Origin of the sequence: Pseudoalteromonas sp. S558, from assembly GCF_005886635.1 — a bacterium.
GTDB classification, from domain to species: domain Bacteria; phylum Pseudomonadota; class Gammaproteobacteria; order Enterobacterales; family Alteromonadaceae; genus Pseudoalteromonas; species Pseudoalteromonas aliena.
Genome location: NZ_PNDU01000060.1, coordinates 1 through 41,844, shown reverse-complemented (window position 1 = coordinate 41,844; position 41,844 = coordinate 1). Strand labels below are relative to the sequence as shown.

42 protein-coding genes and 1 pseudogene are annotated in these 41,844 nt (G+C 38.7%); 14 read left to right on the top strand and 29 right to left on the bottom strand.

Annotated features, from left to right (window positions below):
- Positions 1-5: 5 nt before the first annotated feature.
- From tnpA to CWB66_RS04435, 6 genes and pseudogenes are all read right to left on the bottom strand, one after another.
- Positions 6-314 carry an IS66 family insertion sequence element accessory protein TnpA gene (gene tnpA / locus CWB66_RS04460; protein ID WP_212747809.1) on the bottom strand — a complete coding sequence of 103 codons (309 nt, stop codon included), beginning with the start codon at positions 312-314 and terminating at the stop codon, positions 6-8.
- Between the two features lie 115 nt (positions 315-429).
- Positions 430-501: pseudogene (locus CWB66_RS04455) on the bottom strand (IS66 family transposase zinc-finger binding domain-containing protein); the annotation flags it as partial.
- A 174-nt stretch (positions 502-675) separates the two neighbouring features.
- Entirely contained in the window at positions 676-1,149 is a 474-nt protein-coding gene (locus tag CWB66_RS04450) for a hypothetical protein (protein WP_138584475.1), read from the bottom strand.
- An 88-nt stretch (positions 1,150-1,237) separates the two neighbouring features.
- The gene (locus tag CWB66_RS04445) at positions 1,238-4,216 is read right to left on the bottom strand and encodes a TonB-dependent receptor (protein WP_252371711.1); all 2,979 of its coding nucleotides are present in this window, start codon (positions 4,214-4,216) and stop codon (positions 1,238-1,240) included.
- A gap of 129 nt (positions 4,217-4,345) precedes the next feature.
- Positions 4,346-5,626 carry a flavohemoglobin expression-modulating QEGLA motif protein gene (locus tag CWB66_RS04440; RefSeq protein ID WP_138584474.1) on the bottom strand — a complete coding sequence of 427 codons (1,281 nt, stop codon included), beginning with the start codon at positions 5,624-5,626 and terminating at the stop codon, positions 4,346-4,348.
- A gap of 63 nt (positions 5,627-5,689) precedes the next feature.
- Entirely contained in the window at positions 5,690-6,589 is a 900-nt protein-coding gene (locus tag CWB66_RS04435; RefSeq protein WP_171037461.1) for a redoxin family protein, read from the bottom strand.
- Between the two features lie 85 nt (positions 6,590-6,674).
- On the opposite strand from CWB66_RS04435, the gene CWB66_RS04430 reads away from it, so the two are divergent.
- The 9 genes from CWB66_RS04430 (at position 6,675) to CWB66_RS04390 (ending at position 14,664) form a co-directional block, all read left to right on the top strand.
- A complete protein-coding gene (locus tag CWB66_RS04430) occupies positions 6,675-7,490 on the top strand; it encodes a helix-turn-helix domain-containing protein (RefSeq protein WP_138584472.1) in 816 nt (271 codons plus the stop codon).
- A gap of 84 nt (positions 7,491-7,574) precedes the next feature.
- Positions 7,575-7,832 carry a DUF3081 domain-containing protein gene (locus tag CWB66_RS04425; protein ID WP_138584471.1) on the top strand — a complete coding sequence of 86 codons (258 nt, stop codon included), beginning with the start codon at positions 7,575-7,577 and terminating at the stop codon, positions 7,830-7,832.
- On the top strand, positions 7,832-8,137 hold the full coding sequence (locus tag CWB66_RS04420; RefSeq protein ID WP_138584470.1) for a hypothetical protein: 306 nt from the start codon (positions 7,832-7,834) through the stop codon (positions 8,135-8,137). The genes CWB66_RS04425 and CWB66_RS04420 overlap by 1 nt, the downstream gene beginning before the upstream one ends.
- A gap of 409 nt (positions 8,138-8,546) precedes the next feature.
- Positions 8,547-9,122 (top strand): transcriptional regulator BetI, encoded by a 576-nt coding sequence (gene betI / locus CWB66_RS04415; protein ID WP_138584479.1) that lies wholly within the window; start codon positions 8,547-8,549, stop codon positions 9,120-9,122.
- Position 9,123: 1 nt separating this feature from the next.
- On the top strand, positions 9,124-10,587 hold the full coding sequence (betB, locus tag CWB66_RS04410; protein WP_138584469.1) for a betaine-aldehyde dehydrogenase: 1,464 nt from the start codon (positions 9,124-9,126) through the stop codon (positions 10,585-10,587).
- A gap of 11 nt (positions 10,588-10,598) precedes the next feature.
- Entirely contained in the window at positions 10,599-12,266 is a 1,668-nt protein-coding gene (gene betA, locus CWB66_RS04405) for a choline dehydrogenase (RefSeq protein WP_138584468.1), read from the top strand.
- A 157-nt stretch (positions 12,267-12,423) separates the two neighbouring features.
- The gene (locus CWB66_RS04400) at positions 12,424-13,641 is read left to right on the top strand and encodes a BCCT family transporter (protein ID WP_138584467.1); all 1,218 of its coding nucleotides are present in this window, start codon (positions 12,424-12,426) and stop codon (positions 13,639-13,641) included.
- Between the two features lie 9 nt (positions 13,642-13,650).
- On the top strand, positions 13,651-14,352 hold the full coding sequence (locus CWB66_RS04395) for a TorF family putative porin (protein ID WP_138584478.1): 702 nt from the start codon (positions 13,651-13,653) through the stop codon (positions 14,350-14,352).
- A 120-nt stretch (positions 14,353-14,472) separates the two neighbouring features.
- Positions 14,473-14,664, top strand: a complete 192-nt coding sequence (locus CWB66_RS04390) for a hypothetical protein (RefSeq protein WP_252371710.1) — start codon at positions 14,473-14,475, stop codon at positions 14,662-14,664.
- Positions 14,665-14,877: 213 nt separating this feature from the next.
- On the opposite strand, the gene CWB66_RS04385 is transcribed toward CWB66_RS04390, so the two are convergent.
- Together CWB66_RS04385 and fdxA are read right to left on the bottom strand one after the other, a co-directional pair.
- Positions 14,878-17,118 (bottom strand): carbohydrate binding family 9 domain-containing protein, encoded by a 2,241-nt coding sequence (locus tag CWB66_RS04385; protein WP_138584477.1) that lies wholly within the window; start codon positions 17,116-17,118, stop codon positions 14,878-14,880.
- 142 nt (positions 17,119-17,260) lie between these two features.
- Positions 17,261-17,584 (bottom strand): ferredoxin FdxA, encoded by a 324-nt coding sequence (fdxA, locus tag CWB66_RS04380; RefSeq protein WP_138584466.1) that lies wholly within the window; start codon positions 17,582-17,584, stop codon positions 17,261-17,263.
- A gap of 196 nt (positions 17,585-17,780) precedes the next feature.
- Between fdxA and CWB66_RS04375 the strand changes: the two genes are divergently transcribed.
- Together CWB66_RS04375 and CWB66_RS04370 are read left to right on the top strand one after the other, a co-directional pair.
- Complete coding sequence (locus tag CWB66_RS04375; protein WP_138584465.1) at positions 17,781-19,388, top strand: NAD(P)/FAD-dependent oxidoreductase; 1,608 nt, start codon at positions 17,781-17,783, stop codon at positions 19,386-19,388.
- A gap of 92 nt (positions 19,389-19,480) precedes the next feature.
- Positions 19,481-20,980 (top strand): amidase family protein, encoded by a 1,500-nt coding sequence (locus CWB66_RS04370; RefSeq protein WP_138584464.1) that lies wholly within the window; start codon positions 19,481-19,483, stop codon positions 20,978-20,980.
- A 30-nt stretch (positions 20,981-21,010) separates the two neighbouring features.
- Here CWB66_RS04370 and CWB66_RS04365 read toward each other — a convergent pair whose 3' ends face one another.
- From CWB66_RS04365 to dapA, 21 genes are all read right to left on the bottom strand, one after another.
- A complete protein-coding gene (locus tag CWB66_RS04365; protein WP_138584463.1) occupies positions 21,011-22,315 on the bottom strand; it encodes a DEAD/DEAH box helicase in 1,305 nt (434 codons plus the stop codon).
- A 90-nt stretch (positions 22,316-22,405) separates the two neighbouring features.
- The gene (locus tag CWB66_RS04360) at positions 22,406-23,635 is read right to left on the bottom strand and encodes a beta-ketoacyl-ACP synthase (RefSeq protein ID WP_138584462.1); all 1,230 of its coding nucleotides are present in this window, start codon (positions 23,633-23,635) and stop codon (positions 22,406-22,408) included.
- Entirely contained in the window at positions 23,635-24,360 is a 726-nt protein-coding gene (fabG, locus tag CWB66_RS04355) for a 3-oxoacyl-ACP reductase FabG (RefSeq protein WP_138584461.1), read from the bottom strand. Before fabG ends, CWB66_RS04360 begins: the two co-directional genes overlap by 1 nt.
- A complete protein-coding gene (locus CWB66_RS04350) occupies positions 24,357-24,812 on the bottom strand; it encodes a hotdog family protein (protein ID WP_138584460.1) in 456 nt (151 codons plus the stop codon). The genes fabG and CWB66_RS04350 overlap by 4 nt, the downstream gene beginning before the upstream one ends.
- Positions 24,805-25,974 carry a beta-ketoacyl-ACP synthase gene (locus CWB66_RS04345; RefSeq protein WP_138584459.1) on the bottom strand — a complete coding sequence of 390 codons (1,170 nt, stop codon included), beginning with the start codon at positions 25,972-25,974 and terminating at the stop codon, positions 24,805-24,807. The genes CWB66_RS04350 and CWB66_RS04345 overlap by 8 nt, the downstream gene beginning before the upstream one ends.
- On the bottom strand, positions 25,971-26,531 hold the full coding sequence (locus tag CWB66_RS04340) for a DUF3261 domain-containing protein (RefSeq protein WP_138584458.1): 561 nt from the start codon (positions 26,529-26,531) through the stop codon (positions 25,971-25,973). The genes CWB66_RS04345 and CWB66_RS04340 overlap by 4 nt, the downstream gene beginning before the upstream one ends.
- Positions 26,519-27,757 carry an NAD(P)/FAD-dependent oxidoreductase gene (locus CWB66_RS04335; RefSeq protein ID WP_138584457.1) on the bottom strand — a complete coding sequence of 413 codons (1,239 nt, stop codon included), beginning with the start codon at positions 27,755-27,757 and terminating at the stop codon, positions 26,519-26,521. Before CWB66_RS04335 ends, CWB66_RS04340 begins: the two co-directional genes overlap by 13 nt.
- Position 27,758: 1 nt before the next feature.
- The gene (locus CWB66_RS04330; RefSeq protein WP_138584456.1) at positions 27,759-29,999 is read right to left on the bottom strand and encodes an MMPL family transporter; all 2,241 of its coding nucleotides are present in this window, start codon (positions 29,997-29,999) and stop codon (positions 27,759-27,761) included.
- Positions 30,000-30,045: 46 nt separating this feature from the next.
- Positions 30,046-30,555 (bottom strand): outer membrane lipoprotein carrier protein LolA, encoded by a 510-nt coding sequence (locus CWB66_RS04325; RefSeq protein WP_138584455.1) that lies wholly within the window; start codon positions 30,553-30,555, stop codon positions 30,046-30,048.
- Positions 30,556-30,579: 24 nt separating this feature from the next.
- The gene (locus CWB66_RS04320) at positions 30,580-31,008 is read right to left on the bottom strand and encodes an acyl-CoA thioesterase (protein ID WP_077535180.1); all 429 of its coding nucleotides are present in this window, start codon (positions 31,006-31,008) and stop codon (positions 30,580-30,582) included.
- Positions 31,001-32,545, bottom strand: coding sequence for an HAL/PAL/TAL family ammonia-lyase (locus CWB66_RS04315; RefSeq protein ID WP_171037460.1), 1,545 nt, complete (start codon positions 32,543-32,545; stop codon positions 31,001-31,003). Before CWB66_RS04315 ends, CWB66_RS04320 begins: the two co-directional genes overlap by 8 nt.
- Positions 32,538-33,506, bottom strand: coding sequence for a lysophospholipid acyltransferase family protein (locus CWB66_RS04310; protein WP_138584453.1), 969 nt, complete (start codon positions 33,504-33,506; stop codon positions 32,538-32,540). The genes CWB66_RS04315 and CWB66_RS04310 overlap by 8 nt, the downstream gene beginning before the upstream one ends.
- Positions 33,496-34,245: a glycosyltransferase family 2 protein gene (locus CWB66_RS04305; RefSeq protein WP_138584452.1), complete on the bottom strand. Its 750-nt coding sequence runs from the start codon at positions 34,243-34,245 to the stop codon at positions 33,496-33,498. Before CWB66_RS04305 ends, CWB66_RS04310 begins: the two co-directional genes overlap by 11 nt.
- Entirely contained in the window at positions 34,238-34,603 is a 366-nt protein-coding gene (locus tag CWB66_RS04300) for an ApeI family dehydratase (protein ID WP_138584451.1), read from the bottom strand. The genes CWB66_RS04305 and CWB66_RS04300 overlap by 8 nt, the downstream gene beginning before the upstream one ends.
- Entirely contained in the window at positions 34,587-35,951 is a 1,365-nt protein-coding gene (locus CWB66_RS04295) for an AMP-binding protein (protein ID WP_077535175.1), read from the bottom strand. The genes CWB66_RS04300 and CWB66_RS04295 overlap by 17 nt, the downstream gene beginning before the upstream one ends.
- Positions 35,944-36,480 (bottom strand): COG4648 family protein, encoded by a 537-nt coding sequence (locus CWB66_RS04290; protein WP_252371709.1) that lies wholly within the window; start codon positions 36,478-36,480, stop codon positions 35,944-35,946. Before CWB66_RS04290 ends, CWB66_RS04295 begins: the two co-directional genes overlap by 8 nt.
- Before the next feature lie 34 nt (positions 36,481-36,514).
- The gene (locus CWB66_RS04285; protein ID WP_077535173.1) at positions 36,515-36,760 is read right to left on the bottom strand and encodes an acyl carrier protein; all 246 of its coding nucleotides are present in this window, start codon (positions 36,758-36,760) and stop codon (positions 36,515-36,517) included.
- 22 nt (positions 36,761-36,782) lie between these two features.
- Complete coding sequence (locus CWB66_RS04280) at positions 36,783-37,040, bottom strand: phosphopantetheine-binding protein (RefSeq protein WP_138584449.1); 258 nt, start codon at positions 37,038-37,040, stop codon at positions 36,783-36,785.
- Positions 37,037-37,819, bottom strand: a complete 783-nt coding sequence (locus CWB66_RS04275) for a lysophospholipid acyltransferase family protein (RefSeq protein ID WP_138584476.1) — start codon at positions 37,817-37,819, stop codon at positions 37,037-37,039. The genes CWB66_RS04280 and CWB66_RS04275 overlap by 4 nt, the downstream gene beginning before the upstream one ends.
- Positions 37,812-38,525 carry a beta-ketoacyl synthase chain length factor gene (locus CWB66_RS04270; protein ID WP_138584448.1) on the bottom strand — a complete coding sequence of 238 codons (714 nt, stop codon included), beginning with the start codon at positions 38,523-38,525 and terminating at the stop codon, positions 37,812-37,814. Before CWB66_RS04270 ends, CWB66_RS04275 begins: the two co-directional genes overlap by 8 nt.
- A gap of 117 nt (positions 38,526-38,642) precedes the next feature.
- Positions 38,643-39,560 (bottom strand): 4-hydroxy-tetrahydrodipicolinate synthase, encoded by a 918-nt coding sequence (gene dapA, locus CWB66_RS04265; protein WP_138584447.1) that lies wholly within the window; start codon positions 39,558-39,560, stop codon positions 38,643-38,645.
- Between the two features lie 172 nt (positions 39,561-39,732).
- Here dapA and CWB66_RS04260 point away from each other — a divergent pair, with 172 nt between their 5' ends.
- From CWB66_RS04260 to CWB66_RS04250, 3 genes are all read left to right on the top strand, one after another.
- Positions 39,733-40,386 carry a DUF6058 family natural product biosynthesis protein gene (locus CWB66_RS04260; protein ID WP_077538758.1) on the top strand — a complete coding sequence of 218 codons (654 nt, stop codon included), beginning with the start codon at positions 39,733-39,735 and terminating at the stop codon, positions 40,384-40,386.
- A 73-nt stretch (positions 40,387-40,459) separates the two neighbouring features.
- Positions 40,460-41,320 (top strand): delta-class carbonic anhydrase, encoded by an 861-nt coding sequence (locus CWB66_RS04255; RefSeq protein ID WP_138584446.1) that lies wholly within the window; start codon positions 40,460-40,462, stop codon positions 41,318-41,320.
- Positions 41,321-41,456: 136 nt separating this feature from the next.
- On the top strand, positions 41,457-41,844 hold a 388-nt coding region (locus CWB66_RS04250), incomplete at its 3' end, for a hypothetical protein (protein WP_212747808.1).

Here is a 41,844-nt window from a genome sequence, read left to right as displayed (position 1 = left end):
TCTGATCAATGTCTGTTAAATAAGGATTGCCGTGAGTGCTTGTAGCTTATTAGCAATTGTGAGGATCCCTCAGGCTTTAATGTTGCTTTTCCTAGCGTCAATTCAATGAGGGGTTGCTGCGTTATCAATTCAACTGGTTGGGTGACTTGGGTACGAACAAAGCCGCTGGTAGTGATCCCCAGTTTTTTACGAAAGATATAAAAACTAGAAGTTGCTAATTGATGTTTACGGCAATAATCAATGATGGTTAAGCCACTAGCTTGCTGTTCAGTAAGGATAGTTCGCCATTGTTCATCGCTTCGAGTTATTTTCATAAATTACTCCAAATAATTGCTTGAAGTAACTTAATTTGAACTCGGTACATTGTTTAGATGCTCTTTGCCGGACGCTTACCGTACCTTGGCAAATATTCTCAATGACTTTTACCTATGCGGGTACGAATTCGAGCTTTTCTCTAACATCGTCACCCATTTTATGCAAATCATTACCGCAACAATCACAATGTATGACTTCATCTGCAATCATTGTACTACCTAGATGACGGTATTTAAGGATCCACAGGTTTGGTGAAGCGACAGTGCTAAAAAGACCATGAGCCTTTTAGTTCAGTGCTTGCAGGCCCTACATATGTCAGGATAGATGTAATTTTTTACGCTGGGGTAATCAGGGACTTTATTAAATTGAACCTTCCAAACATTGCTCTTTCCTTAATCTATCTTCAATTATAAGCTGTTTTTTAAGTTTTGCTTGTTTTACATTCGATGCTATTTGTCGAGTATTTTCATCTTCAATCCAAATAAATATATTATCTCCATCTATTTTTCTATTTAGAATATACCTTTTATTTGGCTTTAAGTTAATTTCAAATTTGACAAAAGCATTTTTAATACTTGATTGAAAATCTCTTTCTCCTATTACAGCTTTAACCCATAGAATATGTTCACCACTTTCGTATTGCCTAGCCTGATGCCAATTTGTTGGTGACTTACTATTACACATCAAAAAAACATATTCTCTATTTTTACCCTTATCAAAAGCGAAGTTTTCAAAACGAAAGTTATTGTCTTTTATATCTACTTTTATAGGAAAACTTTGACAACCGATTAAAAAAGATAAAGAAGTTAAAATTAATAGGTATATCTCTTTCATACAATTGCTCCTTTAGTATTTTTTATTTATTAAAAAAGCACTATAAAACTATAGTGCTTTTATTAGATCAATTTTGACTAAGTAGTGATTAGAACATCATATTAAATACAACTTCAACACGACGTGGAGTTTGGAAGTAAAGAGAACTGCCAAATTGTGCATTTGGATTAAATGCAGCTTCTTCTTCTGCTAACTCCTCATAAGTAGTGACATTTGAAGCATCAAATAAGTTGAATACATTTAACGCAATATATGCAGAGTCAAACACCTCAAGATCACTCAAGTCATATTTGATGTTAGCATTAATTGTTGTAGTCCAAGGTGTACGACCGAAACTACCACGTGAAAATTTAGTATCCCCTACGTAATAAGTATCGCCGTATGCATAAGAATCTTGATCAGGTGCATAACCCGCACCTAGAGCGTTACGAGGGCGTCCTGACGTAATATTCGCATTCATACCTATAAGTAGGTTATCCGTAACTGCATAAGAGCCGAACAGTTTTAATGCATGGCGACGATCATTTGGCAAATAGCCGTCCGCACCGTCCATTAAGTAAGGGTAATCCCAATCAGTCGTTAAGCCTGCATCATCTTGACCGTTATCAGACTTCACATAACCTTCAGCATTACCATAACTTTGTGCCCATGTGTATGTAGCATTAAACATCCAAAGTCCATCCCAAGACTTTTCAAGTACCACATCTATAGAGTTATAATTACGCTTAGCGTCTGGATAACCTAATTGCTCAGCAGTAAAGTTATAATCTTCTAGCGTACCATCTCCATCATAGTCATATTGGAAAGAAACACCCTCACCTGGATTAAATAATAAGAAATGATCACCAGCACTACCATTTAAACCAATACTCTTAAAGGCTTCAACCATACTGCCATCATCAATTATGCTTTGTACTTCACGGCGAGTAAACTTAACACCAAGAGACCAGTCTTCGTTAAGCATGCCATGGTAACCGAAAATCAGCTCATCTTGATACATTGGTTGTAAACCGTTATCTCGAACACTAACGGGGCTAGGTGTTGTACCATCTCCTATTACATCGGTGTCCCCTAGCTTATTACCAAGTACAGGTACACCATCGGAGCCTTCACTTTGAATTGTATAGTAATCATGAGTGTAAAGTTCAGCACCAGATAAACGAACATTCGTATTTGATGCAACAGGTAAATAATAACGACCTGCATTAGCGAATATTTTATGTTCGCCATCACCAAATAGGTCATACGATAAACCTAAACGAGGTGCAAATTGGTTATCAATTTTAACGAAAGTATTACCACTTGCATTCAAGTTTTCAAAACTATCCCAACGTAAACCAATTGTCGCGGTGAATTGATCTGTAACATTCCACGTATCTTCTATGTAAAATGCCTCATTATTGATATCGAATTCACCACCAACATTGTAGTTACGAACACGTACATAACGGCCAGATTCAGCGACTACATGTTTGTTTGGCAAGATGGCACCCGCATCATAACCGACGTATCTGTAATAAATACCACCAGACAAATCAACTTGGCTTGTTGAAGTATTTTTTTCCGCATCATAACCAAAGCGTAAACGATGATCATCAGTAACTAACCAATCAAAATCTAAACGATATTGCTTGCGCTCATCGCTATTAGTAGATATTTGAAAAGCCGATGGATCCCAACAACCTAAGTTTTGTCCAGCTTGAGCATCGATAATTACTGGGCAATCGGCGCCATCTGAACGAGTAGAGTCATTAAATTCAACTTTACCGGCCATTGCAGATACAGATAGATAATCTGTTAAATTACCGTTATATCGAATAGACCAGCTAGTGCCACCACTTAAGGTATTAGATTGAGTGGTATTTTCTTTATCTAGAGCGCCGTTTTTATCACGATTATATGTAGTTGAATATTCTTTAGACTCATCTTTAAACATCCAAGCCATTAAAGAGTGATCTTCATTAATATTCCAATCAAGACGGCCTAAGTAATATGGGTCATCGTCTGTGCGATTGCGTAATGTTGTACCGCGCGTTAACAAATCATCATAGTCATACTTTCTAAACTCATAAAGACCATAGAAAAACAAAGTATCTTCAATTAGTGCACCACTAGCAAAAATATCTGTGGTTCTAGATTCTCGTGAATCTCCGCTGTTATCGGTTATAATATCACCAACAGTATTAGCACACGTTTTTACAACTTCGTTATTTACAGATGTGTAGCTACAATCATCAGCTAGATAATTTGTATTTGGTCGTTGGCTACCGAGTGAATCAATATTTTGACGATGCTGAAGACCGAAATGAAACTCATTTGTACCTGCTTTGGTCACAGAGCTTATTACGCCGCCTGTTGAACGACCAAACTCGGCAGAATAACCACCTGTTTTGATTTGAAAAGAATCATAAGCTAAAAATGGAATTGTAGAACCACCAACACCATTTCGGAAATTGGTCATATTGAGACCATTTACGTAATAAACATTTTCAGCTTGTGATGCTCCACCAAAACTTCCCAGTGAATTTCCTTTAGCATCAGAGAAGCGCGAATCACCAAGGTTAACACCTGGAGATAATAACGCCACTGATGTAATATCTTGTGCCACAGGTAAACGAGTTAATTCGTCAGCTGAAATATTAAAAGAGGCCTCAGAGCTAGTTACATCAACACGGGCAATTTTGCTTCCAGTAACAGATATAACTTCAATGTCACCCGCAGTCATTTCAACTTCAAGAGCTGCTGATTTACCTATGCCAATTACAACATTCTTAAGCTCTGAAGTTTGGTAGCCTACTTTTTCAATTTTAATATTGTAAGCGCCAACTGGGACAGAGTTAAGGTTGAATTGACCGTTATTATCTACCTGAATAGATTTAACGTAACCATTTGCAGGATTTGTAATTGTTACAGTTGCACCAGCAATCGGGGCTTCATTAACTTGTTGTGTAATTATACCTTTAATAGCACCATCAACGTTACTTGCAGAACTTATTCCACTATAAAATGTTAATGTTGAACATATAGCAGCACACAAAGCCGCTTTTTTAAATAACTTTATTTTCACGATAATTATCCCTGTTTTTTTTATATTAATATTTTCATCCAAAAGGATGTAAAAAATAATACATCTGCACTTTCATTATGTAAACAAAAAAGGCTTCTTTTATATAAAAAACAAAATAAATGTTAATTTTTACAAAAATAACGGTTTATAATCGTTTTCTAACTTTTCAAACGATAAGTCACCAATAAAGCGACCGAAGCTCAGCCAAGTTGCTAAACCACGTAAATCTTTAAAGTGTGGTGGCACAAACTGTGGGCTTTCTATTACACCTAAATCATGTAGTTGAGATATTAATCTAAAATCATCTATCGATATTTTACCTACCAGTAATAAAGGCAGCCTATCGATTCGACCAAGCTGAATTGCCACACGAATTAAGTTATATACCAAAACAAAGCCTTTAATGTAGGCAATATCTTTTGTAAAAGGAAGACCTGTTGCTGTACTGCCTCTAAAAACACGCTGCGCGAGTGTATAGCTGTCGTCTTTTGATAAACCTTGCGCTACGTAATCACGGTAAATATCGACAAACTCAGCACCATCAATTACTTTTGTTACGGCTTGAATACGATTAACTAATTTTGATAAGCGCCTAGGGGTCGATTTTAAAGTAATAATTTCGGTTAAAACAGCGAGTCCTTCTTGAGTAATGGTAGAACTAGGAGTTCCTTTACTTAAACACGTTAAATACGGCTGCGCTAAGCCATTTTGAGTTGTGCCAACATGTATCCACCCTTCGTGTACTTCTAAAATCTCCAGCTCACGTTGGGAGAACTTTACATCTTGATTAAGCTTAATATTATTAGCGCCCGCCGCTGCATCACTAACAATACCATCGCTAAGCATTACCTCTACATTTATCCCCGCCATACTCGCATTAACCTGCTCTGACAAAATGCGTACAGCATCAACTGCATCAATATTTTTAGGATCATCAGGTAATATATCAGCGACGAGCAAGTTTTTTAATGGTTTATCTAACATATTAGCAAGCTCAGAAAGCGATGGCTCACCTGCGTGAAATAAATCTTTAGGATGGCCAAACAACTCCACCGATAAATCATGAAATTCTGGCGTGCCACGATACTCAAGCATACTCAATACTGTTTTATACTCAGTACACATTTTTCCCATGTATTGAGCAATCGGATTCAACTGCCCCAATTGGTTAATAATGTTGCGGTGCAAAGTGGAAAACGCTTGGCGTAGCTCGCTAGGTACAAAACCGAGGTCGCGCTGTTGGTAATATGCGCGATCGATAAGTGGGTTTTTTTGGCATTTTTGCCTAAAAAACTCCTCCTTAGTTTGTTTATCCCAATTAATTGCATCAAGTATCCTGATCGGTGTTTGCAGGACAATTAGTTGATCGGATAACTCACGAGTTTTAAGTAGTAACGCCTTGTCTATCATGCTCTAAGCTCAACAAAAAATGAGCTTAGAGCATAGGTTAGAATACGCGATTCTCAAAGTGAATTATTGAATATTTTCAAGACTAATGTGCGTTGAAAAATCAGTGATCCGTTCGATTATTTTACCATCTTTATAAATAATCAAAGTGGGCACAATTGATATGCTATTTTCAATAAATAGTTCATTACCAAAATCAATACTGATTGGGTGTCGAACATTAAATTTAGTAATATACTCTGTCGCCGCATGCGCATCTGTCCATAGCTGACTAATACGTGATTCAATTGTAAATCCTTGCTTAAACAATCGATTTACTTGGCTTTGTCCATTAATACAGTTTTTAGACATGCTTGGTCGCGAGTCAGCTAAATACCAATCGCACCATGCTGCGGTAAAATACACCCCTTTTATCCCCTTCTCGGGTATGCGCAGCAACGCTGGCTGATGTCTACCTTGGGCAGCTAAAAGTTGGGTTTGTTTGCTAAGGCCATCGTGTGATAATAATTTAAGGGTTTTATTCAATGCGCTATCTGCATCATGTCCTTGATAAATAACTTTACCAGTTCGATCTAGTAGCACATGATAAGGGGTTCCTAAAAATTGATAATATTGCGCCACGCGCCCCGCATTATCTGTCATCATCGGCATACTCAAACCAAATTTTTTCTTAACGCTTTGAATCGCTTTTTGAGTTTCGTTTAAATCGATATTGATCGCGATGAACTGTATTTTATCTCCATATACTTCAAATGCTCGTTCGAAGTGTGGCATTTGCTCCATACAAGGCGCGCACCACGTTGCCCAAAATTTCAAATAGGTGGGCTTTTTACCTACATAGTCATCCAAACTAATTTGCTCGCCTAATTCACTTTGTAAAACGAGTGATGGTTCAGTTGCTTTTATCGTATGGCAAATGCTGAATAAAATTAGCCCAACTAAACAACTAATCACTTTATTTCTCATATATATCTCCTTAAAATAAAAGCAGAATATCATTACGATAAACTGTGGTATTGTAAGATTACGACATGTAATAAGGAGATTAATCGTGATACCTAACGCACAACCGATAGCATTAGATGGCTTTCAAAAAGCAAGTGTCAGTCCAGTATTAAGCTCCTTTATTGACAGCTATTGGTGTATAAAAAGTACCGAGTATGCTCCCAAAACAACCCATTTTTTGCACTCTGACTGTGCTTCGGGAATAATATTTAACTTTCAACAACCACTCACAATTAACGACTCTCGTTTAGATAGTGACGGTTATATCTGCACCACATTTTTTCAGTCACAGAAGCTAAATTTAACAAAAAACATTGATGCGCTAGGTGTAAGGTTTAAACCTGCTGCGACAAAATTATTCACCGACTTTCAGGCTAAAGATATTAGAGATTTAATTACTACAGATGTATGCACATTTTCAACTAATTATATGTATGATCAACTAGCTAACCATGACTCCTTTTGCGCACAAGTCCACTTTTTAAATGGCTTTTTTACAGCTCATCTGCACACAAAAACAATAAATATTGCACAGCAACACATTAGCCAATCATTACTTGGTATAGTGAGTAAAATGTGTGGGAATTTAACGCTAGATGATTTGAGTACTAAAACGGGCTTACATACAAAAAAAATTGAGCGTTTATTTGCCGAGTATATAGGTATGAACTTTCGACAATGCTCTCAAATAATAAAAGCAAAGCTGGCGATGCAGGCTATAAAAACACAACCCAATTTACCACTAGCCGAGCTTGCTTTAACATTAAATTACTTTGATCAGGCACACTTTACTAATCAGTTCAAAAAAATAATCGGTGTAACGCCTGCAAATTATCGACAGATAAAGCACAAAACCGCCTAAATTATAAATAATTTCAATGTAATTACTTGTAAAGTAAACCAATTAAAAGTTTTACACGTAGCATAATAAAACTAAGGAATGCACATGAAAAATGAACTCGATAACAAACAAATTTTGGCCGTGTATGAACGTATCATCCAAAAAGGTGAAATGACTGATGAAGGTAAACATTATCAGGGTGTTACAGCTTATTCAGACGTAGATGGCTATACGATATATTTACAAGGTAGCGGTGTTGAACTGCGCTTTGGTTTTCATAACACCTACCACCTTGACTACGAACATGAAAAGCATAAAGACGACTTTTTAAAAAAATTGTATAACATTGCAAACGAGAGCTAATGCACCCACGAAAAATAAGAAACCGCCCTACCAGTAAGCTCAATACTACTTTTATTAACCAAGTAGTAGAAGAGCTTAGAGCTGATCCAAGCAAAATCTCAATTATTCAAAACAACCTAGAACAGTACCGCTCTCAAACTCATTTAAAGCGTGGGTTCTTGCTGGCTATAGAGCGCTTTGATTGGGTTTTTGAAGCAAGTACAGACATTAACTTTATCTGTCAGCAAATTTTAGCTGATGACTATATTGGCAATAGGCTAAGACGCTACCCGTTACTTTTTAAAGGCGTTATCAGTCGTGTTTAATCCCCTATCCCCGTGTTTAATGCGCAATTTAAATACACATATTATGCTTGACTACTATTTATTAGAACACTAAGTAATTAGCCCTTTTGCTTTTGGTTGTATTAAAATAATACTATTAGCACTCTAACTATTAACCTACTAACGATTTTTTAATCTTTTTACTTACTTATATCAGTAAAGAAATCGTTACTCTGTATATGTGCAATCACAATTAATTTAACCCATTGTTTTTAATTACTTTAAATGAGATTTAAAATCCTTGCGTTTATCTCATTAGTTATAAAAACATTAATAAATTGTCTACACTTTGACATCTATATGTTCAGCACAGCCTTGAATTGTTAGAGCTATTACCTTAAGCTTATCTTTATTGAACGTTCAATTAATAAAAATTATGCCTAAAGTAGGAATGGAACCGGTCAGGCGTCAGCAGTTAATTGACGCTACTATAGAGTCAGTTGCTAATAAAGGACTGCAAGGGACAACTATAAACACCATTAGTAAAAATGCGGGTTTATCGTCAGGCATAATAAGCCATTATTTTGGTGGTAAGCAGGGGCTCATTGAAGCCACTGTAAGGTACTTATTAACAAGCTTAAAGCAAGATTTGATAGGCAAGGTCAGCTGTCAAACAAATGCCATTGAACGTTTAATGTTTATTATTGAAGCCAACTTTGCACTTGTACAGCAGCGTAATGATACAACCAGAACCTGGTTAAGTTTTTGGGCGCAATCGATGCATGACGAAGAGCTACACAGATTACAAAACGTAAACAGTAAACGCTTGCAAAGTAATTTAGCATTTTCTTTTAAGCAATTAATGCCTGCTGAGCAAGCAAAACAAGCTGCAGAACTTAGCGCCGCAATGATTGATGGCCTATGGTTAAGAGCAGTACTGAGTAAGTCAGACAATAATCAGTTTAAACACAGTGAAAAGTTAGCAAAAAGCTACGTACTTTCACTTATCAAGCAATATGGAGCTTAGCGTGACTACACCTGTCTATCAAAATTTTATTAACGGCCATTTCCTTGCAAACCAAAACGGCAAAACATTTGATGTAACAAACCCTGCAACAGGCGAAGTTATTTACGCAGTAGAAATAGCCGATGAATTTATTCAAAACGCAGCCATTGAAAGTGCAAAACAAGGTTTTGCCCAGTGGTCAGCAATGTCGCCAATCGAGCGTAGCCGTATTTTATTAAAAGCAGTGGCTATTTTACGCGAGCGCAACGATGAGCTAGCACTAGTCGAAGTACTCGACACAGGTAAACCAATGCAAGAAGCAAATTGTGTTGATATTGAAACCGGCGCTGATGTAATTGAATACTTTGCAGGCCTTGCGCCAGCACAAGTAGGCCAACAACAAATGGTTGGTGATGACTTTTACTACACACGTAAAGAGCCATTAGGTATTTGTGCGGGTATAGGTGCATGGAACTACCCACTACAAATTGCATGTTGGAAGTCGGGCCCTGCCCTTGCAGCTGGTAATGCATTTATATTCAAACCATCAGAAGAAACACCACTGGGCGCACTTAAACTTGCAGAAGTCTTTGTTGAAGCTGGCGTACCTGCAGGTGTATTTAATGTTGTTCAAGGCGCCGGGGACGTAGGCCAGTGGCTAACGCAGCACAGCGAGATTGACAAAGTATCCTTCACGGGTGAAGTGGGTACAGGCAAAAAGGTAGTGGCAAGTGCTGCCGGTACGTTAAAAGATGTCACGATGGAACTTGGTGGTAAATCTCCACTATTAGTATTTGATGATGCCAACATTGAGCAAGCGGTTAGCGCTGCTATGCTAGGTAACTTTTATACGCAAGGCGAGATTTGTACTAACTGTACACGTATTTACGTTCATAAAAATATCTATCAGCAGTTTATTGATGAGCTTAAAGCGCGTACTGAGAAAAATATTATTGCCGGCGATCCACAAGATTTAAATACAAACTTTGGCGCACTTATTTCTAAAAAGCACCAAGACCTAGTAATGAGCTACGTTGATAAAGGTCTTGAAGAAGGCGCAACACTACTAACCGGTGGTACAACGCTTTCACCTGAATCTGCACCTAATGGATACTTTGTAGCACCAACTGTGTTTATTGATTGTAATGACGATATGACTATCGTTAAAGAAGAAATATTTGGTCCAGTAATGAGCGTGCTTGTTTTTGACGACGAAGACGATGTGATTGCACGCGCTAACGGTACACACCTAGGCTTAGCGGCTGGCGTATTTACTAGCGATATTAAACGTGCGCACCGCGTTATTCATCAACTACAAGCTGGTATTTGTTGGATTAATGCATACGGTAACTCACCTGCTGAAATGCCCGTTGGCGGTTATAAGCAATCGGGTATTGGCCGCGAGAATGGTATTCAAACGCTTGATCAATACACGCAAACCAAATCTATTTATGTTGGTATGGCCGACATAGAAAGTCCATTTTAAGGCGCCTAACTATGAGTAATCATTACGACTATATTATTGTTGGCGCAGGCTCGGCGGGTTGTGTTTTAGCAAATCGCTTGTCTGAAGATTCAAGTAACCGTGTTTTGTTACTTGAAACCGGTGGCAGTGATAAAAGCATTTTTATAAAAATGCCAACCGCGTTATCTATCCCAATGAATAGTGACAAATACGCATGGCAGTTTCATACACAACCAGAGCCTCATTTAGATAACCGTGAGATGCATTGTCCACGAGGCAAAGTATTAGGCGGCTCGTCATCTATTAATGGCATGGTCTATGTACGCGGTCACGCAAAAGATTTTGACGAATGGCAGCAACACGGTGCTGAGGGTTGGGATTACCAATCATGTTTACCGTATTTTCAAAAAGCAGAAAGCTTTTACCTTGGTGAAAATACTTACCGTGGTGGCAAAGGCCCGCTGGGTGTTAATAACGGCAACGAAATGCAAAACCCGCTTTACCGCACGTTTATAAAAGCAGGTGTACAAGCCGGTTATGCTTCTAGCGATGACTACAACGCGTCGCAGCAAGAGGGTTTTGGCCCAATGCACATGACCGTTAAAGACGGCGTGCGCAGCTCTGCGTCTCGTGAGTATTTAGACCCTGTTAAATCGCGTAGTAATTTAACGATTATTACAGGTGCACTGGCACAACGCGTGATTTTAGATGGTAAAAAAGCCACTGGCATTGAATACAAAGTAAATGGCGATGTTAAAACCGCGCATGCTGCAAAAGACGTTATATTAAGTGCAGGCCCAATCGGCTCTCCACATATTTTACAACTCTCTGGTATTGGTGATACTCAAGCGCTTGAAAAAGCAGGCGTTGAAGTACAGCATCATCTACCAGGTGTTGGTCAAAATTTACAAGATCATCTCGAATTTTACTTTCAATACAAATGTAAGCAGCCAATCACGCTAAATGGCAAATTAGGGCTTATTTCAAAAGGGTTAATTGGCGCGCGCTGGTTATTAACGCGTTCGGGTTTAGGTGCAACGAATCATTTCGAATCGTGTGCGTTTATTCGCTCAAAACCAGGCGTTGAATGGCCAGATATCCAGTATCACTTTTTACCAGCGGCTATGCGTTACGATGGACGAAGTGCATTTGCAGGTCATGGCTTTCAGGTACATGTTGGTCATAACAAACCAAAAAGTCGCGGTAGTGTCACTATTGCTTCTGCGAACCCTGAGCAACCACCAACGATTTTATTCAATTACCTTGAACACCAAGACGATATTGAAGGCTTTAGAGCGTGCGTTCGCTTAACACGCGACATAATCGAACAAACAGCCTTTGATGAATACCGCGATGAAGAAATTCAACCCGGTAAACATATTCAAACAGATGAAGAAATAGATGCCTTTGTACGCCAAGCTGTAGAAAGTGCCTACCACCCTTCTTGCTCATGCAAAATGGGTGAAGATGATATGGCCGTGGTTAACTCACATACGCAAGTACATGGTATTGAAGGATTACGCGTTGTTGACTCATCTATATTCCCAACCGTCCCTAACGGAAACTTGAATGCACCAACCATTATGGTTGCCGAAAAAGCGGCAGATATAATTTTAGGGAACAAACCATTACCAAAATCGGATGTAAATGTTGCCATAACAACAAATTGGCAAGAAACACAACGTAGTACACAGTTCTAACTTTAGCCATGTGCTTGATTTAGCCTCGTCGGGCTAAATCAATGCGTGCCTTGCAGTGGCACACGATGTAAATAGGTTACGTTGTGTTTATGCAAGAACAAAACAATAAAATACGGAGTGCTTATGAATTATTTTTATTCATCTTTGGAGGGTAACAATGACTATTTGGCTTAATGCAGGCATCATTTTTACCTTACTTGCCATTATCACTATTTTAATTAAATGGGGTAATGTTCGCGTAGTAGGTGTAACACCAGTAAGAACCTTCACATTTATAGCAATACTATTTACTTCTGGCCTTGATGTTGGCCTTATTATGTTTCCTTTAACTGAGTTTGCAGGTTATGCAGACATAAAAGCAAGCCCAGAATACGCGTTTGCAAACCCGCTTGCTATTGAGTTTGGCTATTGGGGATTTTTGATCTGGGGATTTTACTTTCTTACGTGCTTTTATTTCTGTGTAATAGAACCTAAAGTTAAATTTTTCGAAATTCCTTGGGTTAAATTTATCAATAATGTTGTAATTATTGGTACGTGTGCATTTACCGCTTATTTATTATTGACCAATCTACCATGGTACTTACCTGAGTTAGGTGATGGCACCAGCGTAGTCACTGAGTTTTATTTTATTGTATTTGCAGCAATATGTTTTGCAGTGTATTCAAGTACCGACATTAAATATGTGCGTATTTTAAGTATTGCTACCACGTGGTTATTCTTAGCACTCATTGGTTTTATGTGGGTTGGCGCATTTGTAATTGGCGACAGCGAAATGTCTGCATTTACAAATAACTTAGGCTCAATTGGCACTTACTTTGCTAATATCAATCAATTTGTGTTGCCGCTAAATGATTACCATGAGTTCTATCTATTCTGGTGGTTTGCGTGGAGCATAATGATTGGTCAATTTACATCACGCTTTGTTGGCGGGCTTAAAACCTACCAAGTATTAGGGGCAATGTTAATTTTCCCTTCAATTCCAATCGCAATTTGGTTTAGCGTACTTTATCACTACCACGAAGCAGGTATTCCAACTCAAGGAATCAAAAACTTTGCAATGGTATTTGTAGGTATCGTATTTGTTATTAACTCACTCGATTCGTTAGTGCGTTTATATACTGATAACCTAAACTTTACCGTGAAACGTTTTGGTAAAATGAAATATATACTTGGAAATGTTGTCGCTTTGTCATTACTTACACTATTGTTTAAATTAGAATTTCTACAAATTCAATGGGTCGGTGCACTCGTTATAGGTTTATTCTTTATCTGCGCTGCATTTATTGGGTACAGTAAATTCAAAACAGTAACAGATATAGACAGTTCACCAAAAGCAAACAAAATAGATTACACAAAAATAGACACAGTACACTAGGGATCAATGATGAATAACAAACTAAAACAACTTGTAGTAGCACTACCATTTGCACTTTTATCAACAACTGCAGCAGCTGATTGGTCAACAACAATCACAGCGGCATCTGACTATACCTTTAATGGTGTAACACAAACAGATAACGACCCAGCGATTCAAGGTAGCCTAGATTATGCTTTTGATAGCGGCGTCTACGCTGGTGTATGGGCTTCAAATGTAGATTTTGGTGATGACACTGATTTTGAGCTTGATGCTTATGTAGGTAAATATGTACAACTTGATGAGCAATTTAGCGTTGATTACGGTATCGCTTATTACACCTATCAAGGTAATAACAGCGATGGTAACTACGCTGAAGCTTACACTAAGTTTGGTTATGCCAGTGAGTATGGCCAAACTGAGCTTAACTTTTGGTACAGCTGGGATTACTTTGGTCAAGGTGGAGGCCATGTAATTTCAATGATTGCACACACCTATGAGCTGGCTCCAAATCATGCACTACGTGCAAGCTTTGATATTTCAAACTCGCTTGACGGACAAAAGTGGGCGTGGGACGTAAACGAGAAAAAATCATACAACCATTACCGTCTAGCATATCAAACAAGCTACGAAGGTTTTGGTATTGAAGTAGCGGCTGAAAACACAAGCTTAGATTACGATTATGCAGATGAGCGTATTGTTTTAGCTATTTCACGCACATTTGATTTGTAACCCACAAATATCTAAAAAGCCTCTTTATGAGGCTTTTTTTATGTCATTTAAATAGTAACCACGCTTAAAATATTCTTAACTGGCTGTATTAAAAAGATATTAAAAACTGAAATGTCTACAATGACAGTAGCAAAAACAACGGGAGTTTGGTGGATTAGCATATTAACAGCGATTATTAGAAAGCATAGGAAAGAATTGTTAAATGCAGTTAATGGAGCATTTGACTTTCTGAGGAAAAATGCAGCTAGTGCGCACCCCAAACGCGATCGCAAAGCAGAAGTATTTCAGTATGGGGTAGAGCCAAATTTTTAAGGCTTTACTTAAAGTTTTTCTCAAGTACCTACCTATGAAGTACCTACTTATGACATCCATGTATGCAACAAAGAGTAAATTCCCCTTGGCAGCGCATGTTTGGTATTTATGCTGCGTTATTGCCTGATTAAGTGCTGTAAGTTCGGGCTATAAACCATTGTTTAAAGCCCCGAGATGTTTAGCGTTAATTTATGCACGCAAATGCACACATTATTACAACTGCCAAGCGTAACTCACTTTTGTGAAAAATGTACGCTTATCTCGCTCAACACTATTGAGTTTATCGTCTTGATAACCTTTGTCTGAGTAACCTAAATAGAATAACGTTTGTGCGTTAATTTTATACGAGTAAACAAGTTGGCTCCCGTAATCCTTATTCGTTTTGCTGACTTGATAAAAATAAGCATCTTTATTTTTATCAATATCTTCAAATTGTAAAATTAACTTAAGCATTGAACGCATACTAAATTTATAATAAAGCCTAAAATCAATTAAGTTAGCAGTAAATACACGCTCATTTTGCGGATTATCTAACTGACTATATTTATGTTTTACATCAAGTTGCCAATGATCGTTAATATCCCATACCACTTGAGTTTGCGTATTGAGTACATCACCAAGTTGTTCATTTGCGTAATCAATGCGGCTTGCATACTCAGCATATAACGAAACCCTTAAATCTTTGTTGGGTTTAAACGTGGTGTAAATATAACCAATGTTTTGATTGTAGAAACTATTGTTATAATTTTCATAGCGGTGTACAAAGCCAATTTCAAAAGTAGACTGTTTTTGGCCTTTAAAGCTTAAAAAACCTTCATGCTCTTCTTCAAGTAAATCACCATTTTGTGCCCATGTTTTATCCCAGTCCGCTTCATATGACCAGGACGTCAATAAGTCACTTTCATCTCGATACCACGTCTGTCCGCCACCAAAAACAATTTTTTCGTAATCGACTTTCTCTTGGTAACCTAAATCAGTTCGGTAATCTTCTCCAATATTTTCATACGATGTGAATAATTTATAATCACGTTTATCACGCGTGAGTGCTAATGAGTAAGCTTGATCAGATTGCGTTTCTGCTAAACTATAATTTTTAACTAAAAAATCAGAGTTACGTGTATCAGCTGTAGCAACCTGATACATAAACGTGTCTGACTGATTAAACCAATAGCTACCATCTACCGATAAAACGGTATTATGATAATCATCACTCTCTCTGTGAGTACTTGAAATACCAATTGTGCCGTTTTCGCCCATATCAAACTGATACCTTGCTGCGGCGGCATTCGTTTTATCATTTAAACTGGCAACACTAGAACTTTGGCTACTTGGCAGTAAAATATTACTATTGTCGTCATCTGCCAACATAAGTGCATAGCTATGATTGCCCGTTTTCCCTGTTAACTTTGCACCTAGCGTTGGCTCTGCAATCGTACGCGTGTATAAAAGCTCAAATAAGCTACTTTTAAAATAAGATGCGCCATCTAAAAAGAATGGTCGTTTTTCAGCATAATAAACTGAGAATGTGGTATTAACATCAAGCTCTAACGAGTCTGTTTCTACTTGTGAAAAATCAGGGTTAATGGTTGCGTTTATAACGGCATCTTTTGTTAAGCCCCAACGCAGGTCTAAACCCACTTCGGTGTCAATATCGCCATTATTCCAATCACCTGGAACTTTTGATTTAGTATCGTGGCGTAACGTCGTTAATGTGGGTGTAAGTTGAACATTGCTACTTGACTCAATTTCTTTAAATCCGGTTATTTTATCAAACTGGCAAAGGCTGCATTTTATATCGCGATCAAAGCCCATATTTGATAGTTGATAAAGCACATCTCTTTGGTAATTTCTCATCACTGAGAAGCCCCATGTCAGCTCTTTTTCATTCTCAGGAAAGCGCAGTGCCTTAAAAGGAATACGCATTTCAACAACATAGCCTTCTTCGTTAATTTCTCCAGCGCTATCCCAAATAGCATTCCATGAGGTATCAGAGCTCCACCCGTCTGTATCGGTCATGCGGATATCGCCCTGCGCGCCAAGCGGATTGACATGAAACTCGTAGCCCGTGCGCTCATCATTAAATGTGTCAATAACAAGAATGACTACATCATCTTGCCAAAGCGTATCTCGGTCACGTAAAGATGCACGAATTTGCTCTGGATCAGGATCTTGCGCTATAAAAGCAACATACAAGTTAGTACCGTCATCATAAATATAAGCGTCCGTTTTTACCGGCGGCACCCCTTTTTCATTGGGTTCATCTTGGTAAATGAGAGGAATGTGCGTCGCATTTTTCCATTGAGGTTCGTCCATAACGCCATCGACTGTAATGTTTTTGTCAATACGGGCTAAAGAAAAATGCTGTTTATCTGCAAAAGCGTTGGCACTAGTCAACAAGGCTAGCGTTAATAAGAAAAGAGAAAGTTGTTTTTTTATAATCATAAAATAGTACATAAACATCCATTTAAACTGATCTGACTCAAGATGAGCAACTGTTAAGCTGGATTGTAATTTATGTAGGTACATTTGTTAATACCTTGCAAAAATTATAATGCAAAATATTAACTAATTAATAATAAAGGCGTACTATTTTCTGCTACGTGTCGAGGAGTTTGAGTTTATCTGTCACCCCATTCCACATATCAGCATCATCAGGGGCGGGTTTTACTTGTGTAATTCGCGGCCATACAAGTGCAAGCTCGGCATTTAACTCAGTAAACTCTTTTTGGGATTCAGGTAATTCATCTTCTTGGTATATAGCATCAGCTGAACACTCAGGTACACATAAGCCACAATCAATGCAATCAATTGGGCTAATAGCTAAAAAATTAGGGCCTTCAAAAAATGCATCTGCTGGGCACACTGATACGCAATCGGTGTACTTACATTTTATACAATTTTCGGTAACTACAAACGCCATACTATTTTAATACCTAAGATTTTAAACAACAGCTGTGGATCATACCCATCCACTCCAAAAACACAATAAATAAGTGCCATATCAGGCTATTTTAACGTAAAATGCGCGCCTAATGTTTGCACATCCGTTGTGCCCTGCATCCCCTTATTGTGAGCGGTAAATAAATCCCCCGCTATGACACCTAAAAGAGATATAAATGATACGTTTAACCGAAATAAAGCTGCCACTTGATCATGACGAAAATGCAATAGGCCAAGCCATTGTAAATAAACTAAAAATCCAACCAGAACAATTGCACAGCTTTAATGTGTTTAAACGTGGTTACGATGCACGTAAAAAATCAGCTATTTTACTTATTTATACACTCGATATAGAAGTTGATAACGAAGCCGAGCTACTCGCTGCATTTGAAAAAGATCAACATGTAAAAGTAGCGCCAGACACAAACTATAAATTTGTCGCACAAGCCAGCGAAAATATAACAGAGCGCCCAGTGGTTATTGGTTTTGGTCCGTGTGGTTTATTTGCTGGCTTATTACTTGCTCAAATGGGTTTTAATCCCATTATATTAGAGCGCGGTAAAGAAGTGCGCGAGCGCACAAAAGACACATTCGGCTTTTGGCGTAAACGTACACTCAACACAGAATCAAATGTACAATTTGGTGAAGGTGGCGCTGGTACTTTCTCTGACGGTAAATTATACAGCCAAGTAAAAGATCCAAAACATTATGGCCGTAAAGTCATTACTGAATTTGTAGAAGCAGGCGCACCTGATGAAATTTTATACGTAAGTAAGCCGCACATTGGTACATTTAAACTTGTCACCATGATTGAAAAAATGCGCGCTCGTATTATTGAACTCGGCGGCGAAATTCGCTTTAGCACACGTGTTGACGATATTCATTTAGACGATGGGCAAGTAACAGGTTTAACACTTTCAAATGGCGAGCAACTAAACACTCGCCATGTTGTATTAGCGGTTGGCCACAGCGCACGCGACACGTTTGATATGATCCACAAAAAAGGCATTTATGTTGAAGCAAAGCCATTCTCAGTCGGTTTTAGAATCGAGCATAAACAATCAATGATCGATGAATGTCGTTTTGGTACAAATGCAGGAAACCCAATTTTAGGCTCTGCCGATTATAAACTTGTTCATCATTGCGACAATGGCCGCACAGTTTACAGCTTTTGTATGTGCCCGGGTGGCACTGTAGTCGCTGCAACCTCTGAAAAGGGCCGCGTTGTTACCAACGGTATGAGCCAATATTCACGAAGTGAGCGCAACGCTAACAGCGCTATTGTGGTAGGTATCTCGCCAGAGCAAGATTTTCCGGGTGATCCCCTTGCTGGTATAGATTTACAACGTAAACTTGAAGAGCAAGCGTATGAGCTTGGTGGTAGTAACTACGATGCACCAGCACAGTTAATTGGTGATTTCTTAAAAGGTAAATCATCTGCAGATTTAGGTGAAGTACAACCGTCTTATACACCCGGTATTAAATTAACGGATTTAAGTAAAGTACTTCCACAATACGCTATTGATGCACTTCGCGAAGCAATACCTGCGTTTAATAAACAAATTCGTGGTTTTTCAACTAACGATGGTTTATTAACAGGTGTTGAAACACGTACTTCGTCACCTATTAGTATCAAGCGCGACAAAACATTCCAAAGCATCAATACTAAAGGGCTTTACCCTGCAGGTGAAGGCGCAGGCTACGCTGGCGGTATTTTATCAGCAGGTATTGACGGTATTAAAGCGGCTGAAGCGGTTGCACTTTCTATACTAGAAAACGCTTAAACGTCTTTTTTAAGCAGTTTATCGAAAAGCCTCACATTGTGAGGCTTTTTTGTGCTACATGTATAAAAAATAATAATTCAAGTATCACAATAATGATTAAAACATTCACTTTTTCATTACTAACCGTATTAGCCATTTTTAATGTCGAAGCACAAGAGCTGAAAACTATTGACGAAATTCACAGCGCTTATAAAAATAATTCTATTAATGCACAGCAACTCACCCAAAATTATATAGACCGAATTAATAAACTAAATCCCCAATACAATGCCGTTATTAGCATTGAGCCTACAGCGATTGCTCAAGCTAAAACGTTAGATGAACTTGCCGCCAAAGGCACGTGGGCAGGTCCGTTACACGGCATACCTGTACTTCTTAAAGATAATATAGAAACTAAAGGCACACTTCCCACAACCGCTGGCTCTTTAGCACTTAAAAATAACGTTACTAATAATGATGCTTTTGTTGTTAAACAACTACGTAATGCGGGCGCTATAATTTTAGGTAAAGCTAATTTAAGTGAGTGGGCAAATTTTCGTTCATCCTATTCATCTTCAGGCTGGAGTGCCGTAGGCGGACAAACACATAATGCGCACGATGTAACACGTAACCCATGTGGTTCTAGCGCAGGTTCTGCTGTTGCGGTAGCGCTTAACTTTGCGCCTATAGCATTAGGGACTGAAACAGACGGTTCAATTACGTGCCCTGCCTCAGTAAATGGAGTTTATGCAATAAAACCGAGTATGGGCCAAGTATCACGCTCAGGCGTTGTACCTCTTTCAAGTAGCCAAGATTCAGTAGGGCCGATGGCGCATTCACTTAAAGATGCGCTGCTGGTTTTATCTGTTTTGCAAGGTGAGGATTCACTTGATGCGACAACTACAGGGTTTGAATTAAAAACTGATAATGTAAAACCAAAATCGTCACTTATTATTGGTGCACTACCAAGTGATAAATTTACAATTGAAACGCAGCGCCTTTATGCCAAGCAGCTACAAACATTAAAACAGGCTGGGCACACTGTTATTAATGTAGATATTACTGATAACTTAGATACGCTATTTATTGATGAATACTATATTTTACTTTACGATTTCAAAGCTGAAATTAATCATTATCTGGCTAACACTCCAAAACAGGTAGCTGTTAAAAACCTAAAAGCACTTATTAACTTTAATATTCAAAATAAAGACACAGAAATGCCTCACTTTGAGCAAGATATCCTTGTTCAATCGCAAGCTATTGACTTAACTAATAAACAAAAATATCAGCAGACTAAAGAACGCTATCGTACTTTAGCAACGACAGCCATTGTTAATGTCTATAAAAACAACAAGCTTGATATTGTTATAGCGCCTACAGTATCACCGGCCTGGAAAACAGACTTAGTTAATGGTGATAATTTTAATGGCAGTAGTAGTTCGTTATCTGCCATTGCTGGCACAACGCACATAACCCTACCGGTCGGAAAAGTAAGTGGTTTACCGGTTGGTTTGTCCATAATAGCAAATAAAGAGGACGAGCAAGCCGCTTATGCTTACGCACACATTATTGATGATGTGTTATCACCAGGCACAAAAAAACCTGAGTAAACTCAGGTTTTTTAAACTAAACGGCGTTAACTATAACTTTTTAAGTGACAGTTTTTCGCCTTTTAAGCTTTTACGAATACTTGATATACGTGAGCGGTTAACTGCACGAGCTTCACCGGTTGCTTGTCCTGATAACTTGTTAGAACGTGTACGGCGTAAATGCGCTGGCTTTTTACCAATTTTATCAATGAGTACTTCGCGATTACTTACTTCGTAACCTTCTAAATATACACGCTTAATCTTTTGACCAATTAGCGTTTCAATTTCAAACAGGGTGTTTTCTTCTTCACGGCTCACAAATGAGATAGCTTGCCCTTGACGACCTGCACGACCTGTACGACCAATGCGGTGTACGTAATCTTCTGCAAGCCACGGCAAATCAATGTTAATTACGCGCGGTAAACCGTCAATATCGATACCACGAGCAGCCACTTCTGTAGCCACTAATACGCGCACTTTACCTTCTTTAAATTCACGTAAAGCACGACGACGATTACCTTGAGATTTATCACCGTGACAAACGCCAGCTGGAATACCATCAAGGTTAAGCTCTTTTACAAGCTCGTCAGCTGTTTCTTTCATGTTTACGAATACAAGCACTTGCTGCCAGTTTTTCTTGCCAATCAATTCAGAAAGTAGCTCTTGTTTACGACGTTCTTCAACAGGGTAAACAACATGCTCAACCGTGCTTGCTGTACTGTTAGTTTGATCAACACGTACTATTTCAGCTTGTTTCAATACTTTAGATGCAAATTGTTTAATTGCTGCTGGGAATGTTGCAGAGAACAGTAAAATCTGGCGCTCTTCTGCACAGCTTTTAATGACATTTTGCATATCTTCAATAAAGCCCATATCAAGCATACGGTCAGCTTCATCAAGAACAAGGTGCTTAACACTTGCAAGGCTTAAGTTACCTAAACGAATATGATCAAATAAACGACCTGGCGTTGCAACAACAATATCAACACCTTCTTTTAAAGCATTTGCTTGGCCGGCAGTGCTAACACCACCAAATAAGCTAACGACTTTAAGTGATGTATGCTTTGCAAAATCTCTAAAATTATTTGCAATTTGTTCTGCAAGTTCACGCGTTGGCGCAAGTACTAATGCATGAGGTGCATTCGTTGTGCTGAGTTCAGACTCAACCAATTTTTGGATGATAGGTAAAGCAAACGCGGCAGTTTTGCCGGTACCAGTTTGTGCACTGGCTAAAACGTCTTTACCTTTACGAACAGCAGGAATAGCTGCGCGCTGAATGGGCGTAAGAGTGTGATAGTTAAGTTCGTCCAACGCCTGGATGATTTCAGGAGCGAAACTAAAAGATTTAAAATTCATGCTGTATAACCTACGGCCACATTATCAAGGGTCGCAAATTATACAGCAAAAACGCGTCAACAGTTAGTCATTACTTCTATTTTAACGTGTTTAATCTGCTTTATAGCGTTTAAATATTAAAGAGGTGTTAATACCACCAAACGCAAAGTTATTACTCATCACGTAATCAGTATTAATCTCACGCCCTTGGTGTGTTATGTAATCAAGCAGAGCACATTCGCCATCAACGTTATCTAAATTAATTGTTGGTGCAAACCAGTTATCAGCCATCATATTAATGCTTGCCCATGCTTCTATTGCACCACAAGCACCTAATGTATGTCCCAAATAACTTTTTAACGAGCTAATAGGTTTACTGCCAAGTGCGTTAAACGTCGCATGTGATTCGGCAATATCGCCTTTGTCTGTTGATGTACCATGCGCATTAACGTAACCAACTTTTTCTGGTTTTAAATTAGCATCTTGCAGCGCCATTTCAATCGCTAATTGCATTGTTTTTGATGTTGGTTGCGTAACGTGTTCACCGTCAGAATTACAACCAAAACCAACCACTTCTGCTAATATTGTCGCTCCGCGCGCTTTTGCATGTTCGTACTCTTCAAGGATCAACGTGCCTGCGCCTTCGCCTATCACTAAGCCATCACGATTTGCATCAAAAGGTCTTGGTGTTTGTTTTGGTGTTTCATTTTTTGTAGATGTTGCATAAAGGGTATCAAATACGGCGGCTTCAGTAATACATAACTCTTCAGCTCCACCAGCCACCATTATTTTCTGTCGCCCAAATTTAATTGCTTCATAGGCATAGCCTATACCTTGAGAGCCTGATGTACACGCTGAACTTGTTGTTATAACGCGCCCTTTTAAACCAAAAAACACACCAACATTTACCGGGGCGGTATGTGCCATCATTTTAATGTAACTGGTTGCTGTTACACCCGACATCGAACCCGTTTCCATCATATTTGCAAAAGCGAGTAAAGGCGCAGTTGAACCGGTTGATGAGCCATACGCTATACCCGTAGAGCCGTCTGTTAGGCTTTCGTGTTCAAGTAAGTCAGCTTGTTCAAGTGCGCACTCAGTAGCGCGAGTCGACATAAGGGACACTCGCCCCATTGAACGTATTTGTTTACGCTTGTAGTGACTTGGTCGCTCAAAGTGCTTAACTGGCGCTGCTAAACGGGTATTGAGTTCACTCGCTATATCCCATTCAGGCATAGCAACAACCGCATTTTCGCCTTTAATTAAGGCTTGTTTAAATTCACACCAATTATCGCCAAGCGCAGTGACCACTGACATACCTGTGACTACAACACGCTTCATCAAACCATCCCGCCATTAACAGAAATCACTTGGCGCGTAATGTAAGCGGCATCATCAGACATCAGAAAAGCGACGGTTCCTGCAACTTCTTTAACGCTACCCATGCGCTTAAGAGGAATCATTTTCATCATTTCATCAACGGGGAGATCGTCAGTCATCGCCGTTGCTATTAAACCAGGTGCCACACAATTCACTGTAATTTTGCGTTTTGCTAACTCTAAAGCAAGTGCTTTACTAGCACCAATTATACCCGCTTTAGCTGCACTATAATTTACTTGCCCTCGGTTACCCGCTATGCCCGATACCGATGACATTGTAATTATTCGCCCACCTCTTCGGCTCTGCACCATAGGCATTACAGTAGGATGTACCACATTATAAAAACCATCAAGGCCTGTGCGTATAACACAATCCCAGTCTTCACCTTGCATGGCCGGAAACGCCATATCGTTAGTAATACCTGCATTACACACCACGCCGTAATAAGCGCCATGCTGAGCAATATCTTGCTCTATTTGTGCCTTTGCCTGCTCTCTATCGCATACATCAAATTGCAGTAAGCTGGTCGTTCTACCTAAGTTATTAATTTCATCGCATGTTGCTTGAGCTTGTTCGACACCCGATCTGCAATGCACCGCAATATCAAATCCTTGTTCTGCAAGTTTTAACGCTATTGCTTTACCAATACCACGGCTTGAACCCGTAACTAAAATTCTTTTTTTCATTGATTTTCTCTTATAAATTCCAGCGGATCTTTAGGCTGAAATACATTAATTTTTGCTTGGCAAAGTACAGTCTCACAATCATGTATTTGGCACTCAAACACACTTAAACCAGACTCGTCTTGATACAGCTTATGTGCATTTATTGTTAGCTTACTGCCTTTTTTGAAAAACGGTTGGTAAGTTTGGTATTTACGTGTACCAATTAAAAAGCCAATTTTTACAGGTTTATTTCCATCATTCGCCAACGCACCAGCATAAGCAGCTATAGACTGCGCCATATATTCAATACCAACATAACTCGGTACGCCGTTTATCACTGGACTAAAAAAAGGGCTATGCTCAGTTACAGTAACGCCGCATTGCGCTTCATCTTCGCTATACGATAAAAGACTCTCGATTAGAATCATAGGCGAATCATGAGGAACAACTTGCTCTATAGGGTAATTAGTCAAGGTTACTTCCCAATATTAAACTGGCGTTATTGCCGCCAAATGCGAATGAATTTGATAAACAGTATTTGAGTGTCGGCTTAAAAGCTTGTTTAATTATTTTTATATCAGCCAAATTACCTCCGCTTTTAATTGCATTATATGGAAGTGTATTGTGACCACGGCCTTTTAATAATAGCCAACAAATACCAGCTTCAATTGCACCCGCTGCACCCAGAGTATGCCCTGTTAGATGCTTACTAGAACTAAGCGGCGTATTGTTGCCAAACACACGATTAATTGCAAGTGCTTCCATTTCGTCATTTTTTAAAGTGGCCGTGCCATGAGCATTAATATAATCAATGTCGCAAGGCGCTAATTGAGCACTTTGCAGCGCTTGTTGCATTGACGCTTGAGCGCCTATCCCATTTGGATCGGGTGCAGACATATGATGCGCATCGGAGCTCTCTCCACTGCCTAATAACTTAATACCACTGTTTGTTATAGGCGTATCTTTAGTCATTATAAATAAAGCAGCTCCTTCACCAATATTAATACCGTCTCTGTCACTAGAAAAAGGCTGACATAAGCCAGAGCTTAAAGAGGCGAGTGAACTAAAGCCATTAATTGTTAATTGACACAAACTATCTGCACCGCCACAAATAACCACATCCGCTAAATCTGCGTTTAACAACGCACGCGCACTAATTAGTGCTTTTGCACTTGAGGTGCACGCTGTAGAAATACTGTAACAAGACCCTAATGCACCCACTTTATCTGCGACATAGTGAGCTGGCGTTGCTAATTCTTGATCGCTATAACTAAAGTCACTAGGCCATAGCCTTGTGCTTTCATGGGATTTACGCGCTCTTTCGCCGTCATGAATATTTGAGGTACTTGTACCCATTACAACTGCGATACGTGATTTGTCAATATGGGATAGTTTATTTAACGTTGGCTTGATTTGCTCCAAAGCTAAATCGATAAATGTGTTAATACGCTTTTTATTTGATAAAGCAATAGAGTGAACTTGACCAACATACAACGTAGTGTGCTCAGCGCTTAAGTCTCTATTTTTGCTTAGTATAGGCGTTGCTGGGTGATAGTCATTCAAGCTCTTTGTCGTTGCATGTTGGCCTATTCCCATAGCACTTACAATGCCTAAATCATTGAGCCAATATGTCACTGTGCCACCTTTTTAAATGTAATTTGATACTGATGTAAAATGTTATTCAATGTGGTTGATTTATCATTATAAGCAATAGTCATCAACATACTGTCATCATTAAATATACGCCGAGTGGAGCCAACGTGTTCAATTAGCGCACCGGTTAATTGCGCTTGTAAAAACTCAACGGGCCAATGTATTAAAGCAATATCCGCCAAAATATAATGAGGGTCTATCCCTTCTACCACCAACATATTTCTTGTTTTTACTGGGCCATTTAAAGGTTTTTCTAGCTCCATTATTGGAAAACCTTGCACTGTCATCAACAATAACTTAATGGTGCCAAGCTCACTTATACCTAGTTGTGCAAACACAGTGTGTTGTTTATGTTGATTCGTAATATACAAAACATGTTGCCAAGACTGACCAAACATTTTTGCTGGTACGCTATTGATATTTAATTGAATATTGGGCGATAGATACACTCTATCTTTAGATGCCGTAAAACTCGTACATGCACTCAATACAGTAAATATAAATACAATACACACTGCACACTTAATTAATTTTGACATAGCTGAGCCAACACATTTAAACGGCGTTCACTTTGCGCAACAAAAGGATTATTCGTATCCCATGCGTAGCCTGCTAAAATTGCACTGATCATTTCTCGTACTTGGTTATTTTGTTCAGAATAAAAGATCACATCCTGAAAACGCGTATCGTACCACCCTGTTACAAATGTTCTAAAACAATCGACTCCAGCTTGTAATGGCTGTGCGTAGTGAGTGTCAAAATCGACGACTTCGTTTTTTAAATAGCAATCAACAAGTGGCGCAATTAAATTTGCAGATTTGAGTGCAATTGTTACACCTGATGAAAATACCGGGTCTAAAAACTCTCCTGCATTACCCAATAAAGCAAAGTGTTTACCATATAACTTACTCACATTTGCCGAGTAGCCTTTAATATTCCTTGCAGGAGTTAGTAACTCACGTTGTGCTAACAGTGTGTTCAAATAAGGGTCTTGATCTATAAATTGATTTAGCAAATGGCTAGATTCGTCATCATTAAAACGCTCCGACTGCGCCACAACACCAATACTCGCAGTACCATCACTAAAGGGGATAAGCCAATACCACACGTCAGAATGTTGAGGGTGTACGGTAATCAAAATTTTATTACGATCGAAGTTTATATCACTAATATTGTCTTTAAAGTGACTAAAATAAGCGCTCCGAACAGGAAAGTTAGAGGGAAGCTCTAAATCTAACAATTTTGGTAATACACGCCCAAAGCCACTTGCGTCCAATACAAATCGGGCATTAACGCGATAAGCTTGCTGCTGTTCATTGTGTACCACTAGCGACGCACCATTTAACTCGTCGTTATAATCGACCACCGTGTGTTGATATCGAATTTCTACGCCTTGGTCTTGTGCTTTGTCTGCTAACAACTTGTCAAAGTCGGCTCTTTTTACTTGATACGTAGTGCCTGGGCCATCAGTGAATTTTTCGGTGAAGTTTATAGTTGTATTTTGCCCCGCCCGATGAAAAGCAGCGCCATCTTTAAATTGAAAACCTAAAGACGCTGCATTGTCATGTACCGTATCAATTAAACCTGCCTCTTCTAAGTAAGCCATGCATTGCGGTAATAAGCTTTCACCAATTGAAAAACGCGGAAACACCTGTTGCTCAAGTACAAGTACCCGCCAACCTTTCTGAACTAACAGGCTACTAGCCAGAGCGCCTGATGGACCCGCGCCAATAACAACAACATCGTACTGCTCAAGGTTATTCAATTTATAGTTCCTTTTGAGGCTTTAAAACACTTAGCGGTGATAAAAAGTAAATAGCTAAAATCCCGACCATTACACTCAGCCCAAAGCTAAAAATAGCAGGGGTTTCAGAGGCACTCAGCATGCCAAATACCCACATTGATGATGCTGCAGATAAACTAATCGCCAGTACATTTTTGGGCTCTAACTTATTTATTTGATAAAAAACGAGATAATCAATTGCTAAAGCAATAACAAGTAACGCACCGAGCAAATTAAATAACGACAAGCTACCTTGAATTGCGTTACATATCCAAAGCATACTCAATACCACAACAGATAAAATAGTTACTTGCAGAAGCGCTATCTTAATCGAAAATCGCCAGCTAAATAGCAGCCAGCTGATCAGACCCGCGAGCACCAAGCTTAATAGCAAATATTCGCGGTAGTCACTTAATAAAGCACTAATTTGTTGAGGTTTGTTATAAATATAAACACCTTTGCTTTTTTCAACTTCATTAATTAATTGATCAGATGAAATACCCGAAATAGACATCCATGTTATCGATTGACTTGGCTCAACAACCATTTGAGAAAGTAGTAACGGTTTAAATGCACTCGCGGCGAGTGTTTCATAAGTGAGTAACGGTGATTTTGTACTTGCAAGTGCTTGCCCTGTAACGCGCTCTGCAATATCTAAAGTCCCTTTGTTTTTAGCCTGTTTAAACACAGCCTGGTTATCGCTCTGTTTTTGTAAACTAGGCAACCAATGGCTAATGCTATTATGTTTAAAATTAGGGTTTAGTTGGGTTAAGCGTTTTAAAAATTGTTCTTGTTTTTGTAAAAGCGCTTCGTCGCTATTTGCAAACATAAAAACAATTTGGCTGTCCCATTGTCCAAGTAATAACAAATGCTTTTTTTCGTTTAGCATTAAGTGATCGGAGCTTGCATTTAATAGCTTTACATCATCATTAAAGCTAATTGGTTTAATTAAAAATAACGCACTGATAAAGGCCAGTAATGTAATAAGTATTGGCGTTTTTAGGTGGTTACAATATTCAAAAACATTGATGAGTTTTTTACTCATCAATAGGCTAGAAGGCGATAACGTGAGCGTAGATTGCCATAATGGCAAAACTAACACGGTAAATAGCCATGCACTCACCAAACCTGCAATAACAAAAACCCCAACTTGAGACAATAACGTCAGTGGCGCACCGAGCAAGCAGCAATAACCTAGCGTAGTAGTAATAAGAGACAATAAAAGCGCAGATTGTGTCCCTTTACTGTAGCCTTTTTCATGCTCTTTTTTTGCTAAATCAGTCATACCATGAAAAGCATAATCAATGGCAATACCAATCAAGGTAACTGCAAAAACAAGCGTTAATAAATGAATAGTATTAAACAGCAACACCATAGCAATAGCGCCACCAATAAGTGCACTCAGTACGGTAAAGCTTGCTAATAAAATACTGTTTAAACGCCTAAATACCCAAAATACCATAGCAATAAGGGCTAATAAGCTAATGCCACCAAACAGGCTCATCTCGTATTTTGCTTGTTTAGCATTTTCAGCCGTATGAAATAGCACACCAGAGTAAGTCATGGTTAAATTTGGATAGGCTTCGTTAAGCGCGCTTATTTTTTTTAATATAGCTTCGGCTAGCTCAATTGACTTATTCACGCCTAAATTTTCAGGCGCTAAATTTGCCAAAATAATACGATGTTCAACGCCTCTTAAACGTCGAGTCAAACGGCCTCGTTTAAGGGTAAACAGTTGGCTTTGTTTTAAGTTATCTTCTATGAATGCTGCTAAGCTCAAACTTATATCTTTGCTTAAGGTAGCACTTACAAAAGGGTTTCCTAGCTGATTTAATTGCTCAAGGTAATAATGTTCAAACGTTGTTTTGTTGCTTAATGTTTGCTTGTAAGTATCACTTAATAACGCATGTTTGAAAGGTGAGAATGTTTGCGCTAGATCGTTAACGGATGGGAAGTTAAATGTGCTTTTAATTGCATTATCGTCAAGCCATTTTTGGAAATCATCAAATGCTTTATTTTTATTATTTCCTGCAAACGAGAACATAATACGGTTAGCATTTTGTTGAAAAAAAACATCTTCCGCACAGGCAATTTGAGAGTGTGATTTTGGTAACAAGCTAAACATATCGGCACTAAACGTTGGTTTAGACAGCCAAAAAGCCGCAGCAAAAAGTAAAACTAAACTGCTAAACCACCCAACAATAACGGTAATTCGTTTTGTCACTGCACTATTCCCTTAATTAACCACTGCATTATTTAAAAACATAATTTTATTTGGAATAAGTAAACTCAATTTTTGTGTTATTTCCTGAGTGCTCATTTAATGTAATACTGCTCACTTGCTTGTCACTCTCACATAAAACAAAATCACTAAACAACTGCTTTAATAACGCTTCTTTTGGCGCTAATTTTGTGCAACTATCTTGTGTTTTAATGATATTAAAACGTGTTTCCAACGCACTCATATTTACGCTGAGTAAGTCACTCAGTAACCCTACAAATTGCTCGCTACCTGGTTGTGGTACTAGTTCACCATTTGCACCTTGTGCAAGTACTTGGCCGTTTTCTATCACGAGCTTACTCTCAACAGGCGTTTTTACATCCCAAATGAGCTTTTCGTCAATTAACGAAAAAACACCCGACGAAATAAAAGGCTTAGCAAATCCATTAAATTGCTTATATTGCTTAAACTCACCTTTAATTGGTGCTGCATTTACTACAGAACAAAATAGTAAAAAGCTAATGGCTAAACTCAATGTAAAACATGTTAAAAAATTCATTTGCATCGCCTATAAAATCAAAGCTTAATTCAAAACCGCTTTTAACTTATCAAATAAAATTGCGGGTGATTCAAATTGCATTTCTTTAGAGCTTAATTCAACTGCAACTTGCGTCGTTGACGCTTTAGTTATACGTTTATTGGTTAACGCATCAGTAATAACGTAGTCAATTCTCAGTCTATTTTCGTATTCTTTTAAATAAGCGGCGACTTTAATTTTTTGCGTAAATACAGCCGAAGCAACATACTTAATCTGCATATCAACAATAGGCCACGCATAACCCGACTCATGCATTTGTAAATAGTCATAGTCAAATAAACGCAGCAACTCACAACGCGCCACTTCTAAATAACGTGGGTAATTACCATGCCATACCACGTTCATAGGATCGCAATCATGAAACGGAATTTCAATTTCTACCACATGCGTTAATAATGCCCCCTTACTATTCATACAACGCCCAACGCTTAGTTTGAATATACCCTATTGTTTGCCTTAGCACGGCTTCCATTGGTCTATCCTCAGTGAGGTTTTCAAAGTAATCCGTTATATCGGTATACATGTTTTGCATATCTTGCGTTAAAGTCGAAAACTCAAGATCGCCTTGTTTTATACGTAATCTAACACCTTGAATACTCGCTAATAACGTACTTGCTAATACTTGCTCCGTGAGTTGTAAAATACGTAAACAATCGCGAGACGCAATAGTGCCCATACTCACTTTATCTTGATTATGGCACTCAGTAGAGCGAGAGAAAACGCTGGCCGGCATGGTTAGTTTTAATGCCTCTGCTGTGTAAGCACTACAGCCAATTTGAACCGCTTTAAAACCATGATTAATATAACGGCGCTCTGGTGCACTATCCGATAGATTTGAAGGTAGCCCATTGTTGTACTTAGTATCAACCAAAGAAGCGATTTGTCTGTCTGCTAAATCAGCAAGGTTTGCAACGGCTGTTTTCATGCTATCCATTGCCATTGCAATGTGGCCACCGTAAAAATGCCCGCCGTGTAATACATGCTCACCTTGGCCATCAATAATTGGATTATCGTTTGCAGAGTTAAGCTCGTTTTCTATCATATGTCTAAAAAACGGCAGGCTGTCTTGCAGCACACCAATAACATGCGGTGCACAGCGGATTGAATACCTATCTTGAAGCCTATCTGCATTACGAGGGTGATCATGATGGTTTAAATCACCTCTGATCCAACGCGCAATTTGTTGCTGTCCTGGATGTGGCTTAACTGAAAATAATATCTCATCAAAATGGTGGCTATTTCCTTTAAGCGCTAAGCTTGATAATGCCGTAATACGGCTCGCCAATTTAGCTAAGTAATTGGCCCTATCAAATGCTAAACACGCTAATGCAGTCATTACCGCTGTGCCATTCATAACGGCAAGACCTTCTTTTGGCCTTAGAGTAAGTGGTTCTAAGCCAACTTCTTTCATAACCTCGGCACTGTTACGTACTTGGTCTTTATAAAACACATCACGCTCTCCTACCATCGCACCTGCCACATACGATAACGGCGTTAAGTCACCGCTGGCACCTACTGACCCTTCTTGTGGGATCACGGGAACGATATCGTTATTCAAATAATCTTTAAGTAGGTGTAGCATTTCCCAGCTAATACCAGAGTAGCCTTGTGAAAGTGACGTTAAACGGGTCGCTAAAATTGCGCGCCCTTGTACTTTATTAAATACATCCCCAAGTCCACAGCCGTGAAAGCGCGTTAAATGCAGAGGCAATTCATCAACTAAATCAAGCGGTACAGCCACCGTTACAGAGTCACCATAACCAGTTGTAACGCCATAAATTACGCCATCTTCTTTTAAAAGTGTGTCTAAAAAACGCAAAGCGCTATTAATTTTAACGCTAAAAGTTTCACAGCTATTTAATTGCACTTGTGTTTCATTAAAGGCAACTCGAACAATATCTTCAATTGATAATCGCTGATTGCCAAAAAGCTGTATATTTTGCTCAGTCACACTTATTCTCCATTGATTGATCGCGCACTACCTGCTGATCACTTTTCCAAAAATCGTAAAAATTAAACCACTGATAAGGGTATAAAGCTGCGTAATAACTCAAACGCTGTGCATAGTCAGTAATAATAAGTGTGAGCGCCTGCTGTCGCTCTCGCCGAGGCATTTTTAATGATTGGCTGTAATGTTCAAATATCACTTGATACTTTTTGCTTTTTTTATCTTTTAAGCAAAACAAAAAGTAAACGGGGCAATCAAGCAGCGCGGCTAATATAAAAGGCCCCTGTGAAAATGGAGCATTCTTACCTAAAAATGGCACCTGTACCGACCGAGAAGCCGTTGTTGTGCTTGTTCTGTCGCCAACAATAACGATTATTTCACCCTGCTCTACTTTTTCTTTTAGTAAAATAGCTAAGTCAGGCCCCATATCAGTCACTTGTATTAAGTTAACCGACACATCTGGGTTAATCTTTTTAAGCATTTTATTAAATTCAACAGCGTGATGAGTAAACACCAATACATTTATTTTTTTACCGCTGCGATGCTGACTCAGTGCCCTGCACACTTCTAAGTTGCCCAGATGTGAGCCTATAAAAATAGCCCCTTGGTCTTGCTCATCTAATTCAGCAAATAAATGCTCATTAGTGTATTTAATATCACGTTGGGTTATTAGCCCAAGCCAAGCATCAATTTTATCTAATGCGCTATCGGCAAAGCTACAAAAGTGCATTAATTGCATTTTAAACGTAACAGGTTGTTTGCAGCCGTGGTAAACATTAACTTGCGCTAAAAACGCTTTAGATGCTGTACGTGCTACTTTTCCTGTTAAAAAAAGATAAAACACCACAGGAAACAAAATAACCCACAGCCCTTTACGACCCAGTAACTTATGAGCAAATAACAGTATTTGAATACCCAAAAAGTTACCACGCTCTTGCATTTTAGACCAATGTTTAGCGGCCATAATGTCTCTTTAATTTATGCCAAATTAACACAGGAGAGCGAATCAACATGCCAAAAAACAAGCGAGTGTGTAACCACGAAATACGCACGTTATCGTGTAATGGCTGAAAATGAGAAAGCCCGTTTTCGGGGTAAATTACTTGGCTAGGTAAAAATACAAAAGGCACATTGCGCCAATATAAACGCACTAAAATCTCGGGATCAAAATCCATGCGTTTGCCAAGTGCTACCTCTTCAATTAATTTTGTACTTTGCTCAAGCGGATACACTCTAAAGCCACACATCGAATCGACGATTGTAAAACTTAACGTTTCAATCCATATCCATACATGCGTTAAGTAACGTGCTAAATAGCGGTGTTTAGGCACTGAATCATCATATATTGGGCAACAGCTTATAAGTGCTTCAGGCTGAGCGTTTGAAAGTGCCATTAGTTTTTTAATATCAGCTAAATCATGCTGTCCATCTGCATCAACCTGTATCGCATGTGAAAAACCTTGCTTATGTGCATGCTTTAAGCCTGTTTGTACCGCGCCGCCTTTGCCTTGGTTATCGTCGTGGGTAACCACACTCAACTGCGCGTATTTTGTATTAAGGTGACTGAACACATTTTTAGCTTCGGCGTTGCTTGCGTCATCAACCATAATAATTGGCACGTTAAGTTGCGACAATTGGCTCAGTACATCATCAATAACCGTAATGTGATTATAATTTGGAATAACTATACAAAAACTATTCATTTATCAGGCTATCAAAAATAATACGCCCAGAGGCGTGTTGACCTTTAGCTGAATGATACGAAAAGGTGTATTTATTCTCAGCTTTTTGCTGAAGTAATAACTCGATTTTTATACCTGGGGTAATCACCACCTGAAACTTTAATACTTCAACATTTTTAACAGGTTGCTGAACATTATAATATTTACACATTGCGGCTACCGCCCAGTCTAATTGCACAACACCTGCGAGTATTGGCCCATCCGTAAAGTGTCCTTTGAAATAATCTAAATCATGGGGGACTAATAAACTGAGCGTGTAACTATGATCTATTTTTTCATAAGTAAGTAAATCAGGCTGCGTTTTAATCAACTTTTTCAAAAAGACACTCCAGCGCTTTTAAGTTTAATTTAGCTTGTGAGTTATAAGGTAATTGCTCTACAAAGCGCCATTTTTTTGGAGTACAAATACGTTCGAAACGCACCAGTGTATGAGCTTTGAGTAAATTATTAGTTGCTAATTTCCCATCACTATTAAAAAACATCTGCCCCTTTTGAGTGAGCACAATAATAGCGCCTACAATTAACCGCTCACCAGGTAAAGCAATCACTTTAGCTTCACTAACCCATTCACTTGTACATAAGTGTTGCTCTAGCTCATCTAGGCTTAATCGCTTTTCTTCTAATTTTATAATCCGGTCAAACCGGCCTAGTAATCTAAATTGGCCATTTTGAAATACTTCTCCTCTATCGTCCAAAGGATAATTTTTATCGTGCACCAATGGCGAGCTCAATACCAGACGCTGATCGTTTTTCGCCCAAACTTTAATACCCGAAAATGGCTGCCAAAAACTAATTTTATCGAGTGAAGTAACTTGTCGATATGCAATACCACCGGTTTCGGTACTACCAAAAACTTGCGTAACGGGCTTATTTAATTGCGTATATAGTGACACTGCATCATCATCGAGTAATGGCCCACCTGATGAAAAAATCCATTGTAAATGCGTTTTTTCATCCACCAGCACATTGTCAATACACAAGCGTTTTAATTGCGCTGGGCTGGAAACAAATACCACTTTTTTCAACGACTTTAACTTTGTTGCTATATGCTCTGGATAATGCAGTAATTCGGTATTAACAACATGCCCCGTACTCAGGGGCCACAACAACCTAAACAGTAAACCGTATATATGTTGATGTGATACGCTCGCTATAAATACCGGCTCATCGATAAGCGTATAGCTATTAATGAGTGTGTTTAATTCTTTATTAATTACCTGCCACGTTTTTACAATTGGCTTAGCTTTACCCGATGATCCGGAAGTATAAAAAACAATCGTGCCTTCCTCTGGCCATTTTAGTTTCTCAACAGATACAAAATCAGATTGTTTGCTCAAAGCACTAATATCTAAAAAGTCAGCTTCAAGGTTAGTTACTATCTCAGAATCACCAATAAAATAAGGGGTTTGCTTTAGCAAGGCGTTTAACGTTGCGGGTTGCCCATTAGGCGGTAAAACGACAGTACACTCACTTAGTGATAATGCAAATAAAGACACCGCAAACGTGTAAGTATCCGTACTATACAAAACAACGGATGAAGCGCGCTTTAGAGTGGAGAGTTTGGCAGAAACCTCATTTACATCATTAACAAATTGACGTTCTGAAATTTCATTATCGGTGTGGTTAAAACATGCTCTTAAACCACTACTTTGAAAAACATTAAACACCGGGATTCCTTTTTACTCTTTGCCTTACTAGCCACTCTATGGCAAATAACGTTCCCATCGCTAAGTACGCAACAAAACCATTATAAAACGCCCATGTTTCTAGACTACTAAAAATGCTGGTGTATAAAGCAATGCCGCCGTTTACTACAAAAAAAAGGCACCAAAGTAGCGTTACTTTTTTTGTGTAAATAACACCATTTTCATCAAGGGCTGGCTCAGTAATTCGCGCAAAAGTTTCAATAATTGAGGGCCCTTTATGCAAGGAGTAGGCAAACACAATTAACATGACTACATTAATGATTACAGGATATAAACGCAGCCCTAGGTCACTGCCCACTGTTTTAGAAATCAAAATTGTAATGACTGCTAATAATGTAGCAGGCTTTAACCACGGCATTTTATCAAATAAGGCTCTGCTAAACCAAAGTCTTAAACCGAGTAAAAACAGCAGTACTATCGTAAGAATATGACTATTAAAGCGCGTAAGACCTACATACACAATCAAAGGGTAGCACGCGAGGAAAATCATGATTAACGTTGTTAGCACTGCCTTTTGCATAGTATTAGTTAACCAACTTTTCTATTTCAGTCACTATGTCTTGCACTGTACGCACTTGTTTAAATGCATCCGGCTCAATTTTTTTGCCTGTGATTTCTCTTAATTTAACAACTAAATCGACCGCATCAATGCTGTCTAAATCAAGATCTTGATATAGGTTAGCCTCTAAGCTAATATCTTGTGGGTCTATTTCAAATTCGTTTTCTAAAATGCCGTGTAATACATCATAAATTTCAGCAGCGGTTTTCATTTTCTTTCCTACATTGTATAAATTAAGAACGAGTTTGTTCGATAAATTCAGCTAAAGAATTAACTGACGCAAAATGTGCTTTAGTTTGCTCTGAGTTTGCATCTATTTTCACATCAAACTGCTTTTTTATTGCAAGGCCAAGCTCTAACGCGTCAATACTATCTAAACCTAAACCATCTACAAATAAAGCGTCATCATCCTTAATATCAGCGGTGGTCATATCTTCAAGATCAAGGCTTGAAATGATCAGTTGTTTTATTTGTTCTTTTAATTCGCTCATATGTAATTTAACTCTTGTGTAAAGTAATGTTGTAAATCTTTAGTCAATTGACGCGATTGCATTGCTGGCGCATCGTTGTCGTAAGCAGTACGATTAAACGGTTTGCTCGCAAGCGCCATGGAAAAATGTGCCTGAAGTGATGCAACCTTGTACCAAGGTGTCCCTTTCGTTAAGGTACTTGGTTTCATATGTATCAAAAAAGCAGTGATAGGTGCATTACACCTAATCGCAATATTTGCTGCACCACGTTTAAACTTTAATGCTTTTTGGGACTCTGTACGTGTTCCTTCAGGAAATACAATTAAGTTATTGCCTTTTTTTAAGCTTTGCTCGCATTCTCTTAACAGCTCTTGAGGATCGTCATTGCTTATGTAGCCCGCACTTTTGATCACACCTCGCATGAAAGGGTTTTTAAATAAATGTGCTTTAACGACGCAATCTGCGTTTTTTATTACCGAAATTAAAACAACAACATCTATTAAAGAAGGATGATTTGCCAAAATCAGTTGGCCTTTTAAGCGCTCTATTAAAACTTTATCTTTAACATGAAAGCGAATAACACCCGTTGCATGCATTAAACTTACAAAAAATTTAAAACAAAAGTGTACCGTTTTACGCGCATTATGCTTTTGTTTGCTGCGGTCACTTTCAAATAAACGTTGAGCAGGAAAAACCACACAGGCAAGTGCTAAACCCCCGAGCCCAAATATTGAAAAGCAAAACGCAGTAGCAATTACCCGCCATGCGAGTCCACTGGCCCTCAATGCATTGTTAAGCATGGTAAGTAAGCTGCCAATCGTGTTTAAGGCCGCTGTGAACAAGTAACGCACTATTGTGCTCATGCAAAGCTCTTGCACATTGAATACTTAATGGTAACTTATTGTTATTTTTGTGTGTATTAAGTATTTTTTGCAAACTAAAATGCGCTTCTCCCTCATTTGCGGCACGAATTACTAATGCAACTGAATGTGCTATTTGTTCTTCATCTGCGTATTGGCTATAAATTTCAGGCAGCGTCTCGTCCGTATGCACGATTAATATTTTTTGCTGTTCACAATCAATAAGTCGGGCATAGCCATCAATTAATGCATAAATAAAGCTTTCTGTCCCCGCAGCAACGGATGTTGAGGCACTTGTATTGCCTTGTATTATGCTAAAAAGCCCTGACGCCGCATTGTGCACACTTAATCCAAAACCGGTTGGTGACAAAGGCTGATTATTAACTATATCAACCAGTAAATTCGCTGTTTTATGAAAGTCCCCATGACGAGACGAAAAAACACTCGGTAAATTAACGTAATTCCCCTTAGCGCTAACTTGGTAAGCGGTATTGAGCGTCATTTTGATAAAAGGAGTCATTCGGCGTCGCTGCATCGCAGGCACCCAACTTAAATCGAATACTGAGGAATCAAACCAAGTACTTTTTTTTATTTGTCGCTGTTCCGGCTTTATCCATATAGCGAGTTTTTCAACAACAAATTTCACAGATAGGAGTATTTTATTAATTACAAGGGCGGGAATTTTACCGACAATAGCAATAAAAGTAAATAATCATCAAATAAAAGCCAGCAACTAATAATTATTCAGTGCTGGCTCATATTACTAAGAAAGTAGAGCAATATTTTTTATATCTATAAAGTCAGCTTTGCCACCCACTACATCAGCTTCATTTAACTGATTTATAAGTGGTAAACCGATTTTTTGTTGCTCATCGCTAAGCGGTAAATACGGTAATCTAAATACAGGTTTTACTGCACCTGTCATCATTAACGCGGTATTAATAGCAATCGGGTTTGGTTCACAGAACAACCAGTTCATTAATGGTTGTAGCGAAGCATTTAACGTATCATTTTTTGTATCCATTAACTCACGGAACAAGCCAGGAATAAGGTTAGATGTAACCGATATAACACCGTGCGCTTTATGAATGTGGCGTGCATCGTGGCTTTCGTCATCGTTACCCGACCAACATGCTATACCTTGTTGCTCATAATGGGCAATACGCTCATTACCACCACATTCTTTAACACCAATAAAATACTCGTGCTTAGCAAGTGGTTCTATTATGTCTGGCGTTAAATCTTGCCCTGTGCGCCCTGCCACGTTGTAAATAAAGGCTGGACCAATATCAAGCACACGCTTAAAGTGCTCTTTAACACCCGCAATAGACGTGCGACCGTAATATGGGTTAATTTGCAGTGCCGCATCCATACCGCTGGCAAAGCCATATTTTGTTGCTTTAATCGCTTCACGCGTGTTGTTACTACCGGTATTACCAACAATAACCAGTTTGTCACCGTACTTGTTTGCACTGTGCGCTATAAGCATTAAATGCTCTTCCCAGTTCATTAACTGGCCTTCGCCTGTTGTACCACCTACTACAATCCCATCAACGCCCGCTGCAATTTGTATTTCAACGAGTTCATCGTATTTTGCTAGGTCTATTTCACCATTTGCTAAGTATGGCGTTTTAATCGCTGTAATAAGGCTTGCTTGTTTAATTTGCTCTAGGGTGCGCATAAAAATTCAATATTTATAAAACTTGCGCTATTTGTAACATACTTACCGGTATTTTTGGAGGTGTAAGCCCACATTTAATTATAATATCTCTTGTGTTATTGAGTTTGGTAATACAAAATGAATTACTGTATATATAAACAGTGCTTTTTATTTTAACAATACCAGAGGCTTTATGCGTTTATCTGACTACTTAGCAACTCATTTTTATAATACCGATGAACTATGCCAAGCATTAAATATAGATGCAGACATGCTTTTAGCGTGGCAAGAGCGCAGCGTTTTCCCCAAACCAAGCTATTGCATTAAAAGTCAGCTGAGTTGTAGCTCATATTCAGGTTTGTATGAATGCGAAGAGTATGACGATTACTACCCCCGAGGTTGTGTAAATTGGGGGCAAGGCTTACTAAAACAAAAAATAGAGTCATCGAGTCATGCTTTTAATTACTTTGCACAACAATACACCGCCAGCTTAACAAAACTAGCTCAACAAGGGTTCAAGTTTAGCGAAGAATTATTTGGCTGCGAAATAGACGAGCATTTACAACAAGTGTGGCAACAGTTTTTGTGCAGCAAGTATGGCGTACTTACCCAAAACGGACTAATTGACGAAATAGTATCGGTTGATATTGGTAGGCTCGTTGTTGACGATATTACTGAGCTGCGCAGTAAAGCAAGTTTAGATCAGGACGAACGTACTCAGTTACACCCCGCTATGAAGCTTTTAAACCGCGTATTAAGTCATGGGGCCGATCATGAAAAGCAAAGTACGTTGCGCACTCGCTATATCGACGCCCTCGTTTTAAAATACGATTTATCTATTAAATAGTTCTTATTTTATAAGCAATTAGATCTGCTAATTAACTGACCACGTAATAAATAACTTTACAGGCACTAACTAAATGACACTAAAAGTAAAAATAAGCTTGATTTCTGCTGCACTAACCCTCGTTTCTTGTAATACCGTTGCTAAGGCTAACCATGAAAGCGTGAGTGACAATGTCCTAAAAATGCAGCGCGTAGCACTTGCTAAAAGTACAGAACATAGAGGTTTTGGACCGCAGTCACCACGTAATATTGATAACCTTACTGGCGAAAACATCGTCGTTTTTTCGCCATCCCCTGCCTCATCACAGATGAACTTATGTAATATCCATTTTCATAAAAACGCAGAGCATGCCGGTGGGGAATTTAGTAAATATGCTGGTAATGGCGACGGAAAAGGGTTTCAAAGTGGTTATTTGTATTCAGGTGCTTTAACTAAAAACGAGAGTAAATCTATAAAAGCACAGATTTGTCCAAGTATTCACGGTGCACTTTCAGTTGGCGATACAATTGAAGTGCATAACGTTCATACATCAGCAATAGTTAAACCAGGCCCTACACTGGGTAGTTGTTTGAGTGATTCGATTAAAAATCCGCAACTACGTGTTGAAGCGCAAGTATACGTATTAGTAAACGATGCTAACGCACTTGATTTTACTGAAATAAGCACTGTGTCATCTGTTAATGGTTACTATCAAGCGATTGCTACACCTATAAATACGGGTGAACCTGTTGTTTATAGCGGTTCAACTACTGGCCCTAGTTATAACGAAGCAGGCTCTCCTTTTCAAGTAACATGGTCAGTTAAACCAAAAGTAGCTAAAGTAGATATAAACAGCATTGGTAAATGGTGTGAAAGTAACACCTTTAACGAAGATCATGCTCATGGCGTGCGTAATCTAGTTACAAACCCAGCATTACTCTCTATCATTAAATAACTTAAGTTAAGTGATAGACAAACAGCCCGCTAGTTAGTGGGCTGTATTATTAATTTTAGAGCAAATATTGCGTTTAATGAGCTAAAAGCGACTAGGCTCAGATTAGAATAAGTATTAACATGAAAGGAATTAATAAATGAAGCTGCCACTAAGTTGTGATGCGTCTTACCATTCACAGTTTATGCCTCGCTCACAAAGTACTGCCATATATGAATGGTTAGCATCACATTGTAATTTTAATGAGCCTGAATTTATGCAAATGCCCGATGGTAGTGAAATACGTATTTTTCCTTGGCGAATGATTTTTTTAGATCCTAAATTAGAACAATCCCAGCTTTTTCCTTCATATCATGGTCGTCACAGTGCTTGGTTCCCTCTTTTAGGCCAATTACAACAGCAAATAACTGATCTTACGGGTGTCGAATTTAGTGTGGCGGTGTGCCTTTATTACCCAGACGGAGAAGAAAGCTTAAGCTTTCATAGTGATCTACCCGCGTTTGGCCCTGTCTCTTATACACAAGTCT

Bases quoted from the DNA above. Each gene is read 5' to 3' on its own strand.
- tnpA (WP_212747809.1), bottom strand. From the start codon at position 314: ATGAAAATAACTCGAAGCGATGAACAATGGCGAACTATCCTTACTGAA.
- CWB66_RS04450 (WP_138584475.1), bottom strand. From the start codon at position 1,149: ATGAAAGAGATATACCTATTAATTTTAACTTCTTTATCTTTTTTAATC.
- CWB66_RS04440 (WP_138584474.1), bottom strand. From the start codon at position 5,626: ATGATAGACAAGGCGTTACTACTTAAAACTCGTGAGTTATCCGATCAA.
- CWB66_RS04435 (WP_171037461.1), bottom strand. From the start codon at position 6,589: ATGAGAAATAAAGTGATTAGTTGTTTAGTTGGGCTAATTTTATTCAGC.
- CWB66_RS04425 (WP_138584471.1), top strand. From the start codon at position 7,575: ATGAAAAATGAACTCGATAACAAACAAATTTTGGCCGTGTATGAACGT.
- CWB66_RS04420 (WP_138584470.1), top strand. From the start codon at position 7,832: ATGCACCCACGAAAAATAAGAAACCGCCCTACCAGTAAGCTCAATACT.
- betI (WP_138584479.1), top strand. From the start codon at position 8,547: ATGGAACCGGTCAGGCGTCAGCAGTTAATTGACGCTACTATAGAGTCA.
- betA (WP_138584468.1), top strand. From the start codon at position 10,599: ATGAGTAATCATTACGACTATATTATTGTTGGCGCAGGCTCGGCGGGT.
- CWB66_RS04400 (WP_138584467.1), top strand. From the start codon at position 12,424: ATGACTATTTGGCTTAATGCAGGCATCATTTTTACCTTACTTGCCATT.
- CWB66_RS04395 (WP_138584478.1), top strand. From the start codon at position 13,651: ATGAATAACAAACTAAAACAACTTGTAGTAGCACTACCATTTGCACTT.
- CWB66_RS04390 (WP_252371710.1), top strand. From the start codon at position 14,473: ATGACAGTAGCAAAAACAACGGGAGTTTGGTGGATTAGCATATTAACA.
- CWB66_RS04385 (WP_138584477.1), bottom strand. From the start codon at position 17,118: ATGTACTATTTTATGATTATAAAAAAACAACTTTCTCTTTTCTTATTA.
- fdxA (WP_138584466.1), bottom strand. From the start codon at position 17,584: ATGGCGTTTGTAGTTACCGAAAATTGTATAAAATGTAAGTACACCGAT.
- CWB66_RS04375 (WP_138584465.1), top strand. From the start codon at position 17,781: ATGATACGTTTAACCGAAATAAAGCTGCCACTTGATCATGACGAAAAT.
- CWB66_RS04370 (WP_138584464.1), top strand. From the start codon at position 19,481: ATGATTAAAACATTCACTTTTTCATTACTAACCGTATTAGCCATTTTT.
- CWB66_RS04365 (WP_138584463.1), bottom strand. From the start codon at position 22,315: ATGAATTTTAAATCTTTTAGTTTCGCTCCTGAAATCATCCAGGCGTTG.
- CWB66_RS04360 (WP_138584462.1), bottom strand. From the start codon at position 23,635: ATGAAGCGTGTTGTAGTCACAGGTATGTCAGTGGTCACTGCGCTTGGC.
- fabG (WP_138584461.1), bottom strand. From the start codon at position 24,360: ATGAAAAAAAGAATTTTAGTTACGGGTTCAAGCCGTGGTATTGGTAAA.
- CWB66_RS04340 (WP_138584458.1), bottom strand. From the start codon at position 26,531: ATGTCAAAATTAATTAAGTGTGCAGTGTGTATTGTATTTATATTTACT.
- CWB66_RS04325 (WP_138584455.1), bottom strand. From the start codon at position 30,555: ATGAATTTTTTAACATGTTTTACATTGAGTTTAGCCATTAGCTTTTTA.
- CWB66_RS04320 (WP_077535180.1), bottom strand. From the start codon at position 31,008: ATGAATAGTAAGGGGGCATTATTAACGCATGTGGTAGAAATTGAAATT.
- CWB66_RS04310 (WP_138584453.1), bottom strand. From the start codon at position 33,506: ATGGCCGCTAAACATTGGTCTAAAATGCAAGAGCGTGGTAACTTTTTG.
- CWB66_RS04305 (WP_138584452.1), bottom strand. From the start codon at position 34,245: ATGAATAGTTTTTGTATAGTTATTCCAAATTATAATCACATTACGGTT.
- CWB66_RS04290 (WP_252371709.1), bottom strand. From the start codon at position 36,480: ATGATTTTCCTCGCGTGCTACCCTTTGATTGTGTATGTAGGTCTTACG.
- CWB66_RS04285 (WP_077535173.1), bottom strand. From the start codon at position 36,760: ATGAAAACCGCTGCTGAAATTTATGATGTATTACACGGCATTTTAGAA.
- CWB66_RS04280 (WP_138584449.1), bottom strand. From the start codon at position 37,040: ATGAGCGAATTAAAAGAACAAATAAAACAACTGATCATTTCAAGCCTT.
- CWB66_RS04275 (WP_138584476.1), bottom strand. From the start codon at position 37,819: ATGCTTAACAATGCATTGAGGGCCAGTGGACTCGCATGGCGGGTAATT.
- dapA (WP_138584447.1), bottom strand. From the start codon at position 39,560: ATGCGCACCCTAGAGCAAATTAAACAAGCAAGCCTTATTACAGCGATT.
- CWB66_RS04260 (WP_077538758.1), top strand. From the start codon at position 39,733: ATGCGTTTATCTGACTACTTAGCAACTCATTTTTATAATACCGATGAA.
- CWB66_RS04255 (WP_138584446.1), top strand. From the start codon at position 40,460: ATGACACTAAAAGTAAAAATAAGCTTGATTTCTGCTGCACTAACCCTC.